General features: G+C 65.0%; 54 protein-coding genes (1 of these 54 cut by a window edge). 43 read left to right on the forward strand and 11 right to left on the reverse strand.

The features are described 5' to 3' along the window. Positions 1-83 precede the first annotated feature (83 nt). Both MTR72_RS29950 and MTR72_RS29955 read right to left on the reverse strand, forming a co-directional pair. Positions 84-1,508, reverse strand: a complete 1,425-nt coding sequence (locus MTR72_RS29950) for a methyl-accepting chemotaxis protein (RefSeq protein WP_280966756.1) — start codon at positions 1,506-1,508, stop codon at positions 84-86. Positions 1,509-1,781: 273 nt separating this feature from the next. Further along, positions 1,782-3,521: a methyl-accepting chemotaxis protein gene (locus tag MTR72_RS29955; protein WP_280966755.1), complete on the reverse strand. Its 1,740-nt coding sequence runs from the start codon at positions 3,519-3,521 to the stop codon at positions 1,782-1,784. Positions 3,522-3,734: 213 nt separating this feature from the next. Between MTR72_RS29955 and MTR72_RS29960 the strand changes: the two genes are divergently transcribed. The 7 genes from MTR72_RS29960 (at position 3,735) to MTR72_RS29990 (ending at position 9,011) form a co-directional block, all read left to right on the forward strand. Then, positions 3,735-4,481 (forward strand): YebC/PmpR family DNA-binding transcriptional regulator, encoded by a 747-nt coding sequence (locus tag MTR72_RS29960; protein ID WP_280966754.1) that lies wholly within the window; start codon positions 3,735-3,737, stop codon positions 4,479-4,481. A gap of 198 nt (positions 4,482-4,679) precedes the next feature. Further along, on the forward strand, positions 4,680-5,207 hold the full coding sequence (gene ruvC, locus MTR72_RS29965) for a crossover junction endodeoxyribonuclease RuvC (protein ID WP_280971130.1): 528 nt from the start codon (positions 4,680-4,682) through the stop codon (positions 5,205-5,207). Further along, on the forward strand, positions 5,204-5,821 hold the full coding sequence (gene ruvA / locus MTR72_RS29970) for a Holliday junction branch migration protein RuvA (RefSeq protein ID WP_280966753.1): 618 nt from the start codon (positions 5,204-5,206) through the stop codon (positions 5,819-5,821). Before ruvC ends, ruvA begins: the two co-directional genes overlap by 4 nt. A gap of 20 nt (positions 5,822-5,841) precedes the next feature. Beyond that, positions 5,842-6,876, forward strand: coding sequence for a Holliday junction branch migration DNA helicase RuvB (gene ruvB / locus MTR72_RS29975; RefSeq protein WP_280971129.1), 1,035 nt, complete (start codon positions 5,842-5,844; stop codon positions 6,874-6,876). A gap of 151 nt (positions 6,877-7,027) precedes the next feature. Then, positions 7,028-7,945 (forward strand): metallophosphoesterase, encoded by a 918-nt coding sequence (locus tag MTR72_RS29980; RefSeq protein WP_280966752.1) that lies wholly within the window; start codon positions 7,028-7,030, stop codon positions 7,943-7,945. 69 nt (positions 7,946-8,014) lie between these two features. Further along, positions 8,015-8,464, forward strand: a complete 450-nt coding sequence (gene ybgC, locus MTR72_RS29985) for a tol-pal system-associated acyl-CoA thioesterase (RefSeq protein ID WP_280966751.1) — start codon at positions 8,015-8,017, stop codon at positions 8,462-8,464. 79 nt (positions 8,465-8,543) lie between these two features. Further along, positions 8,544-9,011, forward strand: coding sequence for a nuclear transport factor 2 family protein (locus MTR72_RS29990; RefSeq protein ID WP_280966750.1), 468 nt, complete (start codon positions 8,544-8,546; stop codon positions 9,009-9,011). Positions 9,012-9,732: 721 nt separating this feature from the next. On the opposite strand, the gene MTR72_RS29995 is transcribed toward MTR72_RS29990, so the two are convergent. Then, complete coding sequence (locus MTR72_RS29995) at positions 9,733-10,449, reverse strand: type 1 glutamine amidotransferase (RefSeq protein WP_280966749.1); 717 nt, start codon at positions 10,447-10,449, stop codon at positions 9,733-9,735. A 37-nt stretch (positions 10,450-10,486) separates the two neighbouring features. Beyond that, positions 10,487-11,404, reverse strand: coding sequence for a LysR family transcriptional regulator (locus MTR72_RS30000; protein WP_280966748.1), 918 nt, complete (start codon positions 11,402-11,404; stop codon positions 10,487-10,489). A gap of 151 nt (positions 11,405-11,555) precedes the next feature. Between MTR72_RS30000 and MTR72_RS30005 the strand changes: the two genes are divergently transcribed. Genes MTR72_RS30005 through MTR72_RS30050 form a run of 10 tightly spaced genes read left to right on the forward strand, consistent with a single transcriptional unit; the run spans position 11,556 to position 21,654 of the window. Beyond that, positions 11,556-12,512 (forward strand): N-carbamoyl-D-amino-acid hydrolase, encoded by a 957-nt coding sequence (locus tag MTR72_RS30005; protein WP_280971309.1) that lies wholly within the window; start codon positions 11,556-11,558, stop codon positions 12,510-12,512. A 39-nt stretch (positions 12,513-12,551) separates the two neighbouring features. Continuing rightward, the gene (locus tag MTR72_RS30010; protein WP_280966747.1) at positions 12,552-13,379 is read left to right on the forward strand and encodes an ABC transporter substrate-binding protein; all 828 of its coding nucleotides are present in this window, start codon (positions 12,552-12,554) and stop codon (positions 13,377-13,379) included. Beyond that, positions 13,376-14,233, forward strand: a complete 858-nt coding sequence (locus MTR72_RS30015) for an amino acid ABC transporter permease (RefSeq protein WP_280966746.1) — start codon at positions 13,376-13,378, stop codon at positions 14,231-14,233. Before MTR72_RS30010 ends, MTR72_RS30015 begins: the two co-directional genes overlap by 4 nt. Continuing rightward, a complete protein-coding gene (locus MTR72_RS30020; protein WP_280966745.1) occupies positions 14,230-14,994 on the forward strand; it encodes an amino acid ABC transporter ATP-binding protein in 765 nt (254 codons plus the stop codon). The genes MTR72_RS30015 and MTR72_RS30020 overlap by 4 nt, the downstream gene beginning before the upstream one ends. 13 nt (positions 14,995-15,007) lie before the next feature. Next, on the forward strand, positions 15,008-15,823 hold the full coding sequence (locus tag MTR72_RS30025; protein WP_280966744.1) for an ABC transporter substrate-binding protein: 816 nt from the start codon (positions 15,008-15,010) through the stop codon (positions 15,821-15,823). Continuing rightward, positions 15,810-16,694, forward strand: a complete 885-nt coding sequence (locus tag MTR72_RS30030) for a polysaccharide deacetylase family protein (RefSeq protein ID WP_280966743.1) — start codon at positions 15,810-15,812, stop codon at positions 16,692-16,694. The genes MTR72_RS30025 and MTR72_RS30030 overlap by 14 nt, the downstream gene beginning before the upstream one ends. An 8-nt stretch (positions 16,695-16,702) precedes the next feature. Then, the gene (locus tag MTR72_RS30035; protein WP_280966742.1) at positions 16,703-17,359 is read left to right on the forward strand and encodes an aspartate/glutamate racemase family protein; all 657 of its coding nucleotides are present in this window, start codon (positions 16,703-16,705) and stop codon (positions 17,357-17,359) included. Positions 17,360-17,369: 10 nt separating this feature from the next. Further along, on the forward strand, positions 17,370-18,689 hold the full coding sequence (locus tag MTR72_RS30040; protein WP_280966741.1) for a dihydroorotase: 1,320 nt from the start codon (positions 17,370-17,372) through the stop codon (positions 18,687-18,689). An 11-nt stretch (positions 18,690-18,700) separates the two neighbouring features. Further along, positions 18,701-20,284, forward strand: a complete 1,584-nt coding sequence (locus MTR72_RS30045; RefSeq protein ID WP_280966740.1) for an ABC transporter substrate-binding protein — start codon at positions 18,701-18,703, stop codon at positions 20,282-20,284. After that, the gene (locus MTR72_RS30050; protein ID WP_280966739.1) at positions 20,281-21,654 is read left to right on the forward strand and encodes an amidohydrolase family protein; all 1,374 of its coding nucleotides are present in this window, start codon (positions 20,281-20,283) and stop codon (positions 21,652-21,654) included. Before MTR72_RS30045 ends, MTR72_RS30050 begins: the two co-directional genes overlap by 4 nt. Here MTR72_RS30050 and MTR72_RS30055 read toward each other — a convergent pair. Then, positions 21,644-22,573 carry a LysR substrate-binding domain-containing protein gene (locus tag MTR72_RS30055; protein WP_280966738.1) on the reverse strand — a complete coding sequence of 310 codons (930 nt, stop codon included), beginning with the start codon at positions 22,571-22,573 and terminating at the stop codon, positions 21,644-21,646. The genes MTR72_RS30050 and MTR72_RS30055 overlap by 11 nt on opposite strands. Positions 22,574-22,841: 268 nt before the next feature. On the opposite strand from MTR72_RS30055, the gene MTR72_RS30060 reads away from it, so the two are divergent. The 9 genes from MTR72_RS30060 to MTR72_RS30100 are packed head-to-tail and all read left to right on the forward strand — an operon-like array spanning position 22,842 to position 31,011. Next, the gene (locus MTR72_RS30060; RefSeq protein ID WP_280966737.1) at positions 22,842-23,876 is read left to right on the forward strand and encodes an ABC transporter substrate-binding protein; all 1,035 of its coding nucleotides are present in this window, start codon (positions 22,842-22,844) and stop codon (positions 23,874-23,876) included. A gap of 28 nt (positions 23,877-23,904) precedes the next feature. Then, on the forward strand, positions 23,905-24,945 hold the full coding sequence (locus MTR72_RS30065) for an ABC transporter ATP-binding protein (protein ID WP_280966736.1): 1,041 nt from the start codon (positions 23,905-23,907) through the stop codon (positions 24,943-24,945). After that, positions 24,942-25,841 (forward strand): ABC transporter permease, encoded by a 900-nt coding sequence (locus MTR72_RS30070; protein WP_280966735.1) that lies wholly within the window; start codon positions 24,942-24,944, stop codon positions 25,839-25,841. The genes MTR72_RS30065 and MTR72_RS30070 overlap by 4 nt, the downstream gene beginning before the upstream one ends. Further along, a complete protein-coding gene (locus MTR72_RS30075) occupies positions 25,838-26,644 on the forward strand; it encodes an ABC transporter permease (protein ID WP_280966734.1) in 807 nt (268 codons plus the stop codon). The genes MTR72_RS30070 and MTR72_RS30075 overlap by 4 nt, the downstream gene beginning before the upstream one ends. 8 nt (positions 26,645-26,652) lie before the next feature. Continuing rightward, positions 26,653-27,789: an NAD(P)/FAD-dependent oxidoreductase gene (locus MTR72_RS30080; protein ID WP_280966733.1), complete on the forward strand. Its 1,137-nt coding sequence runs from the start codon at positions 26,653-26,655 to the stop codon at positions 27,787-27,789. A gap of 32 nt (positions 27,790-27,821) precedes the next feature. After that, the gene (locus tag MTR72_RS30085; protein WP_280966732.1) at positions 27,822-28,118 is read left to right on the forward strand and encodes a (2Fe-2S)-binding protein; all 297 of its coding nucleotides are present in this window, start codon (positions 27,822-27,824) and stop codon (positions 28,116-28,118) included. After that, entirely contained in the window at positions 28,115-29,533 is a 1,419-nt protein-coding gene (locus MTR72_RS30090) for an FAD/NAD(P)-dependent oxidoreductase (RefSeq protein ID WP_280966731.1), read from the forward strand. The genes MTR72_RS30085 and MTR72_RS30090 overlap by 4 nt, the downstream gene beginning before the upstream one ends. Next, the gene (locus tag MTR72_RS30095) at positions 29,530-30,651 is read left to right on the forward strand and encodes an NAD(P)/FAD-dependent oxidoreductase (RefSeq protein WP_280966730.1); all 1,122 of its coding nucleotides are present in this window, start codon (positions 29,530-29,532) and stop codon (positions 30,649-30,651) included. Before MTR72_RS30090 ends, MTR72_RS30095 begins: the two co-directional genes overlap by 4 nt. A gap of 12 nt (positions 30,652-30,663) precedes the next feature. Next, a complete protein-coding gene (locus MTR72_RS30100; RefSeq protein ID WP_280966729.1) occupies positions 30,664-31,011 on the forward strand; it encodes a RidA family protein in 348 nt (115 codons plus the stop codon). 212 nt (positions 31,012-31,223) lie between these two features. Here MTR72_RS30100 and MTR72_RS30105 read toward each other — a convergent pair whose 3' ends face one another. After that, positions 31,224-32,552: a dicarboxylate/amino acid:cation symporter gene (locus MTR72_RS30105; RefSeq protein WP_280966728.1), complete on the reverse strand. Its 1,329-nt coding sequence runs from the start codon at positions 32,550-32,552 to the stop codon at positions 31,224-31,226. A 135-nt stretch (positions 32,553-32,687) separates the two neighbouring features. Between MTR72_RS30105 and MTR72_RS30110 the strand changes: the two genes are divergently transcribed. Continuing rightward, positions 32,688-34,007: a solute carrier family 23 protein gene (locus MTR72_RS30110; RefSeq protein ID WP_280966727.1), complete on the forward strand. Its 1,320-nt coding sequence runs from the start codon at positions 32,688-32,690 to the stop codon at positions 34,005-34,007. A gap of 73 nt (positions 34,008-34,080) precedes the next feature. Continuing rightward, positions 34,081-34,917, forward strand: coding sequence for an SDR family oxidoreductase (locus MTR72_RS30115; protein ID WP_280966726.1), 837 nt, complete (start codon positions 34,081-34,083; stop codon positions 34,915-34,917). 22 nt (positions 34,918-34,939) lie between these two features. Here MTR72_RS30115 and MTR72_RS30120 read toward each other — a convergent pair whose 3' ends face one another. Both MTR72_RS30120 and MTR72_RS30125 read right to left on the reverse strand, forming a co-directional pair. Next, entirely contained in the window at positions 34,940-35,839 is a 900-nt protein-coding gene (locus MTR72_RS30120) for a GNAT family N-acetyltransferase (protein WP_280966725.1), read from the reverse strand. A 31-nt stretch (positions 35,840-35,870) separates the two neighbouring features. Next, positions 35,871-37,247 (reverse strand): FAD-binding oxidoreductase, encoded by a 1,377-nt coding sequence (locus MTR72_RS30125; RefSeq protein ID WP_280966724.1) that lies wholly within the window; start codon positions 37,245-37,247, stop codon positions 35,871-35,873. A gap of 104 nt (positions 37,248-37,351) precedes the next feature. On the opposite strand from MTR72_RS30125, the gene MTR72_RS30130 reads away from it, so the two are divergent. The 10 genes from MTR72_RS30130 to MTR72_RS30175 all read left to right on the forward strand — a co-directional run bounded on the left by MTR72_RS30130 (position 37,352) and on the right by MTR72_RS30175 (position 49,341). Continuing rightward, complete coding sequence (locus MTR72_RS30130) at positions 37,352-38,260, forward strand: LysR substrate-binding domain-containing protein (protein ID WP_280966723.1); 909 nt, start codon at positions 37,352-37,354, stop codon at positions 38,258-38,260. Positions 38,261-38,359: 99 nt separating this feature from the next. Continuing rightward, complete coding sequence (locus tag MTR72_RS30135) at positions 38,360-39,166, forward strand: NAD-dependent protein deacetylase (RefSeq protein WP_280966722.1); 807 nt, start codon at positions 38,360-38,362, stop codon at positions 39,164-39,166. A gap of 142 nt (positions 39,167-39,308) precedes the next feature. After that, positions 39,309-41,393 carry a hydantoinase/oxoprolinase family protein gene (locus tag MTR72_RS30140; RefSeq protein WP_280966721.1) on the forward strand — a complete coding sequence of 695 codons (2,085 nt, stop codon included), beginning with the start codon at positions 39,309-39,311 and terminating at the stop codon, positions 41,391-41,393. 2 nt (positions 41,394-41,395) lie between these two features. Next, complete coding sequence (locus MTR72_RS30145; RefSeq protein WP_280966720.1) at positions 41,396-43,054, forward strand: hydantoinase B/oxoprolinase family protein; 1,659 nt, start codon at positions 41,396-41,398, stop codon at positions 43,052-43,054. A gap of 40 nt (positions 43,055-43,094) precedes the next feature. Continuing rightward, positions 43,095-44,093 (forward strand): TRAP transporter substrate-binding protein, encoded by a 999-nt coding sequence (locus tag MTR72_RS30150; protein ID WP_280966719.1) that lies wholly within the window; start codon positions 43,095-43,097, stop codon positions 44,091-44,093. 10 nt (positions 44,094-44,103) lie between these two features. Next, positions 44,104-44,697 (forward strand): TRAP transporter small permease subunit, encoded by a 594-nt coding sequence (locus MTR72_RS30155; protein ID WP_280966718.1) that lies wholly within the window; start codon positions 44,104-44,106, stop codon positions 44,695-44,697. A gap of 45 nt (positions 44,698-44,742) precedes the next feature. Then, complete coding sequence (locus MTR72_RS30160) at positions 44,743-46,047, forward strand: TRAP transporter large permease (RefSeq protein ID WP_280966717.1); 1,305 nt, start codon at positions 44,743-44,745, stop codon at positions 46,045-46,047. A gap of 329 nt (positions 46,048-46,376) precedes the next feature. Beyond that, on the forward strand, positions 46,377-48,092 hold the full coding sequence (locus MTR72_RS30165; RefSeq protein ID WP_280966716.1) for a pyrroloquinoline quinone-dependent dehydrogenase: 1,716 nt from the start codon (positions 46,377-46,379) through the stop codon (positions 48,090-48,092). A 93-nt stretch (positions 48,093-48,185) separates the two neighbouring features. Further along, a complete protein-coding gene (locus MTR72_RS30170) occupies positions 48,186-48,533 on the forward strand; it encodes a c-type cytochrome (protein WP_280966715.1) in 348 nt (115 codons plus the stop codon). A gap of 37 nt (positions 48,534-48,570) precedes the next feature. Then, positions 48,571-49,341, forward strand: coding sequence for a substrate-binding periplasmic protein (locus MTR72_RS30175; RefSeq protein ID WP_280966714.1), 771 nt, complete (start codon positions 48,571-48,573; stop codon positions 49,339-49,341). Between the two features lie 80 nt (positions 49,342-49,421). On the opposite strand, the gene MTR72_RS30180 is transcribed toward MTR72_RS30175, so the two are convergent. Then, positions 49,422-50,066, reverse strand: a complete 645-nt coding sequence (locus MTR72_RS30180) for a glutathione binding-like protein (protein WP_341511652.1) — start codon at positions 50,064-50,066, stop codon at positions 49,422-49,424. 104 nt (positions 50,067-50,170) lie between these two features. Between MTR72_RS30180 and MTR72_RS30185 the strand changes: the two genes are divergently transcribed. Then, entirely contained in the window at positions 50,171-50,824 is a 654-nt protein-coding gene (locus tag MTR72_RS30185; RefSeq protein WP_280966712.1) for a TetR/AcrR family transcriptional regulator, read from the forward strand. 70 nt (positions 50,825-50,894) lie between these two features. Here the strand turns inward: MTR72_RS30185 and MTR72_RS30190 are convergent, their stop codons facing one another. Further along, positions 50,895-51,860, reverse strand: coding sequence for a 2-hydroxyacid dehydrogenase (locus MTR72_RS30190; protein ID WP_280966711.1), 966 nt, complete (start codon positions 51,858-51,860; stop codon positions 50,895-50,897). A gap of 141 nt (positions 51,861-52,001) precedes the next feature. Between MTR72_RS30190 and MTR72_RS30195 the strand changes: the two genes are divergently transcribed. The 4 genes from MTR72_RS30195 to MTR72_RS30210 all read left to right on the forward strand — a co-directional run bounded on the left by MTR72_RS30195 (position 52,002) and on the right by MTR72_RS30210 (position 54,833). After that, positions 52,002-52,370, forward strand: coding sequence for a YciI family protein (locus tag MTR72_RS30195; RefSeq protein ID WP_024337611.1), 369 nt, complete (start codon positions 52,002-52,004; stop codon positions 52,368-52,370). Next, entirely contained in the window at positions 52,367-53,668 is a 1,302-nt protein-coding gene (locus MTR72_RS30200) for an RNA polymerase sigma factor (RefSeq protein ID WP_280966710.1), read from the forward strand. The genes MTR72_RS30195 and MTR72_RS30200 overlap by 4 nt, the downstream gene beginning before the upstream one ends. Before the next feature lie 192 nt (positions 53,669-53,860). Further along, on the forward strand, positions 53,861-54,397 hold the full coding sequence (locus tag MTR72_RS30205; protein ID WP_280966709.1) for an SRPBCC family protein: 537 nt from the start codon (positions 53,861-53,863) through the stop codon (positions 54,395-54,397). 25 nt (positions 54,398-54,422) lie between these two features. Next, positions 54,423-54,833: a VOC family protein gene (locus MTR72_RS30210; RefSeq protein ID WP_280966708.1), complete on the forward strand. Its 411-nt coding sequence runs from the start codon at positions 54,423-54,425 to the stop codon at positions 54,831-54,833. 598 nt (positions 54,834-55,431) lie between these two features. Here the strand turns inward: MTR72_RS30210 and MTR72_RS30215 are convergent. Further along, on the reverse strand, positions 55,432-55,573 hold the 3' portion of the coding sequence (locus tag MTR72_RS30215; protein WP_280966707.1) for a hypothetical protein. It continues 38 nt past the right edge of the window; the window shows 142 of its 180 coding nt (coding positions 39-180); its start codon lies off the right edge, out of view; it ends in the stop codon at positions 55,432-55,434.

A 55,573-nucleotide genomic window follows, 5' to 3' on the forward strand; every position in this document is an offset into this window, starting at 1 on the left:
GAGGGCAGCGGCGTTTGCGGCGAGGTTACTCCGCCGTCTGCTCCCTCCCATCTCGTCGTCGGTGTAGGCGTGCCGAATGGCTCTCAGCCCTGCCGGAATCCCATCCGGAAGGCGCCCCAGTGCCTGCCGCAGACTGTGATCGGCGAGGACAAGTCCTTCATCAGCACGAACTGCCCGCCGCCCATGTCGCGACGGTAGGTCTGCAGCAGGAAAGGCTTGGTGTTGGCCGCGACCTTCTTCACCGCGCGATCGGTGAACAGGCGGCGGTTGCGGCAATTGGCGTTATTCCAGACCGGGTCCTTGCCCTGCGGCAGGCGGTAGTTCGGGTTGTGGGTCGGCAGGTAGCCGCCTTTGGCCCAGGCGACGCAGAACACGATGCGAGAATCGGATTTCTGAATCGGATCCTGGATCGCGGGCAGCACGCGATCGGTGAAGTCGACGTAGTTGGTGAGATACTGCTTGGGATCGGTGCCCGGAATCTCCCGATAGGTCTCGTCCATGAGCTGGTCGAGCGTGATCTCGCCGCGATCGATCGCGGCCTCGAACTCGGCCGAGATCCGTTTCGCGGTGTCGACGACGACGCGGATCAGCGGCGCGTCCGACGTCTCTACGCCGCTGTCGGCGATCAGCGCGATCAGGCCCTCGGAGATGTCGAGCAGCTTCGCCACCCGCTCGTCGGCATATTTGAGATCGCGGGAGGAGAGGTCGACGCCCTTGGCGAGCTCATCGAGCTCGCTGATGACGGTGTCGCAATGGCCGAGATTGGAGGTCGCGGCACGCGCGACGCTGTCGATCTCTGCTTCGACGGAGGCAAAGCCCTGCTGCACGCGGGTGATGATGCCGGAGATCTGCTGGGCGCCTTCGCCGGCGGTCTTCGCACGCAGCGAGGCGTCGCTGCTCTCGCCGATCAGACCTTCGATCTGGCCGTCGAGATCGCGCACGGTGTCGGAGATCTGATGCGTGGCCTGGCGGGTCGCCTCGGCGAGACTCTTCACTTCGCTCGCGACCACCGCGAAGCCGCGGCCGGCGCTACCGGCGCGCGCCGCTTCGATGGTGGCGTTGAGCGCGAGCAGGTTGGTCTGCTTCGCGATCGCCTCGATCGAGCCGGACACTTTCGCAACCTGCGCCAGCGCCGCGCCGACCGCGCTGAGCCGCGCCTCGATCCGCCCCACAGCCGCGACGAGCTCCGAGATATGGCTGACCGCGGTCTCGACCGCATGGCGCGACTGGGCGATCTCGCCGACGGCTGCGGAGGTGGTCGACTGCACCGCCTGCGACGCATTGGCGATGTCGTGATTGGCCGAGACCATCGTCTCGGCGGTCTTCTGCAGGTGATGAAACCGTTCCGACTGGTTCTCGACGCGACTTGCGACTTCCTGGACGTTGCCGGCGATGTCGGCGAGTTCCACGCCGAGACCGCCGATGCGGTCGGCAAGCTGGTCGATCAGTCGTTCGGCCAGCGTGCGATTGGATCCGGTGTCCAGGACTGCAAGTTGTACGACGGACATGTTCGATGAGTCCTCCAGTCAGAGCCGTTCGCCGGCCCCACGCGGCATTCCCATTTCAATTCCGACGTAAAGGGTGATTCGCGTCAATTCCGACGTAATGGGTGATTCGCGCTTCGGCGTCTTGCCTGAGCGTGCACTCAGGCACGATGAATCGTTATCGCGCTCCAGGTTTTGTTTGAGCATGATCTCCGCGCAACCGCTTCGCGTTTATCGCGAGAGAAAGCCGCTCCACACTTTTTGCGCTGGCGCGGCCCGCCTTGTTCGGATCATGCGCTAGAGTTTGTAGGCCGTCCTGAATCCGCCCCAGTGCCGGCCCTGCACGCGGATCGGGACGTCGATCTCGCGCATCATCACGGTATTGCCGTTCCCCATATCGCGCGCATAGCTCTGGATCAGGTACGAGCGCAAGTTGCGCGCCGCGGCCAGCCCTGCCGGATCGTTGAAGATGCGCCGGTTGCGGCTGTTGGCCGTGTTCCAGGCAACGTCGCCCGGCCGCTGCGGGTGCGAGTAGATATTGTTGTGCACCGGCAGGAAGCCGTTGCGATCGACCATGGCGCAGAACACCATGCGCGGCTCCCTGGCGAGAAAGGCTTCCTGGAACGGCGGCAGCGCGCGGTCGGCCCAATCCAGATATTTCGTGCGGTATTGCTGCGGATTGGTCCCGGTGATTTCCGCATAGTCGGTGTCGAAGAGGTCGTCGATCTTGACATCGCCGCGCGCGATCGCTTGCTCGAAGATCTTCGTCAGCGCGTTGCCCGCTTCCATGGCGCGGGTGACGAACTCGGTATTCTCCTCATGGATCGACCACAGCCTGTCCTCGATCTTCTCAGCTAGCACAGCAGCAGGGCTGACGAATTGCGCGCGGGCGCCGGCCTTGGACTGCTCGGTCACGCGCAGGCGGCAGGCGCCGACGCCTTCGAGCGTGCCATCGATCACCGCGTGCAGCGCGAGTCTTGCGGCGTCGGCACCGCCGATCAGCACGCCGTCCATCGCGATTTCGTAGACCGGCATCACGCCGCGTGCGCTTTCGAATTTGAGATGGCAGGGCAGCCGCTCGGTCCTGCGACGATCGTCGTGCTCGCTCTGCCTGAGCAGAACCGCGCAGCGCGACTTCAGCTTGTGCGCGAACGTGGTGACGGCCTTGCCGGCGCTGGCGACGTTCTCGCCATGGGTCTCGGCCGCCTTGGTCGCGGCGTCGATCTCGGCCGCGCTCTCGCCGACCGCGACGATGAATTGCGACGCGCTGGCGGCGTTGTCGGAGACCTCGCTGGTGGTCGCGTTCTGCTCGGCCACCGCGCCGTCGACGGTCTCGAACACGGGGCGGATCGCTTCGATCGCCTGCGAGATGCGGTGCACCGCATCGGCAGAACTGGCGGCGTCCCTTTGCAGCGCGTCGATCTTCCTGGTGATCTCTTCGGTCGCGCCCTGCGTCTGCACCGCGAGCGCCTTGACCTCGGTGGCGACGACCGCAAAGCCTTTCCCTGCCGCGCCGGCGCGCGCGGCCTCGATGGTCGAGTTGAGCGCGAGCAGCGTCGTCTGCCGCGCGATCTGCGCGATCAGGTTGACGACGTTGCCGATCGCGGCCGAGGACTCGCGCAGGCGGTCGACATTGGCGCGGGCCTCCTGCGCCGCGGCGCTGGCCTCGTCGGCGAGCTTGCCGGCCGCGCGGACCTGCGCGCCGATTCCTAGCGCGGACTGAGTGAACTTGTCGGCGGCCTCAGCGAAGGTGGATGCGGTCGACTGGGCGGCGTTGGTGCGTCCGGTCAGCGCATCCGTGCGAGCACGGATGGTGGCAAGTGTCGCTGCGGTTGCCTCCGCGCCACCGGCGACAGAATTGGCGGCACGTTCGAGCTGGCGAATCATGGCGCCGAGCTCGAGCTCCAGCAGTTCCAGGATTTCCCGGGCCGAATCGCCCTCGGTCTGGATCGGTTCGCTGACGCTGGTGGGCTCAGCGGCCTGTGCGGCTGCCGCGGCCACATCCGGCACACGCTTCCGAAAAAATGCGAACGCCATCGGGTCACTCTTGTCGGTGGACGGGCGGAGGCTATTTTCGCAAGCTGGAATGAAGTCAGGGTTAACGATGCCTCACCTCTAGGCATGATCCCTCTACGATATTACCTTAAAGGATGTGAGACCCTTTCATTCCGGTGGGTTGGCGGCCTATAAGGCCGCGCTTCCCACCCTCATTGGCGGACGACCCCAAGAGACCACTCGAAGAGACCACGCATGGCCGGACACTCCCAATTCAAGAACATCATGCACCGCAAGGGGCGGCAGGATGCGCAGAAATCGAAGATCTTCGGCAAGCTGGCGCGAGAAATCACCGTCGCGGCCAAGCTGGGGACGCCCGACCCCAACATGAACCCGCGCCTGCGCGCCGCCGTGATCGCGGCACGCCAGGAGAACATGCCGAAGGACAATATCGAGCGCGCCATCAAGAAGGCGATCGGCAGCGACGGCGAGAATTATGACGAGATCCGCTACGAGGGCTATGGCCCGGGCGGCGTCGCCGTCATCGTCGAGGCGCTGACCGACAATCGCAACCGCGCCGCTTCCGACATTCGCTCCTTCTTCACCAAATCCGGCGGCAACCTCGGCGAAACCGGCTCGGTCTCGTTCATGTTCGACCGCACCGGCATCATCGAATACGACCGCAGCGTCGCCTCCGACGACGCGGTGCTGGATGCCGCGATCGAGGCCGGCGCCGACGACGTGATCTCAAGCGAGAGCGGCCACGAGATCTACGCCTCGACCGAAAGCTATCGCGACGTTGCCAAGGCGCTGGAAGCCAAATTCGGCGAGCCGCGCAAGGCCGCGCTGATCTGGAAACCGCAGAACACGGTGTCGGTCGACGACGAGACCGGCGAGAAACTGCTCAAGCTGATGGACCTGCTCAACGAGCATGACGACGTCCAGAACGTCTACGCCAATTTCGAGGTCTCGGACGCGCTGATGGCGAAGATGGGCGGGTAGGCCAGTCCGCCCGTCCCACACTCTGCTCATCGCCCGCGAAGGCGGGCGAACCAGTATTCCAGAGGCGCCAGAGGGATACGGAGAAGCGGGGTATGACGGCATGTCTTGTGGTGGCACTCAACCACGAGACCATACTTCCCCTGTTATTTCCGTTCTGTTTCTGTTTCCCCCATGGCGGCCAGCCGCTATCACTGGCCGATGACCGCGCTCCCGATTCGCCAACCCATCCGTATCATCGGCATCGACCCCGGCCTGCGCCGTACCGGCTGGGGCGTGATCGAGGCTGAGGGCAATCGTCTGGGCTATGTCGCCTGCGGCTCGGTGGAACCGCCGGAGGGATTGCCGCTGTCGAGCCGGCTGCTCGCGATCCATGAGGGGCTTGCCGCGGTCTTGTCCGACCACAAGCCGATGGAAGCTGCAGTCGAGCAGACGTTCGTCAACAAGGATGGCGTTGCGACGCTGAAACTCGGCCAGGCCCGCGGCGTCGCCATGCTCGCGCCTGCGATGTTCGGTATCACCGTCGCCGAATACGCGCCGAACCAGGTGAAGAAAACGGTGGTCGGCGCCGGTCACGCCGACAAACACCAGATCGCGATGATGCTGAAGATATTGCTGCCGAAAGCCGAGCCGCCGTCAGCGGATGCCGCCGACGCGCTCGCCATCGCCATCACGCACGCCCATCATCGCCAGAGCACGGCGCTAAGGCTGAAAGTGGTGGGAATATGATCGGCAAGCTCAAGGGCCTGATCGATTCCTACGGCGAGGAGTTCGTCATCCTCGACGTCGGCGGTGTCGGCTATCAGGTGCACTGCTCGACGCGCACGCTGCAGCACCTGCCGTCGCCGGGTGAGGCCGCGGTGCTGTCGATCGAGACCTATGTCCGCGAGGATCAGATCAAGCTGTTCGGCTTCCGCACCGACCAGGAGCGCGAATGGTTTCGCCTGCTCCAGACCGTGCAAGGCGTCGGCGCCAAGGTTGCGCTCGCAGTGCTCGGTACGCTGTCGCCGGCCGATCTCGCCAACGCGATCGCGCTGCGCGACAAGGCCGCGGTGTCGCGCACTCCGGGCGTCGGTCCGAAGGTCGCCGAGCGCATCGTCACCGAATTGAAGGACAAGGCGCCTGCCTTCGCCAATATCGATCCTGCCGTCGTACACCTCGCCGGCGTCGTCGACGACCAGCGTGCGCCGCGCCCGGTGGCGGACGCGATCTCCGCGCTGGTCAATCTCGGCTACGGCCAGCCGCAGGCAGCCGCGGCCATCGCATCGGCCTCGCGCAGTGCCGGTGAAGGCGCCGAGACGGCGCAGTTGATCCGGCTCGGGCTGAAGGAGCTCGCGAAGTGAGCGACGCGAAAGCCTCCCGCATGGTCTCGCCCGAGCGCCGCAGCGACGATGTCGGCGACACCGCGATGCGTCCGCAGTCGCTCACCGATTTCGTCGGCCAGAAGCAGGCGCGCAAGAATCTTTCGGTGTTCATCGAGGCGGCGCGGAAGCGCGGCGAAGCGTTGGACCATGTGCTGTTCGTCGGCCCGCCCGGCCTCGGCAAGACCACGTTGGCGCAGATCGTGGCCAAGGAGCTCGGCGTCGGCTTCCGCGCCACATCAGGCCCCGTGATCGCCAGGGCCGGCGATCTCGCCGCGCTCCTCACCAACCTCGAAGAGCGCGACGTGCTCTTCATCGACGAGATTCATCGCCTGAGCCCTGCGGTGGAAGAGGTGCTCTATCCTGCGATGGAGGACTTTCAGCTCGACCTGATCATCGGCGAGGGCCCGGCGGCGCGCTCGGTCAAGATCGAGCTGTCGAAATTCACCCTCGTCGGCGCCACCACGCGCGCCGGCCTTCTCACCAATCCCTTGCGCGATCGCTTCGGCATTCCGGTCCGGCTCAATTTCTACACGATCGAGGAATTGGAAAGCATCGTCACCCGCGGTGCGCGCGTGCTCAATGTCGGCATGAGCCCGGACGGTGCCAACGAGATCGCGCGCCGCGCCCGCGGCACGCCGCGCATCGCCGGCCGCCTGTTGCGCCGCGTGCGCGATTTTGCCTCGGCCGCGAATGCCGACAGGATCGACCGCAAGATCGCCGATCACGCGCTCAGCGCGCTCGAGGTCGACGCCGCTGGTCTCGATGCGATGGATCGCCGCTATCTCACGACCATCGCGCTGAACTATGGCGGCGGCCCGGTCGGCGTGGAGACGATGGCCGCGGCGCTGTCCGAGCCGCGCGATGCGATCGAAGACATCATCGAGCCTTATCTCATCCAGTGCGGTTATCTGCAGCGCACCCCGCGCGGCCGCCTGCTCACCTCGCACGCCTTCCGCCATCTCGGCCTCACCGAGCCCAACCGCGATCCGGCGCAATTTGGCCTGTTCGGCACCGATCAGGCCGAGGACGACTGACTGCCGCAGTCACTGGATGCCTTGGCCGGGCGCGAGCGCTGGTGGCTTCTGCGCAGACGGTCTGCACAAAGGTGCAGATGGTCTGCACGAATGCACCCCAATTCCGCTCCAATCGGACCGCATCAAGGAGCCCGCATCACGACGGGCCTTCATGATCTCTCGGCGACATCTCATCCGTTCCATCGGCGGCCTCTCAGCCCTCGGCGTGTCGACCGCCGCCTACGGTGTCGGCGTCGAGCCGGTGCTGCGGCTTCGCGTCACCCGCTATCGTCCGACCCCGCGGCAATGGCCGGCGGATTTTCCGCTGAAGATCGCCGTGATCGCGGACATCCATGCCTGCGATCCCTGGATGTCGCTGGAGCGGATCGAAGCCATCGTCGACCGCACCAACGCGCTGAATGCCGATCTCATCGTGCTGCTCGGCGACTATGTCGCCGGTCTTCACCACGTGACGCGCATCATTCCGTCGAGCGAATGGGCAGCGGTGCTGTCAGGACTCAAGGCGCCGCTCGGCGTCCATGCCGTCATGGGCAATCACGACTATTGGGAAGACAAGACCGTGCAGCGCGTAGGGCACGGGCCGACGGTCGCGCATCGCGCGTTGGAGGCGGCCGGCATTCCCGTCTACGAGAATGACGTCGTGCGCTTGGCCAAGGACGGCCGCCCGTTCTGGCTCGCCGGCCTCGGCGATCAGCTCGCTTTTCTGCCGGCGCGGCGCTTCCGCGGCGCGGTGCGCTTCGGTGCCGACGATCTCACGGCGACGCTTGCAAAAGTGACCGATGACGCGCCGGTGATCCTGCTTGCACATGAGCCCAACATCGCGCCTCGCGTGCCAGCGCGGGTCGCGCTGCAACTGTCCGGCCACACCCATGGCGGGCAGGTCCGCCTGCTCGGCTGGTCGCCGGCCGTTCCGCCACAGCATGGCCTGCGGCTCGCTTATGGCCACTTTCGGCTGAAATGCGACGTCATCATCTCCGGCGGCCTCGGTTGCAGCATCATGCCGGTTCGGGTCGGTGTCCCGCCCGAGATCGTCGAGGTGACGCTGGGACGGGGACCGGCGATCGTGTAGCGCACGCTTGCGCGACCGGCCGTTTTTGCGCACAACGGACCGGTAGCGACAAGCGAAGAGGCTCGCGACGTGACAGCTCATCTCGACGGCGAGATCCGGGGCGGCCGCCACCACATGCAGGTCCGCGTCTATTACGAAGATACGGATTTTTCAGGCATCGTTTATCACGCCAACTATCTGCGCTTCATGGAGCGCGGGCGCACCAATCATCTGCGGCTGATGGGCGCCGAGCAGCAGGCATTGTTCGATCAGCCCGAGACGGAGGAGGCCGGCTTTGCCTTCGTCGTGCGCTCGATGCACCTCGACTTCCTCAAACCCGCGCGGATGGACGACGTCCTCGACGTCGTGACCTGGCCGATCGCGGTGAAGGGCGCGTCCATCATGCTGGCGCAGGAGGTGAGGCGCGGCGAGGATGTGCTGGTCAAGGCCGAGGTGCGGGTCGCCTTCATCAGCGGCGGGCGCGCCCAGCCGATCCCGAAATCGATCCGCGCGCTGATGAAGGCCGATGTGATTTCGTGATCGGGCGATAGGCAATGGCCTCTCGACACCAGCCGCTGCGGCGATAGATTCGCGCTCCCGTCAACCCGATGAGGCCGCCATGTCGCGTCCGCCGCTTCCGCCCTTCACGAGAGAGACCGCCGCGCAAAAAGCCCGCATGGCCGAGGACGCCTGGAATTCGCGCGATCCCGCGCGTGTCGCGCTCGCCTATACCGAGGACAGCCGCTGGCGCAACCGCTCCGAGGCCTTTCAGGGTCGCGAGGCCATCGTCGCGTTCCTCACCCGCAAATGGGCCAAGGAGCTCGACTATCGCCTGATCAAAGACCTCTGGGCCTTCGACGGCAATCGCATCGCGGTGCGATTCCAGTACGAATGGCGCGATGCAGGCGGCCAGTGGTACCGCTCCTACGGCAACGAGCAGTGGGAGTTCGATGAGCACGGCCTGATGAAGCGCCGCGAAGCCTCGATCAACGACATCGCGATCGCGGAGAAGGATCGCCGCTTCCACTGGCCGGCGCCGGGGCCGAGGCCTGCGGATGTGCCGGGGCTGGGCAGCGATCCGTTCTAAAGACGCAAAATAGGATGGCTCGCCGCATAGCGGCGAGACGGGTGAGAGTCTCTCTCCACGCATTACACTGGTGCATTTGAACTCGCGGATAGAGACCCTCCTCCCGCGCCATAGCCGAAGCTCCGCTTCGGCGTTCTCGTAAGAACGGCGGCCGGAGGCCTATGCCACCTTCTCCCACAACAAGGGGAGAAGGGAAGGCGATGAGAATAATGAGTAGCCGTTCTGGAACGGCGCGGTTTCCAATTCGTTCCTCAGAGTGCTTATTCGAGGAGGAAGAAAATGAGGACAATCATTGTTGCAGTTTCTGCCATCGCCCTCATAGGGACCGCGCCGGCCGTGTTTGCGCAAGGTGCCTCAAGCAATGCGCCGGGTCAGGAGATGCAAACCAAGGGGTCCAAGAAGGTCCACACGGGAGCATCGAAATACACTCCGGGACATAAGATGCATGCTATGGGTTCCAAGAAGGGCCATCCGGGTGCGTCCGGATATGCTCCTGGTCAAACCACCGGCGCGAGCACGAAGAGTGGCACGAGCACGAAGAGTGGCTACTGACGAGCAGTTCACGGTTGCCCAACGGCAAGAGCCGCCGCGGTCTCAACCGGCGGCTTTTTGCGCGTTCTGAGCAACCGGCGGAGTGCGCAGATATTTGGTGACAGTCAGCCCACCCGTGCGCGACGGCGACGGGAGAAGGGACGAGTGCCGTGCGGGGGCACGGCGCGAATTAGGAAGATGCCCGGCGCCTCGCGAGAAACCGCGTGATCGCGGCGCCGAGCTTTGCGCTGTCGAGCGGCTCGGCAAGCGAGGCCTTGGCCGTGGCAACGACAGCATCCGGTGCGTTGCCTTCGCGCAATTCGCAGCAGACATGGGCAAAATCCACGTCGAATTCTGGATGCGGCTGCACCGACAGCGTGGTGCCGTTGGCGTAGAGCAGGCCGGCATGCGGCGTGAAGTCGGATGAGAGGATCGTGCGGGCATCGCTGGGAGCCTCGATCACCTGATCCTGATGTGAGCAGGCGATGGCGAGCCGCTCGCCTGCAACAACGCCGTTGTTCGGTGTCACCTGGTAGACGTGCCGGCCGATGCCCCAGCCCTTGTCCGATTTGCGCACGGTGCCGCCCAGCGCTTGCGCGATGAGCTGATGGCCGAAGCAGACGCCGACCATCGGCGTTCCGTGCGCATGAGCGGTGCGCACGAATTCCTCGAGCGATGCGATCCAGTCGAGCCCGTCATAGACGCCGGCCGCCGCACCGGTGATCAGGATAGCTTGCACCTGGCCCGGATCGGGAAGGACCTCGCCATCGGGGATGCTGACGACGTCGAACGTGCTTGCGGGATCTGCGGCGCGGACCATGCGCGCGAACATGTCCGGAAACGAGCCGTGACGCTCGCGATATTTCCGGGGAACGTGTCCCGTCTCGATGATGGTGATGCGTGCCATGTGCCCTCGGATATGAGATTGTGCGTACCGTGCAAGCTCAGTCAGGTTTCGCCGCGAGTGGCATTTTGCTCTGCAGCAGCCTGCTCTCGTTGCGGACCTCGTTGAGGAAGGCCTTTGCCAGCCTCGACAGCGGTTCTGCCTCCGACCACAGCATGTAGGCGACCGCGTGGGTGGTCGGCGCGAAAGGGCGCACGACGAGGCCGCTGCCGCTGTTTTGCCGCGGCGAGAAGGGATCGACGACCGCTGCGCCGACGCCGGCGGCCGCGAGCACGCAGGCCGTGTTGCAGTAGCGCACCTCGACGGTCGGCTGGAACGGTGCACCGGCGCGGGCAAAGCTGTCGCGCACGGCTTCGCCGAGACGCGTGCCGCGCTCGAGCCCGATGAAGGGTAGCCCGGAAAGATCCGAGGCCGAGATCACCGGCTGATCGGCAAGCGGATGCTGCGGCGGCAGCACGCAGACCATCTCGCCGGTGTGGACCACCTCATGCGCGATTCCCGGGTGATGCGTCAGCCCGAGCGCAAAGCCGAGCTCGGCGACGCGGCTGAGCACGCCTTCGATGATGCCTTCATAGCGGCGGACGTCGAAGAACACCCGCGTCTCCGGACGGCGGCGCAGGAAGCCTGACAAAGCGGAGGGGATGATGCTGTAGGCAAGCGGCGGCGTCGCGACGATTGCCAGATGCCCGGAGCGGTTCTCGCGCAAATCACGCACGCGGTTCTCGAGCTTGGCATGCAGCGCGAAGATCGCCTCGCTCTCCTTGTACAGTGCCATCGCTTCCGCGGTCGGAAACAGACGGTTGTTGACGCGCTCGAACAGCGCAAAGCCCGCCTGTGCTTCCATCGTCTTCAACGCGTTGCTGACCGCGGGCTGCGACAGCGCCAATTCGTCCGCTGCCGCCACGGTGGTGCGATGGCGGATGACGGCGCGCAGAATCTCGAGCTGACGCAGGTTCATATAAATGCCGATTATACTCTGGGCCAAAAGATCATAGCAGAACGAATTGCTTTTGCAGCCCTGCTTGCCCGTAATGGCAGCAGATTTGCACGCTGTATCAAACAGTTCGTTCGCCCAACGAGGCGGCAGCGCGCATAGATTGGAGGCAGTTTTGGTTCGTGTTCTTCGCGCCGCCGCGGCCCAGATGGGGCCGACGCAAAAGGCCGATACGCGCGCGCATACGCTCGGGCGCATGCTTGCGCTGCTGGAGGAAGCGGCTGGCCGCGGTGCAAGTCTTGTGGTGTTTCCCGAGCTTGCCTTCACGACGTTCTTTCCGCGCTGGCTGCTCGAAGGTGCGGCGCTCGACCAATATTTTGAGCGCGCCATGCCGAACCCGGCCGTGGCAAAGCTGTTCGAGCGCGCGCGGGCCCTGCGCGTCGGCTTCTATGTGGGCTACGCCGAGCAGACGGCGGACGGCCGCCGCTACAATTGCGCTGTCCTGGTCGATCGTGACGGCGACATGCTCGGCCGCTATCGCAAGGTGCATCTGCCGGGCTCGGTCGAGCCGCGGCCAGGTGCGCGCTACCAGCAGCTCGAGAAGCGCTATTTCGAATACGGTGACCTCGGCTTTCCGGCCTTCCGCGCCGGCTCGGCTTGGGGCCACGCCATCATGGGCATGATGATCTGCAACGACCGCCGCTGGCCGGAATCCTGGCGCGTGCTCGGCCTGCAAGGCGTCGAGCTCGTCTGCATCGGCTACAATTCCGCCGCCTATGATCCCAATGGCGGGGTCACCGAAGACGCCGCACTCCGCACCTTCCATTCGACCCTGGTGACGCAGGCCAACGCCTACATGAACGCGACCTGGGCGATCTCGGTAGCCAAAGCCGGCGAAGAGGACGGCTCCGGATTGATCGGCGGCTCCTGCATCGTCGATCCCAACGGCCGCATCGTCGCGCAGGCGGAGACGCTGGCCGACGAAGTGATCGTCGCCGACATCGATCTCGACCTCTGCCGCCAGGGCAAGGACAAGATGTTCAATTTTGCCGCCCACCGGCGGCCTGAGCAATACAGGGTGATCACCGAACGCGCCGGCGTCATCGAGCCGGCCGTTCTCGACGCGGATTGATTCCAAACGGCCGGTCGCGGCGTTGGCAAAGGAGCTGACATGACATGCCTTTCGCTTTCTCTCGCCCTGGCAGCGCTTGCCGTTGCAACTTGCGCGCAGGCGGCCGAGCTTCCGGCGGAGATCAAGAAGGCGGGTACCTTGCGGCTCACGGTCAACTCGACCTACGCTCCGATGGAGTATCGCGATCCCGCGACCAGCGAGCTGGTCGGGCTCGACATCGATCTGGCGAACGAACTCGCCAAGCGGCTCGGCGGTCTCAAGATCGTCTGGAGCGAGACGCCGTTCGCCGAGCTGATCCCCTCGCTGCAGACCAAGCGCGCCGATTTCATCATCTCCGGCATCTCGGACCGCGCCTCGCGGCGGGAGACCGCCGATTTCGTCGATTACCTGGCCACCGGCCCGCAGTTCTTCGTGATGGCGGAGAGCGAGGCCAAAGTCGCCGCCGATCTCTGCGGCAAGAAGGTCGGCACCACGCGCAGCACCAGCTTCCCGGTCGAGATCGAGAAGTGGAGCAAGCAGAATTGCGAGGCGGCGGGCAAGCCGGCGATCCAGTACGTCCCGGGTGAAAACTCGATCGACGTTCGCAACCAGCTCAAGCAAGGCCGCATCGATGCCGCCGTGCAGGGCAGCGAGACCCTGCCTTACGCGCAATCGCAGGAGGTCGGCAAATATCGCATCGTCGGCGAACCCTTCGCCAAAGGCTATCAGGGCATCATGTTCCGCAAGGACGATGTGGCCTTGCGCGAGGTTGTGACGGAGAAGCTCGCTGCGATGATCGCCGATGGTTCCTACAAGGCCATTCTCGACAAATGGGGATTGGGCGCCAACGCGGCGGCCCAGCCCATGCTGAATGCGGCCCCGCAATGAAGCCGGCGTCCGCCCTCGCGCAGGGATTTCCCGACCTGTCCGGGATGCGGATCGCGCGCGAGCCGCACTGGTTTCGCTGGCTCGGCGCGGCCCTGATCGTCCTCGTGCTGGCCGCGATCGGCCGCGCCTTCGCGAGCGGCCAGATCGAATGGTCCTATGTCAGCCGCTTCCTGACCGCAAAGGTCATTCTCGAAGGCATCGTCAACACCATGGTGATGGCCGTGCTGGCGATGACGCTCGGCATCGTGCTCGGCATCGTCGTTGCGATTATGCGGCTGTCGCCCAATCCGGTGCTGAAGTCGGTCGCCGCCGGCTACACCTGGCTGTTCCGTGGCACGCCGCTGATCCTGCAACTCCTGTTGTGGTTCAACCTCGCGCTGGTGTTTCCGACCATCGGCATTCCCGGCCTGTGGACCGCGCGTGCGGTCGACGTCATGACGCCGTTCCTCGCGGCGCTGCTCGGGCTCGGCATCAACCAGGGTGCCTACACATCCGAGGTGATGCGCGCCGGAATGCTGTCGGTCGACATCGGCCAGTATGAAGCGGCGCAGGCGATCGGCATGGGACGGCTGCGCGCGCTGCGCCGGATCATCCTGCCGCAGGCGATGCGCGTGGTGATCCCGCCGCTCGGCAACGAATTCATCGGCATGGTGAAGGCGACGTCGCTTGCGAGCGTCATCCAGTATCCGGAGGTGTTGCACAACGCGGAAAACATCTACTACGCCAATTCGCGCGTGATCGAGCTCCTGATCGTCGCCGGGCTTTGGTACCTGCTCGTCGTCTCCATCCTGACGCCGCTTCAGATGCTGCTCGAGCGACACTTTGCCCGCGGCATAATGCAGTTCGCCCGATGACAAGACCCCTCGTCGCGATCCGCTCCGTCAGCAAGAATTTTGGAGAGTTTCAGGCTCTCAAAAGCGTCTCGCTCGACGTCTGGGCCGGCGAGGTGATGTGCCTGATCGGCGCCTCCGGCTCGGGCAAGACCACGCTGCTCCGCTGCGTCAACCAGCTCACGGCGATCGACAGCGGCGGCATCTGGCTCGATGGCGAGCTGCTCGGTGTGCGCGAGCAGGGCGGCCGGCTGCACCGCCTGACCGAACCGCAGATCGCGCGGCAGCGGCTGAAGACCGGCATGGTGTTCCAGCGCTTCAACCTGTTCCCGCACAAGACCGCGCTGGAGAATATCACCGAAGGCCCGCTTCAGGTGCAGGGCCGCAAGCTAGAAGAGGTGCGCGCTGAAGCGATCGAGCTGCTCAGGCGCGTCGGGCTCGCGGCCAAGGCGGAGTGGTATCCGGCGCAGCTTTCCGGCGGTCAGCAGCAGCGCGTCGCGATCGCCCGTGCGCTCGCCATGAAGCCGATGCTGATGCTGTTCGACGAGCCGACCAGCGCGCTCGATCCGGAGCTCGTCGGCGAGGTGCTCGCGGTGATGAAGGAGCTCGCGGGCAGCGGCATGACCATGATGGTGGTGACGCACGAGCTCGGCTTTGCGCGCGAGGTCGCCGACCGCGTCGTCTACATGGATCAGGGCACGATCGTCGAGTCCGGTACTGCATCCGACGTGCTCGGCGCGCCGCGCGAGGCGCGCACGAAGGCCTTTCTCTCTGCAGTGATATGAAGGGGGCGTGTTGATGATGAGAATGTTGGTGGTAGCGGCGCTGATTTGTGCCACGACGGCCTCGGCGGCGGCGAGCGAGCTGCCTGCCGAGATCGCGAAGCGCGGCAGCATCAAGGTCGCGCTGGTGCCGAACTATCCGCCGATGGAGTTTCGCGACCCCGCCACCAACGCGCTGTCCGGATTCGACATCGATCTCGGCGAAGCGCTGGGCCGCAAGCTCGGCGTCAAGATCGAATGGCAGGAGACCAGTTTCGCCGAGTTCATGCCGTCGATCGCGACGGGACGGGTGGACGCGATTCTGTCCGGCTTCACGGACTATGCGAGCCGGCACGAGATCGCGTCCTTCGTCGATTACTTGCGCAGCGGTCCGCAGTTCTTCGTGCAGCAGTCGCGCAAGGCGGAGTTCAAGGACGCGGCGGCGCTCTGCGGCAAGAAGGTCGGCGCCAGCCGCCGCACCATGTTCCCGGCACAGATCGCGGCGTGGAGCGAGAAGAACTGCGGGAGCAACCCGATCCAGTTCATCGGCACCGACGGCTCGGCCGACGCCCGCACCCAGCTCAGGCAGGGCCGCATCGATGCCGCCGCCCAGGGCAACGAGACGCTGCCCTACATCATGGATCTCGAGCCCGGCGCCTATGCGACGGTCGGCGAGCCCATTGCGCAGCAATTCACCGGCATTGCCCTGGCGGTCAAGGAAGCGGCTCTTCAGCAGGCGATGGTGGAGGCGGTCGACGCACTGATCGCGGACGGTACCTATCGCGCGCTGCTTGCCAAGTGGAAACTGAACGATAACGGACTGGAGAAGGCAACCATCAATGCTGGACAGTAAGGCACTTCAGAGCATCCCGCTCGTTCCGGCCAACACCGCGGATCCCGCACCTAGCTATCCCTGGCCGAAGCCGTATACATCGGCGATGTTCCTGTCGTTCGATGTCGATGCGGAAAGCGCGTGGACCAGCAAGGACGCCGTGCATGCGCAGCGCCTGATCACCATGAGCTATGGCGGCTATGAGGCGCGCGTCGGCACGCCGAAGCTGCTGGAGCTGCTCGACCAGCTCGATCTCAAGGCGACGTTCTTCGTCACAGGATGGTCGGTCGATGCGCACCCGGCCATGGCCGAATCCATTCTCAAAGCCGGCCATGAGATCGGTCATCACGGCTATCACCATCTCTTGCCCGATCCCGGTGATCCCTGGATCGAGGAGGAGCTGGAACGGGGTTTCGAGGCGCTGAAGCGCCGGCTCGGCGTCAAGCCGATCGGCTATCGTGCGCCGTATGGCGAGTTCACCGAGGAGCTGCGCGCCGCGCTGGTGCGTCACGGCATCGTCTACACTTCTTCGTTCCGCGATGACGTGCGGCCCTACAGGCATCGTCTCGCCGACGGCAAGCCGGGCACGATCGAGCTGCCGGTCACCGCGAGCTATGATGACTGGATGCACGGCCTCTCCGCCCGCTTCAGCCCGCGCTCGATCTTCCCTCGGGAGCACGTGCTCTCGCTCTGGAAGGACGAGCTCGACGAGGTCCGGGACTGGGGCGCCATGGTGACGACGGTGCTGCATCCGCAATGCAGCGGCCGCCCGATGCGGTTGCGCCTACTGCGCGAATTCTTGACCTACGCCAAATCCTGCCCGGACCTCTGGATCACGACCGGCGAGGCGATCGCGGCCAACTTCCTGCGCCATGAGGCGGACAACCGGTGAGCTGCGCCATGACCCCTCGCCGCATCCTGGTCATCAACCCGAACTCGTCGGCGTCGGTCACGGCCGCCATCGACGACGCGGTCGCGCCGCTCAGGATCGCCGGCGGGCCGGAGATCACGGTGGAGGGCCTTGCCGAAGGGCCACCCAGTATCACCTCGCAGCGCGACGCCGACAGCGTGGTCATGCCGCTGGTCAATCGCGTCGCGCGCGACGATGCCGATGCCTTCGTGCTCGCCTGCTTTAGCGATCCCGGCCTGCATGCGGTGCGCGAGGCGGCTGACGGCCGTCCGGTGATGGGCATCGCCGAGTGGGGCATCCTGCGCGCACTGACGCTCGGCGAGCGCTTCGGCGTCATCGCGCTGTCGTCGTCGAGCATCCGCCGCCAGCAGCGCATGGTGCGCCAGATCGGCGTTGAGACCCGCTATGCCGGAAGCTGGTCGGTCGGCGCCAGCGCCGCCGAAACGGCTGGCGCTGACATTCGCGGCAGATTGATCGAAGCCGGACGCGCGCTGGTCAGCGAGCGCGGCGCAGACGTCGTGGTGATGGGGTGCGCCGGCATGGCCTCGCATCGTGCGGCCATTGCCGAGGCGATCGGCGTGCCTGTGGTCGAGCCGGCGCAGCAGGCGGTGGCGGCTGCGATTGGCGCGGTTCTGCTGACAGCGTGAGAGGTGGACGATGCATTTTGAGCTTCTGATCAGGAACGGCACTTGCGTTACGCCTTGGGGCGAGGAGGCGGCCAATGTCGGCGTCTCCGGCGGACGCATCGCGACGCTCTCGGCAGGCGCGTCCGATACCGCAGATCATGTGATCGACGCGAGTGGCCTCCACGTCCTGCCCGGCCTGATCGACAGCCACGTCCACTTACGCGATCCAGGCGATCCCGCTGTGGAGACGCTGAGCACGGGCACCCGCGCCGCCGTGCTGGGCGGCATCGCCACGCTGTTCGACATGCCCAACACCAACCCGCCGATCGCCGACCAGGCGCAGCTCGACTGGAAGCGCGGCTTCGCCGAACAGCAGAGTTTTTGCGACATCGGCCTCTACATCGCCGGCGCCAAGACCAATATCGGCGAGCTCGCGCATCTCGAGAGCGAGAGCGGCGTTTGCGCCATCAAGGTCTTTGCGGGATCCTCGACCGCATCGCTCCTGGTCGAGGACGACGAGCATCTCGAGAAGGTCATGCGTGCCGGCCGCCGCCGCATCGCCTTCCACAGCGAGGACGAATACCGCCTCCAGGCGCGCAAGCCGATGTTTTCGCGCGGCATGCCACATCGCTCTCACATGGAATGGCGCGACGAGGAATGCGCCTTTCTCGGCACCCGCCGCCTGATGGCGCTGGCCCGCAAGACCGGACGTCCCGCGCACATCCTCCACGTCTCCACGGCGGAGGAGCTGGGCTACCTGCGCGACTATCGCGACGTCGCGACCGTCGAGGTGCTGGTCAATCACCTCACGCAGGTCGCGCCGGACTGCTACGACACGCTCAAGGGCTTTGGCGTGATGAACCCGCCGATCCGCGGTGAACGCCATCGCGAGGCAAGCTGGGCCGCGCTGCGCGACGGCATCGTCGACACCATCGGCAGCGATCACGCGCCGCATGCGCGCGCGGCCAAGGAGCTGCCGTGGCCGGATTGCCCGGCCGGGCTGACCGGCGTGCAGACGCTCGTCCCCGTGATGCTCGATCACGTCAATGCCGGCCGGCTGTCACTGTCGCGCCTCGTCGATCTCATGGCAGCCGGTCCCGCCCGCGTCTACGGCCTCGTCGGCAAAGGGCGGCTGGCGGCCGGCTACGATGCCGACTTCACCCTGGTCGACATGACGGCGAAGCGCACGATCGAGGAATCCTGGATCGTCTCGCCATGCGGCTGGACGCCCTTCGCCGGCAAGAAGATCGCCGGCTGGCCGGTCGCAACCATCATCCGCGGCCACACCGTCATGCGCGACGACGAGGTGCTGGGCGCACCGATCGGCCGCCTCGCTCGTTTCGCGTCCTAGGAGTTTGTTCGATGCCGATCTCCCGCCGCTCCCTGCTCAAAGCCGCGGCCGCCGCGCCGGCCCTGTCGCTGCCGGGCATCCTGCGAGCCGAGGAACAGACCACGCTGCGCTTCATCCCGGTGATCGACCTTGCTTTCGTCGATCCGGTCTATTCGACTGCGCAGGTGTCGCGAAACCACGGCTTCATGGTCTACGACACGCTCTACGGCATGAGCTCATCGCTTCAGGTCTCGCCGCAGATGGTGTCGGGCCACGTGATCTCCGGTGATCGGCTCCAGTGGGACCTCACCCTGCGCGACGGTCTGTTCTGGCACGACGGCGAGCGCGTGCTCGCCCGAGATTGCGTCGCGAGCATCCGCCGCTGGGCCGCGCGCGACGGCTTTGGTGGCGAACTGATGGGGGCGACCGACGAGCTCTCGGCCGCTGATGACCGCACCATCCGCTTCCGTCTCAAGCGTCCGTTCCCGTTGCTGCCGCAGGCACTCGGCAAGGCCGCGATCAACGCCTGCTTCATGATGCCGGAGCGGCTGGCGAGCCAGGATCCGTTCAAGCCGCTGACCGAGGTCGTCGGCAGCGGTCCGTTCCGCTATCTCGCCGACGAGCGCGTGCAGGGCGCGCGCAACGCCTATGCCCGGTTCGAGCGCTACCAGCCGCGCACCGACGGCAAGCCGGATTGGACGGCGGGGCCGAAGGTCGTGCATTACGATCGCGTGGTCTGGACCACCACGCCCGATGCCGGCACCGGCGTCGCCGCGTTGCAAACCGGCGAGCAGGACTGGCAGGAGACGACACCGCACGATCTCCTGCCGGTGATCCAGGCGGCCGGCGACATCGAGACCCGGATCCTCGATCCCAGAGGCTACGCCTGCATGCTGCGCCTCAATCATTTGCAGCCACCGTTCGACAATCCCGCCATCCGCCGCGCACTGTTAGGTGCGATCGATCAGTCCGCCTTCATGACTGCCGTCGCCGGCACCGATCCGGCCTATCAGGTCTCGCCGATCGGCTATTTCGCACCTGGCACGCCGATGGCGAGCGAGGTCGGTCTCGACGTGTTTCGCGGGCCGCGCGACTACGCCAAGGTCAGGGCCGATCTGAAGGCCGCCGGCTACAATGGCGAGAAGATCGTGTTGCTCGTTCCAACCAACTCGCTGGCACAGAAACCGCTCGGCGAGATCGCCGTCGACAGCTTGCGCAAAGCGGGCATGAATGTCGAATATGCCGGGCTCGATTTTGCCGTCATTTTGCAGCGGCAGCTCAAGAAGGAGCCGCTTGCGCAGGGCGGCTGGAGTGCCGCGGTCGCCAACTGGCAGGGCATCGACTGGCTCAACCCTGCTGGCAACACCAATCTGCGCGGCGAGGGCAAGGTCGCCGGCTGGTATGCGAGCGAGAAGATGGGCGGCTTGCGCAGCGAGTGGCTGGCTGCCTCCGAGCTCGCCGAGCAGCAGCGCATCTGCCGCCAGATCCAGGCGGTGGCGTTCGAGGAGATTCCCTATATCCCGGTAGGCCTGTACAAGCAGCCGACCGCCTACCGCAAGGCCATTACCGGCATTCTCGACGGCACCGCCGTCTTCTGGAACGTACGCCCCGCATGAGCACGATCGCGATCTTCGGCAGCTATGTGCTGTCACGCAAGGACGGTACGCAGGAGGTCCTGCGCGACCACTGGGTTCTGGTCGAAGGCAGCAAGATCGCCGCGGTCACGCGCGACAGGCCTCGCGCTGATCAGGTTCATGACCGCCCCGGCCGCTTCGTTCTGCCGGGCCTGTTGAACCTGCACAATCACTGCTTCAGCGAGGCGGTGGCGCGCAGCCACACCGAGGACGGCAACGGCCGCCGCAACAATCAGAGCATCGTCTACACGGTGCTCCTGCCGCTGACCAAGCGCGGTGCCGGTCTGCTGACTGGGGAGGAGCGCATGGCCGTCGCGCGGCTCGGCATCCTCCAGCTTCTCAAGGGCGGCGCCACCACGGTGATGGAGCCGTTCCGCAACTCTATACCGGAAATGTTCGACGCCGCCGAGGAGATGGGCATCCGCTTCTATGGCGCGCCTTATCTATTCTCGACCTCGGACGCCAAGGCGAGGGCCGACGGCGTGGTCTGCTATGCCGGCGACGACGGCGCGGCGGACATGGCGACGTGGGATGCGCTCTATCAGCGCTGGAACGGTCGCGGCGACGGGCGCATCGGCCTTGCGATGAGCCCGCATGCGACCGATACCTGTGGCCCTGATCTCTTGAAGGCCTGCGCCGCACGTGCGCGTGAGCTCGGCGTGCCCATCACGACGCATCTGGCGCAAAGCCGGGCCGAGGTCGAGATCATCGGCAAGCGCTATGGTGGCCGCACACCGGCGCAATATCTAGACTGGCTCGGGCTCCTTGCACCCGACCTTATGGCTGCACACTGCATTTCCAGTACCGATGACGATCTGAAGCTGATGGCGGCGCGCGGCGCGACCGTGCTGAACTGCCCGCGCGTGTTCGCGCGCGCCGGCATCACCGCCGCCTTCAGCCGCTTCGCCGAGCACGGCGTGCGCACCGTGGTCGGCACCGACGGCTACAACATGGACCTGCTCGGCGAGCTCAACGCCGCCTCACTCATCTCCAAGACGACGTCGCAGCGCGCCGATGTCGCGAATTCGCCAGAACTGATCGAGGCGAACACGGCCGTCGCTGCCGACGTCATCAAGCGGCCGGATCTCGGCAGGATCGAGCCGGGCGCGACCGCGGATCTCACGGTGGTCGATCTCACCCATCCGCATCTTCAACCGCTGTTCGACCCGCGCCGCGCGCTGATCGCGCTCGCCAACCGCGCCAATATCGATCAGGTAATCGTCGACGGGCGCCTGCTGATCGATGCCGGCCGCTATCTCGGCGGCGACGAGAAGGCGATCACTGCAGCAGGCAGCGTCGCGATCGGCAAGATCTGGGACCTGCCCGAGGCGCAGGCCGCGTTCAACGGCTGAGCGCGGCCTCATGCGCGGGCTGTTCGTCGAACGCGGTGAGTGACTTGCGCACGGTCTCGACGAAATCCAGCGCCACCGGCGAGGGGCTGCGCTGCGCGGGAAAGACGGCGGAGAATTCGAAGTCGATGCGCGGCAGGAAGGGCCGCACGACGATGCCGCGGGTGGAGAATTCTTCAGCCGTGAAGGGATCGCAGATCGCAACCCCAAGTCCCGACGACACCATGCCGCACATGATCTCCGACAGTGTGGTTTCGACCCGCAATACGCGGCGGACGTCGCTGCGGTGGAAGATCTGGTCGATCAGATGCCGGCTCGCAGAGCCCGCCGAGAGCGACACGAATGTCTCGCCCTCGAAGTCGCGCGGCTCCAGCACCTGCTTTTCGGCGAGGCGATGTCCGGTCGGCAGCACCGCGACGCGCGCCAATGGCGGCAGCCGCAGGCTCGGCAGGCCGGAATGGGCGATCGGCACCTCGGCAAAGCCGATGTCGCATTGATTGTTCAGCACCCAGTCGACCACGATCGGCGAGATCACGCCGAAGAAGGCGAGGTTGAGGTTGGGCCGCTCCTTCAAGAAATGTCCGGCGAGCCGCGGCAGGTAGCCGTTCGACAGCGCCGGTAGTGCGGCGATGCGCAATGAGCCGGTGCGGCGGCCGCGAATTTCTTCGGCGGCCGCGGTGATGCGTTCGAGGCCGACGAAGGAGCGCTCGACTTCCGTGTAGAGCGCCGTTGCCGCAGCGGTCGGCACCAGCCCGGTGCCGCGCCGCTCGAACAGCTCCATTTTCAGCAGCGCCTGGAAGTCGCGCAGCAACCGGCTTACCGCAGGCTGCGTCACCACCATCAGCTTCGCCGCCTCGGTCACGCTGCCGGTCAGCATCATCGCGCGGAAGGCTTCCACCTGCCGCGAATTGATCCGCGCCATCCCGTTCTCTTCATAACATTTCGGCATGTAGAGGGTGCCATTATTCATTGGACGATGGAAGTATAGCTCTGCGATCTTTTTCATCAGCGCTGGAGACAGCCCGTTTTTCCGGCAGATCGGGGCCAAACCCTCCCGATCGCGCCAAAACCCGTTTGGCAGGGGCCGGAGCCCTGTTGGAATCGGGATTTGCGCCGAGGGGAACGCGGACTGCGCTTCGGCCGTCTGATCGTCGACACGTCCCTCATCCCGGTATTGGAGATTGGTCCTTATGAAGACTCTCAGCCTTCTGACAGCGGTCGGCATCGCGGCGCTCGCCGCGGCCCCGTCGATGGTCGCGGCCCAGCAAAAGACGCTCTACGTGGCCGGCTATGGCGGCTCGTTCGAGAAGACGATCCGCGACGAGGTGATCCCGAATTTCGAGAAGGAGAACGGCGTCAAGGTCGAGTACGTCGCCGGCAACTCCACCGACACGCTGGCAAAACTCCAGGCGCAGAAGGGCAACCAGCAGATCGACGTCGCGATCGTCGACGACGGCCCGATGTACCAGGCGATCCAGCTCGGTTTCTGCGGCAAGCTCGACGGCCTGCCGGCCGATCTCTACGACACCGCCCGTTTCAAGGACGATCGTGCGGTTGCGATCGGCATCGTCGCGACCGGCCTGATGTACAACACCAAGGCCTTTGCCGAGAAAGGCTGGGCGCCACCGACCTCCTGGAACGATCTGAAGGATCCGAAATACGCAAAGCAGCTCGTCATCCCGCCGATCAACAACACCTATGGCCTCGAGGCCCTGGTGATGCTGTCGAAGATGAATGGCGGCGGCGAGTCCAATGTCGATTCCGGCTTCAAGATCTTCAAGACCGACATCAATCCGAACGTACTGGCCTACGAGCCGTCGCCGGGCAAGATGACCGAGCTGTTCCAGTCCGGCCAAGCCGTCATCGCGGTGTGGGGCACGGGCCGCGTGCAGAGCTTTGCCAATACCGGCTTCCCGGTCGATTTCATCTATCCGAAGGAAGGCGCGGCGACGCTGCTGACGACGGCTTGTCCAATCTCCAAGCCAAATGCCTCGCCGCTTGCGGTGAGCTTCGTCAAGATGCTGCTCGACCCAAAAATCCAGCTCGTGATGCTGAAGGATTACGGCTACGGTCCGGTGCTGAAATCGGTCGTCGTGCCGCCGGAGCTCGGCAAGATGGCGCCGATCGGCGAGCGCGCGGCAAAGCTCTATAATCCGGACTGGACCGTCATCAACGAGAAGCGCGAAGAGTGGACCAAGCGCTGGAATCGCGAGGTCGAGCGCTGACCTGATCGTTCGCACCGGAGACCGCGCCATGGCCTATCTCGAGCTCGATCGGGTCGCCAAGCATTTCGGCGCGCAGACTGTCGTCGACGACTTCAGTCTCGCGGTGGGCAAAGGGGAGTTCATCTCCTTCCTTGGCCCTTCCGGCTGCGGCAAGACCACGACCCTGCAGATGATTGCGGGCTTCCTCGACCCCACGCGCGGCGCGATTCGCCTCGAGGGCAAGGACCTGACCGCGGTCCATCCGGCCAGGCGCGGGCTCGGCATCGTGTTCCAGAGCTACGCGCTGTTTCCGCACATGACCGCGGCGGAAAACGTCGCCTTCGGTCTGGAGATGCGGAACGTGCCGCGGGCGGAGCGGGCCGAGCGCGTCCGCGCCGCGCTCGCGATGGTCGGCCTTGCCGGCTATGAAGACCGCCATCCGCGCCGGATGTCCGGTGGTCAGCAGCAGCGCGTCGCGCTGGCCCGCGCGCTGGTGATCAAGCCGAGCGTGCTGCTGCTCGACGAGCCGCTGTCCAATCTCGACGCCAAGCTGCGCGAGGAGATGCAGATCGAGCTGCGCCAGATCCAGCGCACACTGGGCACCACCACGATCCTGGTCACCCACGACCAGAACGAGGCGATGTCGCTGTCGGACAGGATCGTGGTGATGAGCCAGGGTCGGATCGAGCAGATCGGCACGCCGCAGGAAACCTATGAGCGGCCGGCCTCGGCTTTCGTCTCGCAGTTCCTCGGCAAGACCAATGACTTTGCCGCGACGATCGATCGGGCCAGTGCGCCTGCGCGACTGGTCGCGGGATCCTGGAGCGTACCGGCGCCGGCCGGACTTAGCGGTCCGGTAACCGTCAGCGTTCGTCCTGAACGGATCGGTTTCGGCGATGCAGGTCTCGCTGCGAAAGTCGTCACCCGCATCTTCCAGGGCAATCACTGGCTGTTCCAGTGCGAGAGCGAATGCGGCCCGGCAATCGTGATCCGCCAGAATGACGGCCAGAAGCAGCCGGCCGAAGGCGACGCCGTGCGACTTGCCTGGCGACCGGAAGACATGAGCGTGCGTGCGGGAGCCGCTGCATGAGCGCGGTCGCCGACACGGCTCCGCAGAGCGCCGCACAGGAGCGCGGTGCGCGCGCGCCCTGGGCGCTGACGGCGCCGGCCTTGATGCTGTTTGTCGGCGTATTGCTGATTCCGCTCGCGATGACCGTGATGCTGTCGTTCCACGACTGGGGCCAGTACAAGGGCATCGAACCGGTCTTCATTCTGAAGAACTGGCACGAGATCGCGACCGATCCCTACTACGCTGAGATGTTCTGGCGGACCTTTCGGATCGCGATCCTGACCACGCTGCTCACCGCCGTGTTGGGTGCGCCAGAAGCCTACATCCTCAACCGCATGAGCGGGCGCTGGAAGAGCTTCTTCTTGCTCGTCATCCTCGGGCCGCTCCTGATCTCGGTGGTGGCGCGCACGCTTGGCTGGGCGCTGCTGTTCGGCGGCAATAACGGCCTCGTCAACAAGCTCCTGATGTCGCTCGGGCTGATCCGCTCGCCCTTGCCCTTCATGTTCACCGAGACCGGCATGGTGGTTGCGCTCGCGCATGTGATGATGCCGTTCATGGTGCTGTCGGTATGGGCGGCGCTTCAGCGGCTCGATCCGCAGATCGAGAACGCCGCGATGTCGCTCGGTGCGGGGCCTGTCACCATCATCCGCCGCATCATCATGCCGCAGATCATGCCGGGCGTGCTGTCGGGCGCGATCATCGTGTTCTCGCTGTCGGCCAGCGCATTCGCGACGCCCGCGATCATCGGCGGCCGCCGGCTCAAGGTCGCCGCGACGCTCGCCTATGACGAGTTCCTCAACACGCTGAACTGGCCACTGGGTGCGGCGGTGGCCACATTGCTGCTGGTCGCGCTGATCCTGATCGTCGTCGGTAGCAATGCGCTGATCGAGCGGCGCTATGCCGAGGTGTTCCGATGAGACGGAACGGCCCGCTCGCGCTGATCTTCCACACCATCTTCGTCATCGTCATGGTGGCGCCGATCCTGGTCGTCTGTCTCGTCGCCTTCACGCCCGAGGGCTATCTGTCGCTGCCGACCAACGGCTTCTCGCTGCGCTGGTTCAGGACGATCGCGAGCTATCCCGAATTCATCCACGCTTTCTGGGTCAGCCTCGGGCTCGGCGCGCTGTCCTCCCTCGTGGCGCTGTTGTTCGCTGTGCCGGCGGCGCTCGCGATCGCGCGCTATCGTTTTCGCGGCCGCGACGGGCTCGCGGCGCTGTTTTTGTCGCCGTTGATGATCCCGCATGTCGTGCTCGGCATCGCCTTCCTGCGCTTCTTCACCTCGTTTGGACTGGGCGGCAGCTTTGCGGCGCTGATCATCGCGCATGTCATCATCGTGTTTCCGTTCGCGCTGCGGCTGACGCTCGCGGCCGCGACCGGCATGGACCTTTCGGTCGAGATGGCGGCGGTCTCGCTCGGTGCCAACGGCTGGACGCTGTTCCGCCGCGTGACGCTGCCGCTGATCCTGCCCGGCGTCATCAGCGGCTGGGCGCTCGCCTTCATCCAGTCCTTCGACGATCTGACCATGACCGTCTTCCTCGCAGCGCCCGGCACCGAGACGCTGCCGGTGCGCATGTTCCTCTACATCCAGGACAACATCGATCCGCTGGTGACGTCGGTCTCGGCCTGCGTGATCGCGATCACCATGACCGCTCTCATCCTGCTCGACCGCTTCTACGGGCTCGACCGCGTGCTCGCCGGCAAGGGCGATACGGGACGATAGGAGAACCCATGCAAAGGGACTATGACGTCGCCGTCGTCGGCGGCGGATTGCTCGGATCCGCCATCGCCTGGGGCCTCGGCCGGCTCGGCAAGGCGGTTGTCGTGCTCGACGAGGGCGACATCACCAAGCGCGCCTCGCGCGCCAATTTCGCGCTGGTCTGGGTCCAGAGCAAAGGGCTCGGCATGCCGGCCTATACGGTCTGGACCGTGCGTGCCTCGGAAGCCTGGAGTCGGCTTGCTTCGGAGCTGAAGCAGCAGACCGGGCTCGACGTGTGCCTGCAGCAGAATGGCGGCTTTCATCTAACGCTTGGCGAGGACGAGTTCGGCCAGCGCACCGAGCTCGTCAAGCGCATGCACAACCAGGCCGGCGCGGCCGACTACAAGATGGAGATGATGCCGGCGTCCGAGGTGAAGAAGGCGCTGCCGCTGATCGGCCCCGAGGTCTCCGGCGGCAGCTATTGCCCGCTTGACGGTCATGTCAATTCGCTGCGCACGTTTCGCGCTTTCCACTCCGGCTTCAAGGCGTTCGGCATCGACTACCTGCCGGAGCGTCCGGTCTCTGCGATCACCAAGAGCGGCGGCGAATTCCGCCTGACGACGCCACAGGGCGAGGTCCGTGCCGGCAAGGTCGTGCTGGCCGCCGGCAATGCCAACCAGACGCTGGCGCCGATGGTCGGCCTCTACGCCCCAATGGGCCCGACCCGCGGCCAGATCGTGGTGACCGAGCGGACGGCGCCGTTCCTGCCGCATCCGCTGACCACGATCCGCCAGACCGACGAGGGCACAGTGATGATCGGCGACAGCAAGGAGGACGAGCTCGACGAACGCGCGCTGAAGCATTCGATCAGCGCAGTGATGGCCGATCGCGCGCAGCGGATGTTTCCGCATCTGGCGCGGCTCAACGTGGTCCGGAGCTGGGCCGGCATCCGTGTCATGCCGCAGGATGGTTTTCCAATCTACGACCAGTCGGAGACGCATCCCGGCGCGTTCGTCGCCTGCTGCCATTCCGGCGTGACGCTCGCCTCCAACCACGCCTTCGAGGTTGCGCGCATGGTGGCGCAAGGCGCGCTCGAGCCGGAGCTGGTCGGCGCGTTCTCCGCCAGCCGCTTCGGCGGCGCGGGCGCGGCGAACAACAGCGGGTATTAGAGATTCCACTGAAGGAGCCAAGAGGCATCCCCATGTTCAAACGATCCGAACAGGACACGCGACCGCAAGTGCAGGTCTTCGTCGATGGCGTCGCCATCGCGGCGCGACAGGGCGACACCGTCTCCGCCGCGTTGCTGGCCTCGGGACGCGACGTGCGCCGCACGACCGCTGTGAGCGGCGCGCCGCGGCTGCCCTACTGCATGATGGGTGTGTGTTTCGACTGCCTCGTCACCATCGACGGCGTCGGCAACCGCCAGGGCTGCCTCGTGCCGGTTGTTGAGGGCATGCAGATCGAGATCCAGAAGGGCAAGCGGGAGATCGGAAAATGACCACGGCCCCCAAGCGCGAGAGCTATGACGTCGTGGTGATCGGAGCGGGACCCGCCGGTCTCGCCGCCGCTGCGACATCCGCCGAGGCCGGCCTGTCGACCCTGCTGCTCGACGAGAATATCGGCCCCGGCGGCCAGGTGTTTCGCGCCATCGCCTCGACGCCGGTGACCACCCGCGATCAGCTCGGCGCCGACTACTGGGTCGGCGCCGATCTCGTGCGGGCGCTGCGCGCGAGCAACGCGGAAGTTATCCAGCGCGCGACGGTCTGGAGCCTCGACCGCAATCTCGAGATTGGCGTCTCCATCGGCGGCGCCTCGGCCTTCCCTAGGGCGCGGCGGGTGATCCTCGCGACGGGCGCGCTGGAGCGGCCGTTCCCGATTGCCGGCTGGACGCTGCCGGGCGTGATGACCGCCGGTGCCGCGCAGACCATGCTGAAGTCGTCGGCGCTGGTGCCGGATGGCCGCACGGTGATCGCGGGGCAGGGGCCCCTGCTCTGGCTGCTCGCCGCGCAGATCCTGCGTCTCGGCGGCCGTGTCGATCGCATCCTCGACACCACCGAACGCGGCAATTACTTCGCGGCGCTGCCTCATGCGTTCGCCTTCCTGACCTCGCCGTACTTCGCAAAAGGCCTTTCGATGATGCGGGAGGTGCGGGCGAAGGTCCGGGTCGTCTCCGGCGTCACGGAGCTGGCCGCGGCCGGCGACGGGCAACTCGCGAACGTGAGCTATGTCGCCGGTGGCAAGCGCGAGACCATTCCCGCCGACCTGCTGCTGCTGCACCAGGGCGTCGTGCCCAATGTCAATCTCGCGATGGCGGCCGGCGTCGAGCATCGCTGGGACGAGCTGCAATTGTGCTGGTCGCCGGTGCTCGATCGGAGCGGCAACTCATCGATTGCGGGCATCGCGGTCGCCGGCGACGGCGCCGGCATCGGCGGCGCGACCGCGGCCGTGGTGCGCGGCCGCATCGCGGCGCGCGCCGCCGTGGACGCGCTGGCGCCGGCGGCCGCGGCGAAGCTCGCGCCGATGGCGGCGTTGCGCTCTGATCTCGCCAAAGCGGAGCGTGGCCGCGCCTTCCTCGACACGCTGTTCCGCCCGGCGCCGCAGTTCCGGATTCCGTCAGGAGACACCATCGTGTGTCGCTGCGAGGAGGTGACGGCAAAGGACATCCTCGACGCGGTCGCGATCGGCGCGACGGGGCCCAATCAGCTCAAGGCCTATCGCCGCACCGGCATGGGACCATGCCAGGGCCGGCTCTGCGGCCTCACCGTCACCGAACTGATGGCGCAGGCTCGGGCTAAGAGCCCGCAGGAGATCGGCTATTACCGCCTGCGCGCGCCGGTCAAACCGATCACGCTCGCCGAGCTCGCCGCCGTTCCGAAGAGCGAGGCCGACGTCAAGGCGGTGGTGCGCGGATGACCAAAAACGTGGATGCGATCGTCGTCGGCGGCGGCATCCACGGATGCTCGACCGCGCTGCATCTGTGCCTTGCCGGCATGAAGCCGGTGCTGATCGAGAAGGACTATGCGGGCCGGCACGCCTCGGGCGTCAACGCCGGCGGCGTCCGTCAGCTCGCGCGTCACATCCCCGAAATCCCGCTTTCGATCCGATCCATGGGAATCTGGGAGAAGATCGCCGAGCTCGTCGATGACGATTGCAGTTTCGAGAGCCATGGTCAGGTCCTGGTCGCGGAGAACGAGGACGAGCTTTCGACCTGCCGCGCGCGCGTTGCCGAGCTCAATGCACTCGGCTTCACCCATGAGGAGTTGATCGATGCGGCCGAGCTGCGGCGGCTGGTGCCTGCCGTGGCCGACACGTGCCCCGGCGGCGTGGTCTCGCGCCGCGACGGTGCGGCCAATCCGGCGCAGGCGACGACGGCGTTCCGGCGCAAGGCGGAGCAACTTGGCGCCATCGTGCGCGAGGGTGTAGCCGCGAGCAACATCCGGCACAGCGACGGCCTCTGGCGCGTCGATGCCGGCACTGAAAGCTATGCCGCGCCGGTGCTGGTCAATGCGGCCGGCGCCTGGGCCGGCCGGATTGCGGCGGCGCTCGGCGAACCCGTTCCGGTCGAGACCGTGGCGCCGATGCTGATGATCACCTCGCGCGTGCCGCACTTCATCGATCCGGTCGTGATCCTGCGCGGCCGCAAATTGTCCTTCAAGCAGTTCAAGAACGGCACCGTGCTGATCGGTGGCGGCCATCTGGCAACGCCCTATCAGGACCGTAACGAGACGGTGCTGGACTGGAAGAGCCTCGCCGTCAGCGCCCGCACCGTATTCGAGCTGTTTCCGGTGATGCGCAGCGCGACCATCATGCGCGCCTGGGCCGGCATCGAGGCGAAGATGAAGGACGATTTGCCCGTGTTCGGGCCGAGCGCGCGACACAAGGGCCTCTACCACCAGTTCGGCTTCTCGCTGCACGGCTTCCAGCTCGGCCCCGGCGCCGGCGCCGTCATGGCGGAGCTGATCGTGAACGGCGGCACCCAGACCCGCATCGGCGATCTCGGCATCGACCGCTTCCATCCTTCCCTGCTCTAAGAAGAGGATATCATGAGCATTACCCGCAGCATCCGCACGCCCATCATGCACCGCGCGGTCGAAGCAGGCGGCTTCGTCTTCGTCGGCGGCACGATCGCCGACGACACCTCGGTCTCGATGGGCGAGCAGACCCGCAACATCCTCGGCAAGATCGCCGGCTATCTGAAAGAGGCCGGCACCGACGCCTCGCGCGTCGTCAGCGCCTCGATCTTCGTCACCGATCTCTCCAAGAAGAAGGAGATGGATGCGGCCTGGACCGAGTTCTTCGGCGACAATCTGCCGGCGCGTGCCACCGTCGGCGTCGCCGATCTCGGCGGCGGCGCACTGATCGAGGTGGTCGTGACCGCGCTGAAGGGCTGATCAGGTCCGGCGCCCTCGCCTTGGAGGGCGCGGTGTCATTCTTCGCAACGACTACAAAAGCCCGACGCTCTGCCCCCAGCGCGTCGGGCGGAAAAACTTAGTATCAACCGGTGATCACAACGCGTCTGTTGTGACGCGCATCTCATCAATTTTCTACTCCGGGAAAATACCGCGTTGGAACTCCGTAGAGTTGTGTTCGCGGGGCCTGCGTCTCACCTGCCGCCGCCCGGCTCCAACGCCTCGCCCATCTCCAGCGGATGAGCCATGGTCTCGTGCAGCGCGTCGCGGTCGAGTTCGCCCTCGGAGAGGCTGATGACGACGCAGGCGACGCCATTGCCGATCAGGTTGGTCAGCGCGCGGCATTCGCTCATGAACTTGTCGATGCCGACCAGGATCGCGATCGACTGGATCGGGATGTCCGGCACGATCGAGAGCGTGGCGGTGAGCGTGATGAAGCCGGCGCCGGTCACGCCCGAGGCGCCCTTCGATGTGATCATGGCGATGCCGAGGATGCCGAGCTCCTGCCAGATCGTGAGATGGGTATTGGTGGCCTGCGCTAAGAACAGCGTCGCCAGCGTCATGTAGATGTTGGTGCCGTCGAGGTTGAAGCTGTAGCCGGTCGGAATGACGAGGCCGACCACCGAGCGCGAGGCGCCGAGATGTTCCATCTTCTGGATCATCTGCGGCAGCACCGTCTCCGACGACGAGGTGCCGAGCACGATCAGGAGCTCGTCCTTGATGTAGGCGATGAAGCGCACGATCGAGAAGCCGGCGAGCCGCGCGATCGCGCCGAGCACGATCAGCACGAACAGGATGCTGGTCAGGTAAAACGTGCCGATCAGGGCGGCGAGGTTGAGCAGCGAGCCGAGGCCGTAGGCGCCGACGGTGAACGCCATCGCGCCGAAGGCGCCGATCGGCGCCACGCGCACGATGATGCGGATGATGCCGAAGAACATCTTCGCGGCCTTGTCGATTGCCTCCGCGATCGGCTCGCCGGCCTTGCCAAGGAAGGCGATCGCGAAGCCGGAGAGAATCGAGATCAGGAGCACCTGCAACAGGTCACCGCGCGCGATCGCGCCGAGATAACTGTCGGGGATGATCGCCATCAGATGGGCAACGATGCCCTCTTCCTTGGCCTTCGTGACGTAGGTCGCAACCGATTTCGGATCGATCGTGGCCGGGTCGATGTTGAAGCCGTGTCCGGGCTGGAGCACCTCGCCGACGAGCAGGCCGACCGCCAGCGCGACGGTGGAGACGGTCTCGAAATAGATCAGCGCCTTCAGCCCGACCCGGCCGACGCGCTTGAGGTCACCCATCGAGGAGATGCCGTGCACCACGGTGCAGAAGATCACCGGCGCGATCATCATCTTGATCAGCGCGATGAAGCCGTCGCCGAGCGGCTTCAGCGCCTTGCCGAGATCGGGATAGAAGTAGCCGATCAGCACCCCGAGCACGATTGCGATCAGGACCTGAACGTAGAGGATGCGGTACCAGGGCTGGTGACGGCGATGGACGGCTGGCTGGATTGCAACTTGTGTCATCATGTGTGCCCGGAACGCATCGATCGTGCATGATCGATATCATGTGATGACCGCCGCTGAAGCGACAATCACATTTTTGTCGGTTCGCGCGAAGGTTGATCGTTGCACTGCACTTGAGTCGCACTTGGGGGAAACATGTCGACTACAACGGGCTCGGAAGAGCAGGCGCAAGGCTATTTTCCACGTTGGAGACTGAAGACCTCCGGCGTGATCATGCCCGAGGAGCGTTTGCCTTGGGGCCAGACGATCGTCTCCGGTCTCCAGCATTGCGTCGCAATGTCGGGTTCAACGATCATCGCGCCGTTGCTGATGGGGTTCGACCCCAATGTTGCGGTCCTGTTCTCCGGCATCGGCACGCTGATCTTCTTCGTCATCGTCGCAGGGCGCGTGCCGAGCTATCTCGGCTCGAGCTTCGCGTTCATCGCCGTCGTCATCGCCGCCACCGGCTATGCCGGGCAAGGGCCGAACCCGAACCTGTCCGTTGCGCTCGGCGGCATCGTCGGAGCCGGGGTGCTGTACGGCCTGATCGCGCTGATCGTGATGTGGTCTGGGGTTGGCTGGGTCGAGCGGCTGCTACCGCCGGCTGTCACCGGCGCCGTGGTCGCTGCGATCGGCCTCAACCTCGCGCCGGTCGCGGTGAAGGCAGTGAGCGCCAGCGCGTTCGACACCTGGATCGGGCTTGCGACCGTGCTGATGATCGGCGTGGTTGCCGTTGCCGCTCCGGGCCTGTGGCGCCGCCTGCCGATCATCCTCGGCGCGATCGGCGGATATCTCTTGTACTTGCTGTTCGCGAACGGCCTCGGCTTCGGCAAGCCGATCGACTTCACACAGCTCTCGGCCGCGCCGTGGCTCGGCCTGCCGAACTTCACGGCCCCGAGCTTCCATGCCGATGCGATTGTCCTGATCGCACCGGTCGCGATCATCCTCGTCGCCGAGAACCTCGGTCACATCAAGGCCATCGGCGCGATGACGGGTCGGAGCCTCGACGATTTCCTCGGCCGCGCGCTGCTCGGCGACAGCCTCGCCACGATTGTGTCCGCCTGCGGCGGCGGCACCGGCGTCACCACCTACGCCGAGAACATCGGCGTCATGGCGGCTACGAAGGTCTATTCGACGCTGCTGTTTGCCTTTGCGGCCACGGTGTCGATCCTGCTCGGCTTCTCGCCGAAATTCGGCGCGCTCATTCTCTCGATTCCGGGACCCGTGATCGGTGGCCTCTCGATCGTGCTGTTCGGATTGATCGCCGCGATGGCGGGCCGGATCTGGGTCGAGAACAAGGTCGACTTCGCAAATCCCGCCAATCTGATCACCGTTGCCGTCGCGCTGACGGCCGGCGCCGGCGATCTCACGCTCAAATTCGGCGCATTTGCGATGGGCGGCATCGGCACCGCGACCTTCGGTGCCATCATCCTTTATCAGATCCTCTCCTCGCCGCTGGCGCGGCGCGCGGAATGAATCCCAGGGATGCGCTGCGGGGATGGAACAAAATTCCCGTTCCGTCGATGATGAGGAGTCCCGGAGAAAACTCATGCCACAAACCGATCGTTCACCCCAACTTCCCTCGCGCCTTGTCGGTCAATATGCGCTGGTGACCGGCGCCTCCCAGGGCATCGGTCGCGCGGTCGCCATCCGCCTCGCCCAGGAAGGCGCGACCGTCGCCATCAACTATTTCGATCATGCCGGCAGGGCCGAGGAGACGCTCGCGGCCGCACGGACGGCGTCGAGCGATCGTGGCCATGGCAAGCTCGATCACTTCATCGTCAAGGCCGACGTCGGCAATGAACAGGACATCGCCGCGATGTTCGAGACGATTTTGGCACGGTGGAAGCGCCTTGATTGCCTCGTCAACAATGCCGGATTCCAGCGGGAATCGCCGAGCGATGCGCTCGATGTCGAAACCTATCGCCGCATCATCGACGTCAACCTGAACGGCGCCGTGCTCTGCGCGCAGAAGGCGCTCGCGCATTTCGTCGGGCGCGGCGGAGGCGGCACCATCATCAATTGCTCAAGCGTCCACCAGATCATCCCCAAGCCCGGCTATCTCGCCTATTCGATCAGCAAGGGCGGCATGGCCAATCTGACGCGCACGCTGGCGCTGGAATTCGCCGCGCGCGGCATCCGCGTCAACGCGGTCGGGCCCGGCGCGATCGACACGCCGATCAACGCCGCCTGGACCGGCGATCCCGAAAAGCGCGGCGTCGTCGCCAGCCACATCCCGCTCGGGCGCGTGGGGACGCCGGAAGAGATCGCCGCCGTGTTCGCCTTCCTCGCCTCGGATGAGGCGAGCTATATCACCGGGCAGACCATCTACGCCTGCGGAGGTCTGACACTGTTTCCCGAATTTCGCGAGAACTGGGCGAGCTAGGCATGTACTCAATTGCGCCGGACTACATGAACCCCGGATTGCGCGGAAGATAGCTGTTCCAATTTCCGAATTGTCGGCTCGACATCAGCAGCATCGGGAACGTGATGCGCATCCCGTGGTCTATCGCCGCCTTGAGGGCTGGCTCGCTCGCACCCGGCAAGAAAGCCGAAATCGTTTGAGCGTTGCTCCGCGCCGCGAATGATAACGCCGCAGCAAATGCGCCGCCCATTGCGCCGGGACAGCCGACTGCAAGCGGGCCAATGTGCCCGTCGGAAATATAGACATACCCCACGCACCCGCTGCCAGCGTGGATGATGAACCCGCTCGTCGCGCTGTCGCCCAGCAGATATCGATGATGTTTCTCTCTGGAGACGCCGAGAGCGCTGACATCGATGCGTGCCAGTTCATCGAACCTGGCCGTCTTGGCCGTGAGAGGTTCAAGGTGGAACCGCGGCTCAGCCAGCCGCAACGCGAGGCGATCACGAGGCACGCTGACCATGTAGATCGGACAGCGCGGGAATAGTCCATGGCTGATGTAGAGGCCCTGCGACACGTTGTTGAATGCAAACGTGATCAGCGCTTTGATGGATGCTCCACGCATTTGTGCGTGAGCGAATGCCTTGCCTAAGAGCTGATTGCCGATGCCATCGCTCTGGCGATCGGGCGATACGAAAAGCTGCGCCAGGAACCAGAGTTCACCGCAAACCCAACTCCACGCGAAGCCGATGATTTCTCCGTCATCATCAGCGGCCCACAGCCCTTCGGCGTCGTCCCTCAGCGAGAACGCTTGGAAATTCGGGGGATGAGAAGATGCCATCTGTCCGAAGCCCCGTCGCTCGGTGAGTTCATTGATGCTCGCGACGACGATTTGGTCGGCTCGCTCCAGGTCCTCCATGCGGGCAAGTCGGCACACGACAGGCATCTTCAAATTCTCCAAAGCCCTCCCTTGATGATCAGGCCAGCGGCCGGATGTTCTGGTTCATGCGGAAGACGTTCTTCGGATCGAACTTGGCCTTGATCCGCTGCAGACGTCGGTAGTTGGGTCCATATGCGGCAGCGATGGAATCGGCCGTCTCGTCATCGTCGAGATAGTTGACGTAGCGGCCGGCGGCGAAGAAGGGCTGCATCCTTTGATAGGTTTCACGTGCCCAGGCAATGCAGCGGCTCGTCTCGCTCGCCTGCATCCATTGCGCGAGTATCAAGAAATTGTAGCCCTGTTGCCGATGCGGAAAGGCCGTATCAATTGCGGCGACACGGGTCGCGGCGCCGTGGATGTGCTCAAGAAGGAGCTGCCCCATAGGGGTCGGGCACCGCGCGAAGCATTCGATCATGGTCGCAATCGCAGCATCACTTAACTCCGTAAGGAAGTTCGACTTCCAATAGTTGAGGGCCCCTTTGGGGTAGTTGGCGTCGAGCATGCTGTTGAGCTGGCAGTACGGCATCGGCCCGACAGCGTCCAGGATTGGAGCACCGAATTGCTTCAGCGGCCGCATCGCCTGTTCGGCGTCGGCGACTGGGCCGCAATGGCAGGTAACCAGAGCGACAACGTCGGTGCCGGACCCGTCGGGCGCATGTGTCAGCGTCGCGAACAGAGTGTGCTCGTCCGGTAGCGACCGCGTGCTGGCCCGGTAGAATTCGAGCACCTCGCGCGAGCGTTCGATAGGGTGCACGATCGGGCCGCCAGTGACCGTTGGCCCTATTGGATGAAGGTCGTATTCCAGACTGGTGGCGATCCCGAAGTTTCCGCCGCCGCCGCGGACGGCCCAGAACAGGTCGGGCTCCTCTTGCTTGCTGGCGCGCAAAACCTTGCCGTCGGCGGTGACGAGTTCGACAGCTCGTAAATTATCCAGTGCCAGGCCGTACTTGCCCATCACCCAGCCCAGCCCTCCACCAAGGGTGAGCCCGGCGATCCCTGTGGTGGAGACCACGCCGCCCGTGACCGCGAGGCCGTGAAGTTGGGTCTCGCGGTTGAGCTCACCCCAGGTGGTCCCGCCCTGCGCCCGCACCGTTCGTCCGACAACATCGACGTGGACTGCCCTCATGGGTGACAGGTCAATCATGACCCCGCCGTCGGTGGTTGCGCGTCCCGCCACATTATGACCGCCGCCACGGACCGCAACCTCGAGGCCGAGCTTTGTCGTAAGATCGAGCGCATCCATGACGTCGGCTGCACTGCGGCATCTGGCAATCAATGCTGGCCGCTTGTCGACCAGCCCGTTGTGGACCTTTCTCGCCTCCTCATAGCCCTCGTCTCCAGGCTTGAGGAGTTGTCCTCCGAAGGAGGCACCAAGGTCGGCGGCAGCGTTGGCGACGGATGCGATGGGCGACATGACACACTCCCCGTTCAACTCGCCACAGCTTCGATCGGAGGCTGTCTCGGAGCAAACTTGAAGAATTCAGGTGAAGATGAATTGATTTCATCTACACTGGCCACATGCACAAGCTGCCGCCCCTGATCGAGCTCCGCGCTTTTGAAGCTGCCGCCCGCCACTTAAGCTTTAACAAGGCTGCGGCAGAACTCGGCGTGACGCCAACGGCGATCAGCCACCAGATCGGGCTGCTCGAACAGTATTGTGGCCGCGCTCTGTTCCGCCGCCGACCGCGGCCTCTTTCGCTGACCGATGCAGGAGCACGGCTCTTCCCCGCGATTCGCGATGGGATTGAGTTGTTTGCCGCGGCAATCGCCGCCATCAAGCGCGATGGCGAGCAAGAGCCTCTTCGCGTAACGACAACGAACGCGTTTGCCAGCCGCTGGCTCGTGCCCCGCCTGCCCGCCTGGCGGAAGTTGCACCCCGATGTGCCGCTGGAGGTCATCGGCACGGACAGCGTGCTCGATCTGCGCGCTGGGGACGGCGATGTCGCCATTCGTTATGCGACCAGCCGACTGGTGCCGTCAGACGGGATCGCCGATGATCTCTTCAGTGATACATTCTGGCCCGTCTGCAATCCGCGCTTGCTCGAAACGGGACGCTTGAAAAGACCTGCCGACCTCGCAAAGCACGTTCTGATCCACTCCTATTGGTCGCCAGCCGATCGTGAGCCGCCTACATGGCAGAGATGGCTTGCCGCGGCTCAGCGGAGGTGGCGCGAAGTGCCCCAATTCAAGGACATGCAGCACTTGAGCTTCCGTGAGGAATTGCACGCGATCGAAGCGGTGATCGCCGGGCAGGGAATCGGAATTTTCAGCGATGTGCTGGTGGCGCGCGAACTCGCCGCCGGCGCGCTCGTGAAGGCGTTCAAGCTGAGTTTGCCTGGCTACAGTTTCCATGTGATCCGCAGGGCGGGCCATCCGCGCGCGAAGGCCATCCGCGCATTCTCGGAGTGGTTGCGGTCAGCGACTTGATCCGCATTTCTCGTATATTCCCGGCTCGGACCGTTGCGGATGCTCAGCGGCCCGCAGCACATCTGGCAAAACCGTTCAGTGCAGACTACATCTGCGCCCATGGCAAAACGTCCGCTCGAAGAGTTTGTTGACCGGCACGAACGTCTGTTCGTGCTGACCGGGGCCGGCTGCAGCACCAATTCGGGCATCCCCGACTATCGCGACAGCCACGGCAACTGGAAGCGGACCCAGCCGGTCAACTACCAGGCCTTCATGACCGAGGAGCGCACGCGCCAGCGCTACTGGGCACGCAGCCTGATCGGATGGCGGCGGTTCGGCCAGGCCCGTCCGAACGATGCGCACCTTGCGCTGGCCCGGCTCGAAGCGAACGGGCGGTGCGAGATGCTCCTGACCCAGAACGTCGACCGCTTGCACCAATCCGCGGGTCACCGGCAGGTGATCGATCTGCACGGTCGGCTCGATCTGGTCCGCTGCATGGGCTGCGGCCGGAAGACGCCGCGCAACGAGTTTCAGGATGCGCTTGGTCGCGCCAATGCCGAATGGCTGATGCCCGACGCCGCAGACGCGCCGGACGGCGACGCCGATCTCGATCACGCGGACTTTGCATTATTCGTCGTGCCGCCTTGCGAATCCTGCGGCGGCATCCTCAAGCCCGACGTGGTGTTCTTCGGCGAGAATGTCCCGCGCGACGTTGTTGCCACCGCGCAGGAGCATCTGGAGCAGGCCGACGCCATGCTGGTCGTCGGCTCCTCGCTGATGGTCTATTCCGGCTTCCGCTTCGTGCAGATGGCGGCGCGGCGCCAGATCCCGATCGCCGCGGTCAACCTCGGACGCACCCGCGCCGACGATCTGCTCGCGCTCAAGGTCGAGGAGCGCTGCGAAGCAGCGCTTGCATTCCTGCTCTGAACGCGCGCGACGCGAACACGCCTTGCCTATCGCATAGGTGCCAAGCAGAATAGCCGGGCGCAGCGTTGCCGTGGCCGTCGCTGGCATGGAAATTGCTGCGCTTTGGACCCCAGTCTTGACGATCAGCACGGAGAATTTTGGAATGCTTGAGGGAGCCGAGGTGCGGCTTGCCGTCGATATCGGAGGCACGTTCACCGACATCGTGCTGGACGTGGGGCAGGATCGCAAGACGCGCAAGGTGCTGACGACGCCGGCGCGGCCCGAACAGGCCGTGCTGGACGGGATGCGTCTCATTCTCGCCGATGCGTGCGTGCATATTAGCGATATCGACGTCTTCATTCACGGCACCACGCTCGCCACCAACGCCATCATCGAGCGGCGCGGCGCCAAGACGGCGCTGATCGCGACCGAAGGATTTCGCGACGTGCTCGATATCGGCACCGAGAGCCGCTACGATCAATACGACCTCTCGATCGACAAGCCGAAGGCGCTCGCGCCGCGCAGCCTTCGTTTCACCGTGCCAGAGCGTGTCGACGCGCATGGTGCCGTCCGCCTGCCGCTCGATGAAGCCGCAGTCCGCGCGCTCGTGCCGAAATTGCGCGCGCAGAATGTCGAGAGCATCGCGATCGCCTTCCTGCACTCCTACGCCAATCCCGAGCATGAGCGGCGCGCCGCCGCTATTATCGGGGAGGAGATGCCCGGCGTCTCCGTAACGATGTCGTCGGCAGTATGTCCCGAGATCCGTGAGTATGAGCGCACCTCGACCGCCGTTGCCAACGCCTATGTGCAGCCTTTGATCGATGGCTATCTCGCGCGCATGGCTGATGCCTTGCAAGTCGAGCAGTTCCGCGGTGCCATCTATCTCGTGACCTCGGGCGGCGGCGTCACCTCGATCGAGACGGCGCGGCGTTTTCCGGTACGCCTCGTCGAGTCCGGGCCGGCCGGCGGCGCCATCTTCGCGGCGCAGATCGCGGCGCGTCTCGGCGAAAGCAAGGTGCTGTCCTTCGACATGGGCGGCACCACGGCAAAGATCTGCCTGATCGAGGAGTATCAGCCCGAGACCTCGCGCGTGTTCGAGGTCGATCGCGCCGCGCGCTTCCTCAAAGGCTCGGGCCTGCCGGTGCGCATCCCCGTGATCGAGATGGTGGAGATCGGCGCCGGCGGCGGCTCGATCGCCCATGTCGACGCCATGAAGCGCGTCACCGTCGGGCCCGAGAGCGCCTCGTCGGAGCCGGGGCCCGCCTGCTACGGCCGCGGGGGACAGCGTCCCGCCGTGACCGATGCCGACGTTGCGCTCGGCATGATCGATCCCGACGCCTTTGCGGCCGGCACGATCAAGCTCAGCCCCGAGCTGTCGAAGGAGGCGCTGCTGCGTGACGTCGGCGAGCCACTGGGCCTGTCGGCGGAAACCGCGGCCTATGCCGTGCACGAAGTCGTCTGCGAGAACATGGCGAGTGCGGCGCGTGTGCATGCGGTCGAGCGCGGCGTCGTGGTCGGCCAGCACACGTTGATCGCGTTCGGCGGCGCTGCGCCGCTGCATGCGGCGCGCGTCGCCGAGAAGATCGGCGTCTCCCGGGTGATCGTGCCCTCCAACGCCGGCGTCGGTTCGGCCGTCGGATTCCTGGCGGCGCCCATCGCCTATGAGCTCGTGCGCAGCCGTCACGTTCGGCTCGATGATTTCGATACGGACGTGGTGTCGGATCTGCTCCAGGAAATGGCGACCGAGGCGCGGGCCCTGGTCGAGCCCGGAGCCGCTGGCGCCACGGTGCACGAACGCCGCGCCGCCTTCATGCGCTATGTCGGCCAGGGTCACGAGATCGCGGTCGAGTTGCCGAACCGGCGGCTGACGGCGGCCGATCTCGCCGGCCTGCGCCAGAAGTTCGAGACCGATTATGCGGCGATGTTCGAGCGGGCGATCCCGGGCGCTGCGATCGAGGTCTTGAGCTGGTCGGTGCTTGCCACCACCGAGCCGCGCAATCCGCCGGTGGTCGCTGCGGTGGCGCGCAGGCCCGCCGGCAAGGCGTCCGGCAGCCGAAAGTTCTTCGACGGCCGGGCCGGGGAGGTCATCGAGATTCCGCTCTATCGTCGCGAGGACATGGCGCCGGGTGCGACCGTCGCGGGCCCCGCCGTGATCGCTGAGGATGAGACCTCGACCTTCGTGTCGACCAGTTTTGATGCCCATATCGATGGTGCCGGCAGCATCGTCATGGAACGAAAGGCGGCGTGATCATGAGCAACGCAAACGGCGCGAGCCTGATCGATCTCCAGATCATGTGGCACCGGCTGATCGCCGTGGTCGAGGAGCAGGCGCAGGTGCTGCTCCGCACTGCGTTCAGCCCGATCGTGCGCGAATGCGGCGACCTCTCGGCCGGCGTGTTCGATCTCAAGGGGCGGATGCTGGCGCAGGCGGTGACGGGCACGCCCGGCCACGTCAATTCGATGGCGGAATCGGTCAAGCACTTCATCGCGCATTTCCCGCTTCAGACGATGAAGGAGGGCGACGCCTACATCACCAACGATCCCTGGATGGGCACCGGTCATCTCAACGACTTCGTCGTCACCACGCCCTGCTTCAAGGACGGCAAGGTCGTCGCGCTTTTCTCCTGCACCAGTCATCTGATGGACATCGGCGGCATCGGCTTCGGCCCCGACGCCACCGACGTGTTCATGGAGGGGCTCTACATCCCCATGCTGAAGCTGATCGACCAGGGCGTCGTCAACGAGACGCTGATGGCGATGATCCGCACCAACACGCGGCTGCCGATCGACACCGAGGGCGACACCTATTCGCTCGCCGGCTGCAACGACGTCGGCTGCGAGCGCCTGGTCGAGATGATGGAGGAGTTCGGCATCGATACGCTCGATGCGCTCGGCGACTACATCTGCGACCGCTCGCGCGAGGCCGTGCTCGCCGAGATCGCAAAACTCCCGAAGGGAAGCTGGCGCAACAGCATGGTCGTCGACGGCTATGATGCGCCGGTGACGCTGGCCGCGACGCTGACGATCTCGGATACGGGCATTCACGTCGATTTCGACGGCACCTCGGCCGCCTCGAAGTTCGGCATCAACGTGCCGTTGTCCTATACGACCGCCTACACGGTGTTCGGCCTCGGCTGCGTCGTTGCCTCGCAGATCCCGAACAATGCCGGCTCGCTGTCGCCGCTCACGGTGTCGGCGCCGGCGGGTGCGATCCTCAATGCGCCAAAGCCCGCGCCGGTCGCCTCGCGCCACGTGATCGGCCAGATGCTGCCCGACGTGGTGTTCGGCTGCCTGCGCCAGATCATCCCCGAGCGCGTGCCGGCGGAAGGCACCTCGTGCCTGTGGAATCTCAACGTGCGAGGACAGACGCGCTCCGGCGCCGGCGGCAACTACGGGTTCTCGATGGCGGTGACCAGCAATGGCGGCACCGGTGCTCGCTTCGGCAAGGACGGGCTGTCGGCCACGGCCTATCCCAGCGGCGTGCGTGGTACGCCGGTGGAGATCGCGGAGACGCAGACGCCGCTGATCTTCTGGCGCAAGGAGCTGCGTCCCGATTCCGGCGGGGCAGGGCGCACCCGTGGCGGCCTCGGCCAGATCATCGAAGTCGGCAGCGGCGTCGATGCGCCGTTCGATATCCTCGCAGCCTTCGACCGCATCGATCATCCGCCGCGCGGCCGTGACGGCGGAGGCAACGGCGAGGCCGGCTATGTCGGCCTGAAGTCCGGACGAAAGCTGCGCGGCAAGGGCTTTCAGCAGGTCCCGCCCGACGACCGCCTCGTGGTGCTGACACCCGGCGGCGCCGGGATCGGCGATCCCAGGAAGCGCGATCGGGCGGCCATCAACGACGATGTCGAGAGCGGCCTCGTGTCTGCCGACAATGCGGCTGCGGTTTATGGGTACGCGCGGTGACGCGCTGAAGCTTAGTGCGCGATAGCGAACGGAGGGGCCAATGATCACGCGACGAACGTTCACCGCGGGCGCAGCGACGCTGCTCGCCACAAGTCACATCTCGACGCGCGCGCGGGCGGCGACGGTGAGCTGGGACATGTCGACGGTCTGGCCGGATGGCAACTTCCACACCCAGAACGCGATGGCCTTCGCCGGGGAGGTCAAGAAGCAGACCGGCGGTGCGGTGAACATCACCGTGAAGGCGGGCGGTCAGCTCGGCTTCAAGGGGCCCGAACATCTGCGCGCGGTGCGCGACGGTCTGGTGCCGCTCGCCGACGTGCTCAACATCCAGCAGGTGGGCGATGAGCCCTTCATGGGCGTCGAGAGCATTCCCTTCCTCTGCGGCTCGATGGACGAATTGAAGGTGCTGCACAAATATGTGCGGCCCGAATACGAGAAGGTCGCCGCGCGCAACAACCAGAAGATTCTCTACATCGTGCCGTGGCCGACGCAGTATCTGCACCTCAAGGTGAAGGTCGCCGACGTCGACGGCCTGAAGAACATCAAGATCCGCGTGCCCGACAAGAACGCCGTCGACATGCTGGCCGTGGTCGGCATGGCGCCGGTGATGATTCCCTGGGGCGAGACTATCCCCGCGCTCGCCTCCGGCGCGGTCGCCGGCGTCTCCACCTCGGCGGTGTCGGGCGTCGACGGCAAGTTCTGGGAGTTCCTGAAATACATCTACCCGACCAATCATGTCTGGTCGTCGCAGATGCTCACCGTCAACCTCGATTCCTGGAAAACGCTCAGCAGCGATCAACAGCAACTCGTCGCCGGCATTGCCGCGAAGATGGAGCCGGACTTCTGGGCGAACTCGCTCAAGGCCGATGTCGACAGTCTCAACCGTCTCAAGGAGGGCGGCATGGAGGTGGTGCCGGTCTCGGATGCGATGATGGCGGAGATCCGCCGCAAGACCGCGCCGCAGCTCGACGCCTTCCTCAAGCGCGTGCCTGCGGCCGATAAGCCGGTGCGGGCCTATCTCGCCGAAATGAAGCGCTGAGGACCGGGCCATGGTCAGCGTATCGCCCGCGGCTCCGCAAAGTCTCAACGCGGCGGCGCCGGCGCCGCTGCGGATGCTGCTCGACGGCATCGATCGCCTCGGCCGGCTTGACGGCTGGATCGGCGGCGGCTGTCTGCTGACGTTGACCTTCCTCATGTTGTGCGAGGTCGCGACGCGCTTCCTCTCGAACTTCCTGCCGTTCTTCCCGCCGACGATCTCGATCGCCTGGGAGTACTCCTCTTATCTGATGGCGGCGTCCTTCACCTTCGGCGCCGCGATGACGCTGCGCGTCGGCGGTCACATTCGCGTCGTCCTGCTGCTCAAGAACGTGCCGGCGCCGGTGCAGCGTGCGATCGAAATTCTCTCCGCCGCCGCCGGCTTCGCCTTCATGGCGTTCCTGACCTCCGCCATGGCGAGGTTCGCCTGGGGTGCCTTCGTGCGCGGCCAGGTCTCGACCTCGAGCGATACCCCGCTGTGGTTTCCACAGGCGATCGTCACCTTCGGCATGCTGCTGCTCACGCTTCAGTTCCTGGCGCGCGCGATCCAGGCCGCGCTGGGGCTTCCGCTGGAGGATCACCGCATGAAGGCCTCGCCCGTCGAATGAGCACGCCGTGAACGTTCCCTCGCCCGCCATCGGACACCGGATCTCATGACCATCGAAGTCGTCGCCTTGTTCGTGATCCTGTTCGCGCTCCTGGCGGGCGGGGTGTGGATCGGCCTGACGCTCGCGCTGACCGCGACGCTGTTGCTCGCGATGTTCCGCTCGATCCCGCTCGACAAGCTGCTGCCGCAATACGCCTGGAACATCCTGACCACGCAGGAGCTGCTGGCGCTGCCGCTGTTCATCCTGATGGGTGAGCTGCTGTTCCGCACCCGCTTGTCGCGCTCGCTGTTCCAGGGGCTCGCGCCCTGGGCGGGACTTCTTCCGGGCCGCCTTCTGCATGTGAACGTGATCGGCTGCACCATCTTTGCCGCCATATCGGGCTCGTCGGCCGCGACGACGCAGGTGATCGGCCGCATGTCGCTCAACGAGCTCTTGCGCCGCGGCTATTCGCGCGACATCGCGATCGGCTCGCTCGCCGGCGCCGGCACGCTCGGCTTCCTGATCCCGCCGTCCAACATCATGATCATCTACGGCGTGCTCGGCGACGTTTCGATCCTGAAACTCTTCACGGCCGGCGTGCTGCCCGGCCTGCTGCTGGCCGGCACTTTCATGGCCTGGGTGATGCTACACTCGACGCTCAACGGCACGATGGTGCCGGAGACGGAGGCAAAGCTCTCGCAGGTGCCCTGGAGCGAGCGCTTCGCCGCACTGAAGGACCTGGCTCCGGCGCTGTTCCTGATCGCCTGCGTGCTCGGCTCGATGTATGGCGGGCTTGCGACGCCGTCGGAAGCCGCCGCCGTCGGGGTCCTCGGGGCCGCGCTCGTCGCCTGGGCGCAAGGGTCGATGTCGCAGCAGGTGATGCGCGACGTGCTGATCGGCTCCGTCGTCACCTGCTCGATGATCGCCCTGATCGTGCTCGGCGCCTCGATCCTTGGCAACGCCGCGGCGTTCCTCGGCATCCCGCAGGCCGTGGCCGCCTTCGTGAAGGGTCTTGGCCTGTCTCCCTTCATGCTGATCGTCGTGCTGATCGTCTTCTATCTGATCCTCGGCTGCTTCCTCGATGGCTTCTCGATGATCGTGATGACGCTGCCGATCGTATTGCCGATCGTGAAGGGGGCCGGCTTCGACGAGGTCTGGTTCGGGATCTTCCTGGTGCTCGCCGTCGAGATGGCGCAGATCACCCCGCCCGTCGGATTCAACCTGTTCGTGATCCAGGGCCTGACCGAAGACGGCCTCGGCTACATCGCGCGCGTCACGCTGCCCTATCTCCTCATTATGGTGGGCTTCGTGCTGCTGCTGACGTTGTGGCCGGGCATCGTCACGGTGCTGCCGAAAGTGCTTTACGGGTAACTCGCTTCGGCCTGAGATTTGCAGGTTAAACGAAACGGTCAGTGCCACTGCCGTTTCAAAAAATTCGCCCGCGCGCGTCAAATTCATACCATGCGCGCATTCCGTCTTTGCACTCCTTACGATCCGGCGTAGTCTTCAACGGCGAGCAGAAGTGCAACAGCAACCACTCCAGTGAACGTAGCTTCTTTGGCGATAGGCGCCGAGAGAGAGGGATATCTGTTGGCAGATCATGTCCGATGGAGAGCAATCGACGCGTACTGAACTGCAAACGCCCCTCGCAGCGGCGCTCATCACGCAATCAATAAACACGAAAGCGGGAGGAAGTGCATATGAGGAAGCAGTGGCTTAACTCGGGTTTACCTGTTCTTGTCGGTGCGACGCTTGCGGCGTCGGCGGCGTTGGCTCAAACCGTGGATACGGCCCGGATCGAGGCCGGCGGTCAGAACGATTGGCTCACCTATCACGGTTCATACAAATCCTATCACTACAGCCCGCTCGCGCAGATCAATGCAAACAACGTCGGCAATCTGGGCGTAGCCTGGATCCACATTCCCGGACGATCGACGCGCGGCCTGCAGTCAATGCCGCTCGTCGCCGATGGCGTGCTCTATTACTCGGGTTCTTACAGCCGGGTCTTTGCCCTGAACGGCGCGACGGGCGAGGTGATCTGGTCGTACTTTCCGGAGCTGGATGAGGCGCTGATCAGCCGACAGACCCACTCGCCCTACAACCGCGGCGTAGCTATCGGTGAAGGCAAGGTCTTCGTCGGTACGATGGATGGCCGTCTCATCGGGCTGGATGCGAAGACGGGGAAAGTCCTCTGGGACACCAAGCTGATCGATTCGCAGAAGCTCACGGTCGGCTTCACCGGCGCGCCGCTTTACGCGAAGGGGAGCGTGATTATCGGCGCGCAAGGTGGTGAATGGCCGGGCCGTGGCCCGATCTTCGCCGTGGATGCCGCCACCGGCAAGAAGAAGTGGGAGTTCCTGACTGTCGCTGGCACCGACGAGGCCATGAAGACTTGGGGTAGCGATTCCTGGCGCACCGGCGGTGGTGGCGGCTGGATGCCGGGCACCTACGATTCAGAGACCAACACCATCCTGTGGGGCACCGCAAACCCGGCGCCGCTCTACGATTGGTCAGGCGCTGACTACAAGACGCAAGGTGCGCGTCCCGGCGACAATCTCTATACGAGTTCGGTGATCGGTCTCGATATCGATACCGGCAAGCTGAAATTCTACCATCAGGAACTGCCGCACGATGCCTGGGACTTCGACAGCGCCGTCGGCGAGTTCGTGATGCTCGAGCGCGACGGCCAGAAGCTCGTAGTTCATCCGAACAAGAGCGGCTACATCTTCGTCTATGACCGCAATCTCGGTTTGAAGAACGTCTGGCGGATCACCCAGAACAGCAATTTTGTGAAGAACATCGACCCCAAGACCGGCGAACTGGTTGGCCGGCGTGACTTTACGGCCGGAAAGGTAAATGAGCCGCTGTGTCCGCACATCTCCGGCGGCGTCAGCTTCAATTCCGGCTCCTACAACCCGAAGACGGGGCTCTACTACAAGCTCGGCCAGGAATGGTGCATGACCCTCGAGGTCATGAAGACGACGCCGGTAGTCGCCCCGCAAGCACAGCTCAACATTGGGGCCGATTTCAAGATTGCGCCTCCTCCGGGCGGGGAGATTTATGGGCACCTCGACGCGCGCGACCCGGTGACCGGCGCCAAGAAGTGGGAAGTCCGCTTCCCCGAACCGCCGCTCGCGAGCGTCCTGTCGACCGCTGGCAATCTCGTGTTCGTGCCTGACTCCCGCGGCATCCTTCATGCCTACGATGCCGAATCCGGGACCGAGCTGTGGAATCACTCTGACGGCACCGGCCATCAGGGCGGAATCATCAGCTACTCCGCAGGCGGCAAGCAGTACATCGCGGTGACCGCGGGCTTTGGCGGCATGGCGTCGGACGATTACGCGCCGACCTTCGGCGGCGTCTACAAGAGCATGCCTCGCGACGATGGCGCGCTGATCGTCTACAGCTTGAAATAGGTCGTTCGGATGACCTGTCGGGGAGCGGGGACACTCCCGCTCCCCACGCATTTCAGTGGCTGATGAGGCTTTGCGAAAACGGAGCGGTATCCCGTGAAATCGAATTTGGGGACAATGACGTTACTGCCGGCGGCACTGGCCGTCTTGCTGGCATGTCCCGTGCCGGTCCATGCGCAGTCCGCCACTCCTGCGCCGGACAAGGAGACGTTCGACGTCGGGCAGTTGTTTGCAACCACCTGTGGCTGGTGTCATTCCGATGGGGGGCGCGCGGCCGGCAAGGGGCCGCAGCTCATGAATAACTCCCACGACGATGATTATCTTCGCAGCCGCATCAAGAACGGTAAGCCAGGTGCGATGCCCGCATTCGGCGAAACCTTCAGCGACGCGCAGATCGACCAGATCATCACATACATCCGGCAACTCAAGCCGCGCGAGGGCTGAACCGCCGAAACCCGATCCATCCAAATGAGGACGCGGAATGAAGGCAATTGTCCCGCTCATCGTCGGTGCCGCCATCGGGTTATCGGGACCGGCGCAGGCGCGAACCCTGGACGCGATCCGCTCGAGCGGCGAGATCGGGCTATGCGCGCATCCCAACTCGCTTCCCTTTGCGCGCAAGGCCGGCGATCCGCCCGGCTTTCAGGTCGAGTTGGGACGGGCGCTGGCACGCGAACTCGGCGTGTCGCTGAGACTCGACTGGACCATCACGCAGTACCAAATGCGTAGCGCCGGCTGTGACATTGTTCTGGACGTCATTGCCGATCGCGAAGCGCAAGGCGAAACCCGCTTGAGGATCTCCAAGCCCTATTATCGGACGGGCGTCGCGCTTGCGGTACCGTCATCCAGCACGCTCACCTCGTTCAAGAGCCTCAACGAGGCTACCAAGGTGGGAGTGCAGGTCGGATCTGTCGCAGCCATGATCATCGGTCAGCGGCGCGTGCCCACATCGACCTTCGGCTTCGAGAGCGACAGCCTCGACGCCGTGTCGAACCATGAGATCGATGCCGCCGCGGTCACCCCCACAGCGGCGAGCTATTTCAATCTGATGCATCCGGACAAGCCCCTGCGGATTCTCGATCGCGACGAGAGCGTGGCCGATCTCAACTGGAATGTCGCCGTCGGCATGGTCCGCCCGGATGATGCGTTGCGCGAAGCCATCGACGGAGCGCTGGAACGGCTGCGGAACGAAGGCGCGATCGATCGGATATACGGTCGCTATGGGATCGTGCTGCAAGCGCCGAGGAGCTGAATTGCTCAAGAGAACGACGCCGTCCGGGCCGATCCGGCACGACGTCGCTGATATGCGAAATATCAGATTTGGCTTTGGCCTTAAGCCGCCGCCTTCTTCCGCGCCTGCTCGGCCTTGTACAACTCGAACTCTTCCGCAATCGCCTTCGCGATCGAGGGACGCTGGCGCAGGCGCTCGTAATAGGCCTTCACGTTCGGCCATTTCGCGAGCTCGATCGGTGGTGTCGCCATGGTCCAGTTGATGACCGTGACGAGATAGGCGTCGGCGACGCTGAAATGATCGAGCAGGAAGTCGCGGCCCTTCAGGTAGTTGTCGAGATAGTCGAGCCGCGACAGGTTCTTCTCCAGCACGTAGGCCTTGGCCTCTTGCGGCGCCTTGCGGTCGAGCACGGGCACGAACAGGCCCTCGTGCAGCTCGGTGCCGATGAAACAGAGCCATTGATGCAGCCGCGTGCGATCGATGCCGGGTCCCGTGCCGATGCCGGATTGCGGAAAGCGGTCGGCGACATATTGCAGGATCGCCGCGTTCTCGGTCAGCACCACGCCCTCGTCGGTGCGCAGCGTGGGAACGAGGCCGATCGGATTCACGGCGCGAAAGTCGGAGTCGTCGTTCAGCACCTTCTTGGTCGGCGGATCGACTTCGAGATAGTTCGCCTCGGCGCCGGCTTCATACAGCGCGACGCGGGTCGCCATCGAACAGGCGAGGGGCGAGAAATAAAGGTCCATCTGTAGCCTCCTTGGGCAATTCCTTGGGATGTCGCTCAACCTGGCCAGATTGATTTTTGTACTGTCTTGCATAATATAAGTCGGGTCAAGGATTATTTTGCGAAATGGTACAAAAATCGAAAGAGCCGATGGCGGCACCCGGACAGCCCAAGCGCCGCGGCCGGCCGCGCGCCTATGAGCCCGACGTGGCGCTCGGGAAGGCGCTCGACCTGTTCCGCAAGCAGGGCTTTGCGGCGACCTCACTCGACGATCTCAGCCAAGCGACCGGGATGAACCGGCCGAGTCTCTATGGTGCCTTCGGCGACAAGCGCGAGCTCTACATCAAGAGCTATCAGCGCTACCGCGAGGACGCGCGCGCTTCGATGGTGGCGATCTTTCGCGAGGAGATGCCGCTGCGCCAGCGGCTGGAGCGCATCTTCGCCTCGGCACTGAACATCTATCTTTCCGGCGACACCGGCCCGCGCGGCTGCTTCACCGTGGTGACCGCAGCCTCGGAAGCCGTCGGCGATCCCGAGATTCGCGCCATGGTGCTCGACGGGCTCACCGAGCTCGACAAGGCCTTTGCCAATTGTTTCCGGAGGGCGAAGGAGAAGGGCGAGTTGCCCGAGACGGCGGATCCGGCCGCGCTGGCGCAGCTCGCCTCCGCCACCGTCCACTCGATCGCCATCCGCTCCCGCGCCCGCGTGCCGCGCAAGGAGCTGGAAGCGATCGTGGCGGGCGCGATCGACGTGATGGTGGGGGCTGGCGCCAAAACTTGAGCCGTCATCCCGGCCTGCGCCGGGACGACGCCCGACTATGCGGCGCGATCGGTTTTCTTTCAGCCAGGCCCTAATACCCCCGGCCGCGATCCACCACATTCTCCAGCACGCCGCCGGCCTCGAACCGTGCGATCTGCTCGGCGACGTAGGCGGAGATCGCCTCCGCATCGGTGTCGGCCGCATTGTGCGGGGTCAGCACCAGCTTCGGATGGGTCCAGAAGCGGCTGTCTTGCGGCAGCGGCTCCTGCACGAACACGTCGAGCGAGGCGGCGCCAAGCGTGCCGTCGTCGAGGCAGGCCAGAATGTCGGCCTCGTTCTGCAGGCCGCCGCGGCCGGCATTGATCAGCACGGGCGCTCCGAGCGGACTGTTGCGGTTGAGCTTGGCAAAGACGTCGCGGTTGAGGATGCCGTGGGTCTCCGGCGTCAGCGGCAACAGGCAGACGAGGATGTCGGTCGCGCGCAGGAATGCGTCGATCTGCGCGGTGCCGTGGAAGCACTCGACCCCCTCGACGGCCCGCGGATTGCGGCTCCAGCCTGCGACGCGAAAGCCGAGCCGCCGCAACACCACGGCGGCATCCGCGCCCAGCGTGCCCAATCCCATGATGCCGACTGTGATAGCGCTCGCCGGCCACTGATATTTCGGCTCCCAGCGCTTCTCGCGCTGTGATTGCCGCAAGTAGAGCTCCTGGCGATGATGCATCAGCACGTGCAGCACGGCATATTCTGTCATGCGATTGGTCAAATCGGGCACGGCGACGCGGACCAGCGGCACGTCGGGCAGGCTGCGATCGGCCATCACCGCATCGACGCCGGCACCCAGATTGAAGATTGCGCGCAGGTTCGGAAACGCGGCCAGCTCGCCCGGTGCAGGCTTCCACACCGCGGCATAGTGGACCTCGGACGGATCGAGCCCCGCGTCGGGCAGCAGCGCGACGCGGCGGCCGCCGCAGACCGCCTCGAACCGGGTCTTCCAGCGCGCCGGCAGCCAGTTCTGCGACCTGCTGTTGATCAGGACGGCCAGTGTGCCTTTGCTCATTCCAGGTGTCTCATCGGGTTCCGCTTTTGAAGGCCTTCCTTGGCACGAACCAGCGGATTTTTCTCGCAAATTATTTCCGCATCGCTGTCGGGGCAGGGCATATTGGCTCGTCTTCAGAACAAGACGAGGAAAGTGTCGACCATGCTCTATGCCATCCTTTGCTATCACGATGAGGACTTCGTCGGTTCCTGGAGCAAGGACCAGGACGAGGCCGTGATGAAAAAGCTCGCCGTGGTGCAGGAGAAGCTCACCAAACAGGGCCGGCTCGGGCCGGTGGCCCGACTGCTGCCGACGACTGCGGCCGCGACGCTGCGCAAGGAAGATCCGCCGCTGGTGCTCGACGGTCCCTATGCCGAAACCAAGGAGCAGTTGCTCGGTTTCTACATCGTGGACTGCAAGAATCTCGACGACGCGCTCGACGTCGCGCGCGAGCTTGGCGCGGCCAATCCCGGCGGCGCCTATGAGGTGCGCCCCGTGGGCGTGTTCAGGCCCGGAGGGAATCTGACGTGAGCGAGACCGATGCCGCCTGGATCGAGACCGCGCTGACCTCGGCGCGACCGCAGGCGGTGGGCGCGCTGCTCCGCTATTTCCGCGATCTCGACACCGCCGAGGAGGCGTTCCAGAACGCCTGCCTGCGTGCGCTGAAAACCTGGCCGCAGAACGGACCGCCGCGCGATCCCGCCGCCTGGCTGATCATGGTCGGCCGCAACGTCGCCATCGACGAGGTGCGGCGTACCCGCAAGCAGGAGCCGCTGCCGGAGGACGACCAGGCGATCTCCGATCTCGACGATGCCGAAGGCGAGCTCGCCGAGCGGCTCGACGGCTCGCACTACCGCGACGACATCCTGCGGCTGATGTTCATCTGCTGCCATCCGCAGCTACCGGCGACGCAGCAGATCGCGCTGGCCTTGCGCATCGTCTCCGGCCTCACCGTGAAGCAGATCGCGCGCGCTTTCCTGGTCTCGGAAACGGCGATGGAGCAGCGCATCACGCGCGCCAAGGCCAAGGTCGCAGAGGCCGGCGTGCCGTTCGAGGCGCCCGGCGCGGTCGAGCGCTCGGAACGGCTCGCCGGCGTCGCGGCGATGATCTACCTGATCTTCAACGAAGGCTATTCGGCGAGCGGCGATACCGCCGAGATCAGGAAGCCGCTGTGCGAGGAAGCGATCCGGCTGGCGCGGCTCTTGCTGCGACTATTCCAGAGCGAGCCGGAGATCATGGGGCTCACGGCGCTGATCTTGTTGCAGCATGCACGCAGTGCCGCGCGCTTTGCCGAAGACGGTTCGCTGATCCTGCTGGAAGACCAGGACCGCTCGCTGTGGAACGGCACCATGATCGCGGAAGGGCTGGCGCTGATCGACAAGGCGATGCGCCACCGCCGCAGCGGCCCCTACCAGATCCAGGCGGCGATCGCTGCGCTGCATGCGCGAGCTTCGACTCCGGAGGAGACCGACTGGGTGCAGATCGACCTGCTCTATGGCGCGCTCGAACTGGTGCAGCCCTCGCCGGTGGTGACGCTCAATCGCGCAGTTGCGGTCTCGAAGGTGCGCGGGCCGCAGGCTGCGCTCGACATGATCGAGCCGCTGGCGCCGAAGCTCGCCAACTATTTCCATTTCTACGGCGTGCGCGGCGCCTTCCTGATGCAGCTCGGCCGCAACGATGAGGCCCGCGTCGCCTTCGACCGCGCCATTGCGCTCGCCAACACCTCGGCGGAAGCCGCCCACATCCGCATGCATCTCGATCGCCTGATCAGGGACAGCCAGCCGACGGGGACCAGTGGGAGTTCCAAGCAAGGCGCGAAGGCGAATTAGAGCGGATCCCGTCCGCCCGTCATGCCCGGGCTTGTCCCGGGCATCCACGCCTTTTCCATCCGCGCCAAGAACGTGGATGGCCGGGACTAGCCCGGCCATGACGTGGGGCGGGCAGCGCAAAAAAAGATCCGTCCATCGTGTCGATCTCGCGCAGCGTCATTCGTCCTTAGCCCATACCCAAGGGAGTCATTCATGCTGAAAGCTGTTGCCATTTTCGCGGTCGTGATCGCGGTCGGCCTGGCCGCCGTCCTCGTCCTCGCGCTCACCAAGCCCGACATGTTCCGTGTCGAGCGCTCGCTCGCCGTGAAGGCGCCGGCCGAGGCGATCTATCCGCTGGTTGCCGATTTTCATCGCTGGACCGGCTGGTCGCCCTATGAAGGCCGCGATCCCGCGATGAAGCGCAGCTTCGGCGGAACTGCGGAAGGTAAGGGCGCGACCTATGCCTGGGACGGCAACAACAATGTCGGCGCCGGCCATATGGAAATCCTCGAGGCGAACGCGCCGTCAAAGCTTCGGATCAAGCTCGATTTCGAGCGGCCGTTCGAAGGTCACAACACCGCGGAGTTCACCTTTGTGCCGCAAGGTGATGTCACACTGGTCACATGGGCAATGTATGGTCCGGCACCGTTCCTGTCCAAGTTGATGCAGGTCTTCATCAACATGGACCGCATGATCGGCAAGGATTTCGAGACCGGCCTCGCCAGCCTGAAGAAGCTCACCGAGAAGTAACGCTTCACTGCCAAGGAGAGAAACGATGCTCAATCCCTATCTGTTCTATCAGGACACCTGCGAAGCGGCGTTCAACTTTTACGTCAAGGCGCTCGGCGGAAAGATCGAGGCGATGATGCGCGCCTCCGAGGCGCCGGCGGACATGCCCGCGGCGCCCGGCCGCGAGAAGACCATCATGCACGCGCGCATGTCGTTGCCCGACGGCAGCGTGTTGATGGCCTCCGACGCGCCGCCCGAGCATGCGCAGAAGCCGCAGGGCTTCTCGATCTCGCTGACCCTGGCAGATCCCGCGGAGGCCGAGCGCAAGTTCAATGCACTCGCCGACGGCGGCACGATCACCATGCCCTTCAGCAAGACGTTCTGGGCCAAGGGCTTTGGCATGTGCGTCGATCGCTTCGGCATCCCCTGGATGGTGAACTGCCCGGAAGGGATGTAAGCCCAAATGTGAGCGCGCGCCGATGACGCGCTGACAAGCACGCTCTCTCGCGCCAACGGCGCGAGAGAGCGCACAAGCAAGCCCTCACCGCGATAGGTTGACCGCGCGCTGCTTCAGCGGATCAATCCGGTGACGTCCTCCTGCGGCGCCCTTCAAGATTCGGATTGGAGTCGCTCTCTGCAGGTGCGCCTGGCGATGCCTTGCGACGGCGGTCCGGTTCGGGTCTTGGCCGAGTCCGTCCCGCGCGATTGGGCGACGCACCGAGGTCGGCGCGGTCGCGCATCCGGCGAGCGCGGCACGAAGGCCGAGCAGGATAAAGATATATCGGTCATGCCGAATGTGACTCTTGCTTTCGCCTCATTCTGCGTGAGCGCGCATCGCGGAATGAGGTGGACTGCATCGCACAACAATTGGCGCAATATTGGGCTGTAAACTGCCCGTCAAAATCGATAGCTTCGTCTCAAAGAATCACAAACTGGGGTGGACGTCACTTAAGAGGGGAGCGACCGATGGCGGCGGCGCTACAAATCAACTTTGCCCTGTGGGGGATGCTCATCTGCGCCAGCATGAAGCTGGCTCCGATGATCCAGATTCTCTTCTAGGAGAACAGCCAGTTCACGACGGCCAAGGCTCCCTCTGCGAGCACGTAGAGCCAGCCAACGGTTACGACTGCGCTCGTGATCAGGAACGCAGTGGTGACAGCCTGCTCCTTCCATGTCCGCAACTGTGAGGGCTGAGCT

This window comes from Bradyrhizobium sp. ISRA442 (assembly GCF_038085055.1).
In the GTDB taxonomy this organism is placed as follows: domain Bacteria; phylum Pseudomonadota; class Alphaproteobacteria; order Rhizobiales; family Xanthobacteraceae; genus Bradyrhizobium.

Bases quoted from the DNA above. Each gene is read 5' to 3' on its own strand.
- MTR72_RS29950 (WP_280966756.1), bottom strand. From the start codon at position 1,508: ATGTCCGTCGTACAACTTGCAGTCCTGGACACCGGATCCAATCGCACG.
- MTR72_RS29955 (WP_280966755.1), bottom strand. From the start codon at position 3,521: ATGGCGTTCGCATTTTTTCGGAAGCGTGTGCCGGATGTGGCCGCGGCA.
- MTR72_RS29960 (WP_280966754.1), top strand. From the start codon at position 3,735: ATGGCCGGACACTCCCAATTCAAGAACATCATGCACCGCAAGGGGCGG.
- ruvC (WP_280971130.1), top strand. From the start codon at position 4,680: ATGACCGCGCTCCCGATTCGCCAACCCATCCGTATCATCGGCATCGAC.
- ruvA (WP_280966753.1), top strand. From the start codon at position 5,204: ATGATCGGCAAGCTCAAGGGCCTGATCGATTCCTACGGCGAGGAGTTC.
- ruvB (WP_280971129.1), top strand. From the start codon at position 5,842: ATGGTCTCGCCCGAGCGCCGCAGCGACGATGTCGGCGACACCGCGATG.
- MTR72_RS29980 (WP_280966752.1), top strand. From the start codon at position 7,028: ATGATCTCTCGGCGACATCTCATCCGTTCCATCGGCGGCCTCTCAGCC.
- MTR72_RS29990 (WP_280966750.1), top strand. From the start codon at position 8,544: ATGTCGCGTCCGCCGCTTCCGCCCTTCACGAGAGAGACCGCCGCGCAA.
- MTR72_RS29995 (WP_280966749.1), bottom strand. From the start codon at position 10,449: ATGGCACGCATCACCATCATCGAGACGGGACACGTTCCCCGGAAATAT.
- MTR72_RS30000 (WP_280966748.1), bottom strand. From the start codon at position 11,404: ATGAACCTGCGTCAGCTCGAGATTCTGCGCGCCGTCATCCGCCATCGC.
- MTR72_RS30010 (WP_280966747.1), top strand. From the start codon at position 12,552: ATGACATGCCTTTCGCTTTCTCTCGCCCTGGCAGCGCTTGCCGTTGCA.
- MTR72_RS30015 (WP_280966746.1), top strand. From the start codon at position 13,376: ATGAAGCCGGCGTCCGCCCTCGCGCAGGGATTTCCCGACCTGTCCGGG.
- MTR72_RS30020 (WP_280966745.1), top strand. From the start codon at position 14,230: ATGACAAGACCCCTCGTCGCGATCCGCTCCGTCAGCAAGAATTTTGGA.
- MTR72_RS30025 (WP_280966744.1), top strand. From the start codon at position 15,008: ATGATGAGAATGTTGGTGGTAGCGGCGCTGATTTGTGCCACGACGGCC.
- MTR72_RS30030 (WP_280966743.1), top strand. From the start codon at position 15,810: ATGCTGGACAGTAAGGCACTTCAGAGCATCCCGCTCGTTCCGGCCAAC.
- MTR72_RS30035 (WP_280966742.1), top strand. From the start codon at position 16,703: ATGACCCCTCGCCGCATCCTGGTCATCAACCCGAACTCGTCGGCGTCG.
- MTR72_RS30040 (WP_280966741.1), top strand. From the start codon at position 17,370: ATGCATTTTGAGCTTCTGATCAGGAACGGCACTTGCGTTACGCCTTGG.
- MTR72_RS30045 (WP_280966740.1), top strand. From the start codon at position 18,701: ATGCCGATCTCCCGCCGCTCCCTGCTCAAAGCCGCGGCCGCCGCGCCG.
- MTR72_RS30050 (WP_280966739.1), top strand. From the start codon at position 20,281: ATGAGCACGATCGCGATCTTCGGCAGCTATGTGCTGTCACGCAAGGAC.
- MTR72_RS30055 (WP_280966738.1), bottom strand. From the start codon at position 22,573: ATGGCGCGGATCAATTCGCGGCAGGTGGAAGCCTTCCGCGCGATGATG.
- MTR72_RS30060 (WP_280966737.1), top strand. From the start codon at position 22,842: ATGAAGACTCTCAGCCTTCTGACAGCGGTCGGCATCGCGGCGCTCGCC.
- MTR72_RS30065 (WP_280966736.1), top strand. From the start codon at position 23,905: ATGGCCTATCTCGAGCTCGATCGGGTCGCCAAGCATTTCGGCGCGCAG.
- MTR72_RS30070 (WP_280966735.1), top strand. From the start codon at position 24,942: ATGAGCGCGGTCGCCGACACGGCTCCGCAGAGCGCCGCACAGGAGCGC.
- MTR72_RS30075 (WP_280966734.1), top strand. From the start codon at position 25,838: ATGAGACGGAACGGCCCGCTCGCGCTGATCTTCCACACCATCTTCGTC.
- MTR72_RS30080 (WP_280966733.1), top strand. From the start codon at position 26,653: ATGCAAAGGGACTATGACGTCGCCGTCGTCGGCGGCGGATTGCTCGGA.
- MTR72_RS30085 (WP_280966732.1), top strand. From the start codon at position 27,822: ATGTTCAAACGATCCGAACAGGACACGCGACCGCAAGTGCAGGTCTTC.
- MTR72_RS30090 (WP_280966731.1), top strand. From the start codon at position 28,115: ATGACCACGGCCCCCAAGCGCGAGAGCTATGACGTCGTGGTGATCGGA.
- MTR72_RS30095 (WP_280966730.1), top strand. From the start codon at position 29,530: ATGACCAAAAACGTGGATGCGATCGTCGTCGGCGGCGGCATCCACGGA.
- MTR72_RS30100 (WP_280966729.1), top strand. From the start codon at position 30,664: ATGAGCATTACCCGCAGCATCCGCACGCCCATCATGCACCGCGCGGTC.
- MTR72_RS30105 (WP_280966728.1), bottom strand. From the start codon at position 32,552: ATGACACAAGTTGCAATCCAGCCAGCCGTCCATCGCCGTCACCAGCCC.
- MTR72_RS30110 (WP_280966727.1), top strand. From the start codon at position 32,688: ATGTCGACTACAACGGGCTCGGAAGAGCAGGCGCAAGGCTATTTTCCA.
- MTR72_RS30115 (WP_280966726.1), top strand. From the start codon at position 34,081: ATGCCACAAACCGATCGTTCACCCCAACTTCCCTCGCGCCTTGTCGGT.
- MTR72_RS30120 (WP_280966725.1), bottom strand. From the start codon at position 35,839: ATGCCTGTCGTGTGCCGACTTGCCCGCATGGAGGACCTGGAGCGAGCC.
- MTR72_RS30125 (WP_280966724.1), bottom strand. From the start codon at position 37,247: ATGTCGCCCATCGCATCCGTCGCCAACGCTGCCGCCGACCTTGGTGCC.
- MTR72_RS30130 (WP_280966723.1), top strand. From the start codon at position 37,352: ATGCACAAGCTGCCGCCCCTGATCGAGCTCCGCGCTTTTGAAGCTGCC.
- MTR72_RS30135 (WP_280966722.1), top strand. From the start codon at position 38,360: ATGGCAAAACGTCCGCTCGAAGAGTTTGTTGACCGGCACGAACGTCTG.
- MTR72_RS30140 (WP_280966721.1), top strand. From the start codon at position 39,309: ATGCTTGAGGGAGCCGAGGTGCGGCTTGCCGTCGATATCGGAGGCACG.
- MTR72_RS30145 (WP_280966720.1), top strand. From the start codon at position 41,396: ATGAGCAACGCAAACGGCGCGAGCCTGATCGATCTCCAGATCATGTGG.
- MTR72_RS30150 (WP_280966719.1), top strand. From the start codon at position 43,095: ATGATCACGCGACGAACGTTCACCGCGGGCGCAGCGACGCTGCTCGCC.
- MTR72_RS30155 (WP_280966718.1), top strand. From the start codon at position 44,104: ATGGTCAGCGTATCGCCCGCGGCTCCGCAAAGTCTCAACGCGGCGGCG.
- MTR72_RS30160 (WP_280966717.1), top strand. From the start codon at position 44,743: ATGACCATCGAAGTCGTCGCCTTGTTCGTGATCCTGTTCGCGCTCCTG.
- MTR72_RS30165 (WP_280966716.1), top strand. From the start codon at position 46,377: ATGAGGAAGCAGTGGCTTAACTCGGGTTTACCTGTTCTTGTCGGTGCG.
- MTR72_RS30175 (WP_280966714.1), top strand. From the start codon at position 48,571: ATGAAGGCAATTGTCCCGCTCATCGTCGGTGCCGCCATCGGGTTATCG.
- MTR72_RS30180 (WP_341511652.1), bottom strand. From the start codon at position 50,066: ATGGACCTTTATTTCTCGCCCCTCGCCTGTTCGATGGCGACCCGCGTC.
- MTR72_RS30185 (WP_280966712.1), top strand. From the start codon at position 50,171: ATGGTACAAAAATCGAAAGAGCCGATGGCGGCACCCGGACAGCCCAAG.
- MTR72_RS30190 (WP_280966711.1), bottom strand. From the start codon at position 51,860: ATGAGCAAAGGCACACTGGCCGTCCTGATCAACAGCAGGTCGCAGAAC.
- MTR72_RS30195 (WP_024337611.1), top strand. From the start codon at position 52,002: ATGCTCTATGCCATCCTTTGCTATCACGATGAGGACTTCGTCGGTTCC.
- MTR72_RS30205 (WP_280966709.1), top strand. From the start codon at position 53,861: ATGCTGAAAGCTGTTGCCATTTTCGCGGTCGTGATCGCGGTCGGCCTG.
- MTR72_RS30210 (WP_280966708.1), top strand. From the start codon at position 54,423: ATGCTCAATCCCTATCTGTTCTATCAGGACACCTGCGAAGCGGCGTTC.